The sequence below is a fragment of the Acidimicrobiales bacterium genome (assembly GCA_036378675.1).
Taxonomy (GTDB): Bacteria; Actinomycetota; Acidimicrobiia; order Acidimicrobiales; family Palsa-688; genus DASUWA01.
In genome coordinates, this window is sequence record DASUWA010000041.1 from 1 (window position 1) to 42,648 (window position 42,648).

Annotated in this window: 46 protein-coding genes and 2 tRNA genes; 25 read left to right on the forward strand and 23 right to left on the reverse strand. The window is 66.7% G+C overall.

Annotation, left to right across the window (positions count from 1 at the left end; translation table 11 throughout):
* Positions 1 to 47 precede the first annotated feature (47 nt).
* Positions 48 to 120 (reverse strand) — tRNA-Glu (locus VFZ97_13290).
* Positions 121 to 252: 132 nt separating this feature from the next.
* On the opposite strand from VFZ97_13290, the gene VFZ97_13295 reads away from it, so the two are divergent.
* Positions 253 to 915: a hypothetical protein gene (locus tag VFZ97_13295; protein ID HEX6394407.1), complete on the forward strand. Its 663-nt coding sequence runs from the start codon at positions 253 to 255 to the stop codon at positions 913 to 915.
* A 1-nt stretch (position 916) separates the two neighbouring features.
* On the forward strand, positions 917 to 1,246 hold the full coding sequence (locus VFZ97_13300) for a DUF952 domain-containing protein (GenBank protein HEX6394408.1): 330 nt from the start codon (positions 917 to 919) through the stop codon (positions 1,244 to 1,246).
* Between the two features lie 90 nt (positions 1,247 to 1,336).
* On the opposite strand, the gene VFZ97_13305 is transcribed toward VFZ97_13300, so the two are convergent.
* The 8 genes from VFZ97_13305 to VFZ97_13340 all read right to left on the reverse strand — a co-directional run bounded on the left by VFZ97_13305 (position 1,337) and on the right by VFZ97_13340 (position 6,971).
* The gene (locus tag VFZ97_13305) at positions 1,337 to 1,684 is read right to left on the reverse strand and encodes a hypothetical protein (GenBank protein HEX6394409.1); all 348 of its coding nucleotides are present in this window, start codon (positions 1,682 to 1,684) and stop codon (positions 1,337 to 1,339) included.
* A gap of 69 nt (positions 1,685 to 1,753) precedes the next feature.
* Positions 1,754 to 2,254 (reverse strand): hypothetical protein, encoded by a 501-nt coding sequence (locus tag VFZ97_13310; GenBank protein HEX6394410.1) that lies wholly within the window; start codon positions 2,252 to 2,254, stop codon positions 1,754 to 1,756.
* A gap of 377 nt (positions 2,255 to 2,631) precedes the next feature.
* On the reverse strand, positions 2,632 to 3,885 hold the full coding sequence (locus VFZ97_13315) for a hypothetical protein (GenBank protein ID HEX6394411.1): 1,254 nt from the start codon (positions 3,883 to 3,885) through the stop codon (positions 2,632 to 2,634).
* A complete protein-coding gene (locus VFZ97_13320; GenBank protein HEX6394412.1) occupies positions 3,882 to 4,799 on the reverse strand; it encodes an alpha/beta fold hydrolase in 918 nt (305 codons plus the stop codon). Before VFZ97_13320 ends, VFZ97_13315 begins: the two co-directional genes overlap by 4 nt.
* Positions 4,796 to 5,206 carry a PPOX class F420-dependent oxidoreductase gene (locus VFZ97_13325; protein ID HEX6394413.1) on the reverse strand — a complete coding sequence of 137 codons (411 nt, stop codon included), beginning with the start codon at positions 5,204 to 5,206 and terminating at the stop codon, positions 4,796 to 4,798. The genes VFZ97_13320 and VFZ97_13325 overlap by 4 nt, the downstream gene beginning before the upstream one ends.
* A 3-nt stretch (positions 5,207 to 5,209) precedes the next feature.
* Entirely contained in the window at positions 5,210 to 5,599 is a 390-nt protein-coding gene (locus VFZ97_13330) for a DUF2017 family protein (GenBank protein ID HEX6394414.1), read from the reverse strand.
* A gap of 80 nt (positions 5,600 to 5,679) precedes the next feature.
* Positions 5,680 to 5,973: an ATP-dependent Clp protease adapter ClpS gene (clpS, locus tag VFZ97_13335; protein HEX6394415.1), complete on the reverse strand. Its 294-nt coding sequence runs from the start codon at positions 5,971 to 5,973 to the stop codon at positions 5,680 to 5,682.
* Positions 5,974 to 5,978: 5 nt separating this feature from the next.
* Entirely contained in the window at positions 5,979 to 6,971 is a 993-nt protein-coding gene (locus VFZ97_13340; protein HEX6394416.1) for a COX15/CtaA family protein, read from the reverse strand.
* A gap of 88 nt (positions 6,972 to 7,059) precedes the next feature.
* On the opposite strand from VFZ97_13340, the gene VFZ97_13345 reads away from it, so the two are divergent.
* Positions 7,060 to 7,968, forward strand: coding sequence for a heme o synthase (locus VFZ97_13345; GenBank protein ID HEX6394417.1), 909 nt, complete (start codon positions 7,060 to 7,062; stop codon positions 7,966 to 7,968).
* Between the two features lie 7 nt (positions 7,969 to 7,975).
* Here the strand turns inward: VFZ97_13345 and VFZ97_13350 are convergent, their stop codons facing one another.
* Positions 7,976 to 8,704: an ABC transporter permease gene (locus tag VFZ97_13350; protein HEX6394418.1), complete on the reverse strand. Its 729-nt coding sequence runs from the start codon at positions 8,702 to 8,704 to the stop codon at positions 7,976 to 7,978.
* The gene (locus VFZ97_13355; GenBank protein HEX6394419.1) at positions 8,701 to 9,639 is read right to left on the reverse strand and encodes an ABC transporter ATP-binding protein; all 939 of its coding nucleotides are present in this window, start codon (positions 9,637 to 9,639) and stop codon (positions 8,701 to 8,703) included. The genes VFZ97_13350 and VFZ97_13355 overlap by 4 nt, the downstream gene beginning before the upstream one ends.
* Positions 9,640 to 9,738: 99 nt before the next feature.
* Here VFZ97_13355 and VFZ97_13360 point away from each other — a divergent pair, with 99 nt between their 5' ends.
* On the forward strand, positions 9,739 to 10,653 hold the full coding sequence (locus VFZ97_13360; GenBank protein HEX6394420.1) for an ATP-binding cassette domain-containing protein: 915 nt from the start codon (positions 9,739 to 9,741) through the stop codon (positions 10,651 to 10,653).
* Positions 10,653 to 11,507: an ABC transporter permease gene (locus VFZ97_13365; GenBank protein ID HEX6394421.1), complete on the forward strand. Its 855-nt coding sequence runs from the start codon at positions 10,653 to 10,655 to the stop codon at positions 11,505 to 11,507. The genes VFZ97_13360 and VFZ97_13365 overlap by 1 nt, the downstream gene beginning before the upstream one ends.
* On the opposite strand, the gene VFZ97_13370 is transcribed toward VFZ97_13365, so the two are convergent.
* Positions 11,504 to 12,652, reverse strand: a complete 1,149-nt coding sequence (locus VFZ97_13370; protein ID HEX6394422.1) for a betaine/proline/choline family ABC transporter ATP-binding protein — start codon at positions 12,650 to 12,652, stop codon at positions 11,504 to 11,506. The two genes, VFZ97_13365 and VFZ97_13370, sit on opposite strands and share 4 nt — an antisense overlap.
* A 53-nt stretch (positions 12,653 to 12,705) precedes the next feature.
* Between VFZ97_13370 and VFZ97_13375 the strand changes: the two genes are divergently transcribed.
* The 5 genes from VFZ97_13375 to VFZ97_13395 all read left to right on the forward strand — a co-directional run bounded on the left by VFZ97_13375 (position 12,706) and on the right by VFZ97_13395 (position 16,566).
* Positions 12,706 to 13,398, forward strand: coding sequence for an ABC transporter permease (locus VFZ97_13375; protein ID HEX6394423.1), 693 nt, complete (start codon positions 12,706 to 12,708; stop codon positions 13,396 to 13,398).
* Entirely contained in the window at positions 13,398 to 14,096 is a 699-nt protein-coding gene (locus VFZ97_13380; GenBank protein HEX6394424.1) for an ABC transporter permease, read from the forward strand. The genes VFZ97_13375 and VFZ97_13380 overlap by 1 nt, the downstream gene beginning before the upstream one ends.
* Positions 14,097 to 14,129: 33 nt before the next feature.
* Positions 14,130 to 15,038, forward strand: coding sequence for an ABC transporter substrate-binding protein (locus tag VFZ97_13385; GenBank protein ID HEX6394425.1), 909 nt, complete (start codon positions 14,130 to 14,132; stop codon positions 15,036 to 15,038).
* 4 nt (positions 15,039 to 15,042) lie between these two features.
* The gene (locus VFZ97_13390; protein HEX6394426.1) at positions 15,043 to 15,636 is read left to right on the forward strand and encodes a histidine phosphatase family protein; all 594 of its coding nucleotides are present in this window, start codon (positions 15,043 to 15,045) and stop codon (positions 15,634 to 15,636) included.
* A gap of 243 nt (positions 15,637 to 15,879) precedes the next feature.
* Complete coding sequence (locus VFZ97_13395; GenBank protein ID HEX6394427.1) at positions 15,880 to 16,566, forward strand: rhomboid family intramembrane serine protease; 687 nt, start codon at positions 15,880 to 15,882, stop codon at positions 16,564 to 16,566.
* On the opposite strand, the gene VFZ97_13400 is transcribed toward VFZ97_13395, so the two are convergent.
* A complete protein-coding gene (locus VFZ97_13400) occupies positions 16,535 to 17,692 on the reverse strand; it encodes a hypothetical protein (GenBank protein ID HEX6394428.1) in 1,158 nt (385 codons plus the stop codon). The two genes, VFZ97_13395 and VFZ97_13400, sit on opposite strands and share 32 nt — an antisense overlap.
* A gap of 183 nt (positions 17,693 to 17,875) precedes the next feature.
* On the opposite strand from VFZ97_13400, the gene VFZ97_13405 reads away from it, so the two are divergent.
* Together VFZ97_13405 and VFZ97_13410 are read left to right on the forward strand one after the other, a co-directional pair.
* Positions 17,876 to 18,604 (forward strand): VC0807 family protein, encoded by a 729-nt coding sequence (locus VFZ97_13405; GenBank protein HEX6394429.1) that lies wholly within the window; start codon positions 17,876 to 17,878, stop codon positions 18,602 to 18,604.
* Positions 18,605 to 18,643: 39 nt separating this feature from the next.
* Positions 18,644 to 18,716, forward strand: a tRNA-Lys gene (locus VFZ97_13410).
* Positions 18,717 to 18,747: 31 nt separating this feature from the next.
* On the opposite strand, the gene VFZ97_13415 is transcribed toward VFZ97_13410, so the two are convergent.
* The 6 genes from VFZ97_13415 to VFZ97_13440 form a co-directional block, all read right to left on the reverse strand.
* A complete protein-coding gene (locus VFZ97_13415) occupies positions 18,748 to 21,516 on the reverse strand; it encodes a HAMP domain-containing sensor histidine kinase (protein ID HEX6394430.1) in 2,769 nt (922 codons plus the stop codon).
* Entirely contained in the window at positions 21,504 to 23,279 is a 1,776-nt protein-coding gene (locus VFZ97_13420; protein ID HEX6394431.1) for a response regulator, read from the reverse strand. The genes VFZ97_13415 and VFZ97_13420 overlap by 13 nt, the downstream gene beginning before the upstream one ends.
* Positions 23,276 to 23,695 carry a response regulator gene (locus VFZ97_13425; protein ID HEX6394432.1) on the reverse strand — a complete coding sequence of 140 codons (420 nt, stop codon included), beginning with the start codon at positions 23,693 to 23,695 and terminating at the stop codon, positions 23,276 to 23,278. The genes VFZ97_13420 and VFZ97_13425 overlap by 4 nt, the downstream gene beginning before the upstream one ends.
* A gap of 711 nt (positions 23,696 to 24,406) precedes the next feature.
* Positions 24,407 to 25,825: a carboxyl transferase domain-containing protein gene (locus VFZ97_13430; GenBank protein HEX6394433.1), complete on the reverse strand. Its 1,419-nt coding sequence runs from the start codon at positions 25,823 to 25,825 to the stop codon at positions 24,407 to 24,409.
* Positions 25,826 to 25,867: 42 nt separating this feature from the next.
* Positions 25,868 to 26,428, reverse strand: a complete 561-nt coding sequence (locus VFZ97_13435) for a M48 family metallopeptidase (protein HEX6394434.1) — start codon at positions 26,426 to 26,428, stop codon at positions 25,868 to 25,870.
* A gap of 31 nt (positions 26,429 to 26,459) precedes the next feature.
* The gene (locus VFZ97_13440; GenBank protein HEX6394435.1) at positions 26,460 to 27,095 is read right to left on the reverse strand and encodes a histidine phosphatase family protein; all 636 of its coding nucleotides are present in this window, start codon (positions 27,093 to 27,095) and stop codon (positions 26,460 to 26,462) included.
* Positions 27,096 to 27,193: 98 nt separating this feature from the next.
* Here VFZ97_13440 and VFZ97_13445 point away from each other — a divergent pair, with 98 nt between their 5' ends.
* The 13 genes from VFZ97_13445 to cobA all read left to right on the forward strand — a co-directional run bounded on the left by VFZ97_13445 (position 27,194) and on the right by cobA (position 37,341).
* Positions 27,194 to 27,427, forward strand: coding sequence for a MoaD/ThiS family protein (locus VFZ97_13445; GenBank protein HEX6394436.1), 234 nt, complete (start codon positions 27,194 to 27,196; stop codon positions 27,425 to 27,427).
* 86 nt (positions 27,428 to 27,513) lie between these two features.
* Entirely contained in the window at positions 27,514 to 28,041 is a 528-nt protein-coding gene (locus VFZ97_13450; GenBank protein HEX6394437.1) for a hypothetical protein, read from the forward strand.
* On the forward strand, positions 28,038 to 28,406 hold the full coding sequence (locus VFZ97_13455; protein ID HEX6394438.1) for a response regulator: 369 nt from the start codon (positions 28,038 to 28,040) through the stop codon (positions 28,404 to 28,406). The genes VFZ97_13450 and VFZ97_13455 overlap by 4 nt, the downstream gene beginning before the upstream one ends.
* On the forward strand, positions 28,403 to 28,852 hold the full coding sequence (locus tag VFZ97_13460) for a helix-turn-helix transcriptional regulator (protein HEX6394439.1): 450 nt from the start codon (positions 28,403 to 28,405) through the stop codon (positions 28,850 to 28,852). The genes VFZ97_13455 and VFZ97_13460 overlap by 4 nt, the downstream gene beginning before the upstream one ends.
* Positions 28,852 to 30,126: a glycosyltransferase gene (locus VFZ97_13465; GenBank protein ID HEX6394440.1), complete on the forward strand. Its 1,275-nt coding sequence runs from the start codon at positions 28,852 to 28,854 to the stop codon at positions 30,124 to 30,126. The genes VFZ97_13460 and VFZ97_13465 overlap by 1 nt, the downstream gene beginning before the upstream one ends.
* Positions 30,127 to 30,343: 217 nt before the next feature.
* Entirely contained in the window at positions 30,344 to 31,165 is an 822-nt protein-coding gene (gene proC, locus VFZ97_13470) for a pyrroline-5-carboxylate reductase (protein ID HEX6394441.1), read from the forward strand.
* A 94-nt stretch (positions 31,166 to 31,259) separates the two neighbouring features.
* The gene (locus VFZ97_13475; protein HEX6394442.1) at positions 31,260 to 31,472 is read left to right on the forward strand and encodes a helix-turn-helix domain-containing protein; all 213 of its coding nucleotides are present in this window, start codon (positions 31,260 to 31,262) and stop codon (positions 31,470 to 31,472) included.
* Between the two features lie 56 nt (positions 31,473 to 31,528).
* A complete protein-coding gene (locus VFZ97_13480) occupies positions 31,529 to 32,329 on the forward strand; it encodes an SAM-dependent chlorinase/fluorinase (protein ID HEX6394443.1) in 801 nt (266 codons plus the stop codon).
* A gap of 27 nt (positions 32,330 to 32,356) precedes the next feature.
* Positions 32,357 to 33,049, forward strand: a complete 693-nt coding sequence (locus VFZ97_13485; protein ID HEX6394444.1) for a redox-sensing transcriptional repressor Rex — start codon at positions 32,357 to 32,359, stop codon at positions 33,047 to 33,049.
* The gene (locus VFZ97_13490; protein ID HEX6394445.1) at positions 33,046 to 33,678 is read left to right on the forward strand and encodes a bifunctional precorrin-2 dehydrogenase/sirohydrochlorin ferrochelatase; all 633 of its coding nucleotides are present in this window, start codon (positions 33,046 to 33,048) and stop codon (positions 33,676 to 33,678) included. The genes VFZ97_13485 and VFZ97_13490 overlap by 4 nt, the downstream gene beginning before the upstream one ends.
* A gap of 41 nt (positions 33,679 to 33,719) precedes the next feature.
* The gene (gene hemA, locus VFZ97_13495) at positions 33,720 to 34,925 is read left to right on the forward strand and encodes a glutamyl-tRNA reductase (GenBank protein HEX6394446.1); all 1,206 of its coding nucleotides are present in this window, start codon (positions 33,720 to 33,722) and stop codon (positions 34,923 to 34,925) included.
* A gap of 15 nt (positions 34,926 to 34,940) precedes the next feature.
* Positions 34,941 to 35,840, forward strand: a complete 900-nt coding sequence (gene hemC, locus VFZ97_13500) for a hydroxymethylbilane synthase (protein ID HEX6394447.1) — start codon at positions 34,941 to 34,943, stop codon at positions 35,838 to 35,840.
* A 34-nt stretch (positions 35,841 to 35,874) separates the two neighbouring features.
* On the forward strand, positions 35,875 to 37,341 hold the full coding sequence (gene cobA / locus VFZ97_13505) for a uroporphyrinogen-III C-methyltransferase (protein HEX6394448.1): 1,467 nt from the start codon (positions 35,875 to 35,877) through the stop codon (positions 37,339 to 37,341).
* Here the strand turns inward: cobA and VFZ97_13510 are convergent.
* From VFZ97_13510 to VFZ97_13525, 4 genes are all read right to left on the reverse strand, one after another.
* Positions 37,304 to 38,278: a hypothetical protein gene (locus tag VFZ97_13510; protein ID HEX6394449.1), complete on the reverse strand. Its 975-nt coding sequence runs from the start codon at positions 38,276 to 38,278 to the stop codon at positions 37,304 to 37,306. The genes cobA and VFZ97_13510 overlap by 38 nt on opposite strands.
* Positions 38,279 to 38,328: 50 nt before the next feature.
* Complete coding sequence (locus VFZ97_13515; GenBank protein ID HEX6394450.1) at positions 38,329 to 39,108, reverse strand: ABC transporter ATP-binding protein; 780 nt, start codon at positions 39,106 to 39,108, stop codon at positions 38,329 to 38,331.
* Positions 39,105 to 42,017: an ATP-binding cassette domain-containing protein gene (locus tag VFZ97_13520; protein ID HEX6394451.1), complete on the reverse strand. Its 2,913-nt coding sequence runs from the start codon at positions 42,015 to 42,017 to the stop codon at positions 39,105 to 39,107. The genes VFZ97_13515 and VFZ97_13520 overlap by 4 nt, the downstream gene beginning before the upstream one ends.
* Before the next feature lie 25 nt (positions 42,018 to 42,042).
* Positions 42,043 to 42,648, reverse strand: a 606-nt coding sequence (locus tag VFZ97_13525; protein ID HEX6394452.1) for a hypothetical protein, incomplete at its 5' end; no start/stop codon positions are given.

The window sequence follows — 42,648 nt, forward strand, 5'->3', positions numbered from 1 at the left end:
GCAGCCGATCCTCGCGAGAAGTGCTCCCTGACCTGCTCCTTTACAAGCACCCCCAACGGGATTCGAACCCGTGCTGCCGCCTTGAAAGGGCGGTGTCCTAGGCCGCTAGACGATGGGGGCGGGACGATGAAGCCTACTGCCTTGGACGGGCGGAGTCCTGGTCCCCCACACGGTGCAGGCGGCGCCGTGGGACCGCTGGCGAAGGGCAACGGTGACTTACCCGACATTCCCAGCCGGGTACCCTTCACCGCGGTGAGGCGGACCCTAACGATTCTGATTACTTCGATTCTCCCGGCGGCATCGATTCTGTGCTTCGGCGGATGTTCTTCCAGCGCCAAGGAGTCAGACAAGACCGCCGCTCAGATATTCGCCGACGCGAAGACTGCGACTTCCTCCCTCCGCTCGGCTCACGTCGTGGGGAGGTTCAGTGGGGTGGCCCTCCAATCGATCGACGTAGTCGTAGGACAGTCTGTTGGCGGAGGGTCCGTGGCAGTCGGGGGTCAGCAGATTTCGATCTTCGCTGACCAGAACTCGGTCTACATGAAGGCCACCCCTTCCGCCTGGCTGGCTCTCAGCAAAGACCCGAAGATCGGGAGACTGGGTGGGCACTGGGCGATCTTTCCGTCTGGTAGCGCTTTCTATGCCCAGTTCGGGATCAACAGCATCCAGAAACTCGTCGACAACACGCTGAACCAGGACCCGAAGACACTCACCAAAGGGCCTACGACCACGGTTCTCGGACAGAAAGCCATTGAGCTGCACTCGCCGCAAGGAATGATCTTCGTAGCGGCAAAGGGGCCGCCTTACCTCCTCGGGTTGCAAGGCGGCGGCGCGGTCGCTTTCACCCAGTTCAACACCGCGGCGGTGCCTACCGCTCCTCAGGGTGCGGTTCCGGCCACCGACTTGTTGAAGTGAGATGATCTACAAGATCCTCCGGCCGACTGAATGGTCGCAGTTCGAAAGTGACGGACGGTTCGGCGGATCGCCAGACGACCGGCGCGACGGCTTCATCCACTGCTCGTCGCGCGAACAAGTCGGAGCTACGGCAGCAAGGTTCTTCTTCGACGAACCCAACCTTGTGGTGGTCGCCATCGACGAGCGCCCGTTAGGCGACTTGGTTCGATGGGAGCCCGCTTCAAACGGGGAGCTCTTCCCTCACCTCTACGCGTCTCTTGGCCGCGACGCGATCGTCGATGTTCACCATCTCGAAGGCGCGTCAAAGGTGGAGGAGATCCTTCATCCTTGAGATTTCGGTATCGAGGGCTCTGGGCGGCTAACGTTTGTCTTCGTTGTGACTGCGTGCCGCTGGCGGTTCACCTGAGCCGCCGGCGTGCGTTCAGCGGCCGTTGGGCGATGTGAGCCCGAAACCTCGCTGCACGAACCCGCAGTTTGGGCAAGTAAAGGTGCCGTCAGCCGGCTCGTGCTCTGAAGGCAGCCGAGGCGGAGTCGACGGAGTATCAGGCACTCCCATCCGGCTGGCGCTCGGATCTGGCCTCGGATTGCGGACCTTGGTGCGCCGGTCTTTCGCCTTCAGCTCGAGGAGGCGAGCCTCGGAGGTCTCCGACAGTTGCCCTACCAGTGAGAACCACGTCAGCTGGCGAAGCTCGTTGTCCTCTGCGCTCGTCAGGCCGCGTTGCTTTGACGCAGAATCGGCGCCCAGGGAATTGCGGTTTCGGTTGGCCATCGATGGACTCCTTCAACGTCGAATATCGGCGTCCCCGGGGTCTTCTTTAGAGGTACTCGATGATCCGACTTACGTGGCCAGGCTCACGTACCACTCGGATTTGATGCGCTCGCATGGCACCGCGCCCTGGTTGATAGCCCGGCCTTGCACCGCCGTCTTGTAGAGCGCATCGAAACCGTGTTGCCCCCCGCCAGTAGGTTGACCTGTTCTCGGGTTTGTGTTGGTCGTGCAGTTGGTGGTCCCGGCCTGCGTGACGCAGAACGTGCCGAGAATCGTCACCAGAGCCTCCGTTCCTTTAACGGTCACGGCGCCGACGGAGAGGTTTGCGAACGTCGACTTGGTTGCCTGGAGGGCTAACAGGCAGTACGGGGTCGCTCCTTCGGCCGCGAAAGTACAAGCGACGTTGTCGTTCTTGACCAAACCGGAGAAGAAGCCGACGGTGGCGGCTCCTGGTGTTGCGTGGCCCGGCGCCGGATGCGTGACCCGAACCGGAGCCCCCTGCCCGCTGCTGCAGGCCGCGATTGCGATGGTCGTCACGATCAGCAGGGATATGCGCAAGTACCGGATCAACGGATCCTATTGAGTGGGCTGCTTGCTAGCTCGTCACTCGATCAGGATGCTCGCGGCTTGGTCCGCTTACTGGGCGCCGACGTGCCGCGTTCCCGGGCAGATTCCCCCCCGGTTCGGTTCCGGAATGCGGCCTTCGCTTTTGTCACTTCTTCTTCCGGAACGTCTTCCGGCGCGATATGCCATTGCGCGGCGTCCTCGCCTCGGTTGGATGCACGGGACGGCGATCGACCGGTGCCAGGAGATCCAACCGGGTCGTGTCCTCTCTTTGACAATGACTCGTCCCCCGGACTTGAACGTTCATGACCATCTGCGGTTGGGCGACTTCCGGCGACCCAATACCGCCAACAACTTTCACACGCGGCGACTCAGAAGTGGTGTCAATGTCCGATCAGATCCCACTCGGTGCCGCCAGGAGTGTCCCGCACCTCCACACCAGCAGAGACCAACAGGTCGCGAATCCGGTCGGCGTCGCCATAGCGCCGATCTCGTCGCGCCGCGTCCCTTTCTGCGAGCAAGCCCTGGACGAAAACGCCGACCTGGTCGCGCGGGTCTCGGACCCCCACCTCAGCCAGCGAGCCGAGCCGGACGATCATCCTCCTGAGCGCGGCCTGCCCCCGTTCGCCGGCGTCCGACTGCGTCGTGTCGCCAGCCCATGCCGCAAGCGTTTCGAGAAGCTCGAGCACACTGGCGACCGCCGAGTTGACATCGCCTGATTCCACCGCCTTGTCGAACTGGGCTTCGAGGCGGCGGATCTCACCGTGTAGCGCCGTACGCGGCGTCTCGGTCGAAGCCGGTGCCGGTGATCTCGCCGCGACGCCGGGGGCGCTTTTTCCAGATGCGAGGTTTGGCAGCGCTTCGATGGGAATGGTCTCGCCGGATGGGAGGCTGGTCGATGTCCCGTGACGTCGGACTGTGACGGCACCGCTTCCTACGACGGCGGCGGTGCCGGCGCTGATGTCGAGGACCAATCCGGTGTGCTCGTCGACGCCGAGCACCCATCCGCTATCTGCCATCTGATTCTCGAGCGCACTGAGCCGCCACTCGCCCAGGTAGCAGTACCGGGTGTCGTGGTTTCCGCCTTCGGCGTTGTCGTAATGAGGGATGACCGCCACGTCGGTGCCAAGCACCGGCTTCAATAGGTCGAGTCCTTCGGCCCACACCGGGTCGGCGCCCACCTTGTAGATCTCGTAAACCGGCACCGTGTAGCGCCCGAGGGTCAAGGCGGCCGCGCTGGCAAAGACGATGCAACCTCCGCCGGAGATCTTGTCCGCGAGCAGATCGGGAAGATCCGTTCCAGCCCACTGCCTCAAAGCGTACGTTGGGCTTCCAGGACCCGCGAAGATCCATCCTGCTGCTGCGATCTTGGCTAGAGCCGCTTCGCGGCGGATTGGGTCGGCTCCTTCGACCCGGCGGAGTTCGGCCACATCCACACGCCGGCCGACGCTGTTGGCGAAGTACTCAGCGGCGCGTGCGGAGATGTCGTCGGCGTTGGCCTGGAAGCCGTAAGGCGTGTCCAGTATTACGGCAGGCACAGGGTCCGGGCCGAGCCGATCGAATATGGCCCGATGCGGCTTGACCATGGTGGGTGCGGTCTCACCGGACCCCATGATCACAACGAGCCGAGCAGTCAATCGAAAAATCCGGGACGGCTCGCCAAGTCGATCAAATGGGCGACCTCGATCGGATGCTGGGCGTGCAGATCGTGATCGCCTACAAGCCAGTGGGTGACCGAACACGGGAGCGACTCGGCTGCGCGCCGCACCGAATCGTGCTTTCCCACCGACCACCGCTGGTTGGACGGGTCGTCGGCAGGAACAATCAGAACCGGCACGGCCACATCACCGAACCTCTTGGACGGATGGTGTTCCCAAAGCTGGTGCAGGATCGTCATGTGATTTTCGCGGGACAACCACGGTTGGATGGTCCCGTCGGCGCGGCTCTCCACGTTGGCGATCGTTCCCTGAACCCCTTCCTCGGGCCAGTCAGGGTGCGATGAACGAATGAATGATTCGAACTTCTTCGCACTCATCCCCTCCAGGACGGGCGGCGCCAATGCCGCCTGACATGTCGGCCAATCCGCGAAGCTGTCGGCGAGGTCATTGGTGCCTCCATCGACGAGGGCGATTCCGCTGACAGAACCGGGATAGCGGGCGGCGAGCTCGAGCACGACGTTTGCTCCCCAGCTCTGGCCGGCGACAAAAGGTGGCCCGGCGCTGGGTGAGGTGTCGTGGGCTCTGTCGTCGCTGTGCCAGCCGCAATGGGAGATCACGTTCGCCAGGTCCCGTGTGAGTGTGCCGAAGTCGAATCCGGAAGTCGGTTTCGAGGACAAGCCGTGGCCCCGTTGGTCGACGGCCACGACGTGATGACCCGAGTCGGCGAGGCTCCGAGCAACACCATCCCAGAGGTGAGCGTTGGACGCGAGCCCGTGCACAAGCAGAATCGGCGTGGCGCCGTCCGCTGCTCCGGAATCATGTGCGCGCCATTCGACACAGCTGAGCTCGACGTTCTCGTCGACGAGAACGCGATCGATCGTGGGCCCGGTCACCCGGATCGGTCCGGGCCGGCTGACACCGGTGTAATCGCGATAATGAGGCGCTGGTCTCGCATCATGGCGGCGCGGTAGTCCTCCCAGTCGGGATGCTCCCCTTGAATCTGGCGGTACAGCTCCACGAGAGGTTCCATCGCCTCGGGAAGCGAGATGATCTCGGCGGTCCCATCGACCGTTACCCATTGCCCGTAGAACCCGTCGGTGAACCCGAGCAATGTCACCCTCGGGTCGCGCCGGATGTTGCGGACCTTGTACGCCGGCTCGCGGCTCGAGATTGCGATCCGCCCCGCGTCATCAATGCCGTGGTTGACCGGTGACGGCTGCGGATCACCGTCGGGTTTCCGGGCTATGAGCACCGACCTGTGGTTGTTGCGGAGAAAGTCCAGCGCCTTTGCGAGCTCCATGGGTCAAGTCTGCCCCGACAGCGCCTCTATTGCCTCCCCGAGGATGTAGGTGAGCCACTGGTACATCGCTTCTTCGGGGGATTCGGGAGCGCCTCGGTCGTCGTCCTCGCTTACGTCCAGGTATGTCCCGAGGACCAGCCGGAGGCTGTTCAAGGCTCTGGTCCAGGCGAGCAGCTGTTCCTCGGTTAGCGTTTCGGCTCCCGCGGTCGAGGCCAGCAATTCCAGTTCTTCTCTGTGACGGTCGACGAGGTCTTCCTGCATGAGCCGCCGGTACTCATCCTGCTGCTCGATGTGCTCAGGACTCGAGTATGCCGGTGGAAACAATCGTTCCAGCACCGGCTGAGACGGATCGTCGAGCAACTCGACGAACTGAGGGGCGAGGCCCCGTAGCAAGTCTCGTTCCTCCGGATCGAGGTTGAGCCGGAAACCACCCTGCTTGTCCGGTTGGATGAGTCTGCGGGCGAAGAGAGGAGTCAGTTGTCCTGCTCCATGGTCGCCCAAAGCCCGTGCTCGTGAAGACGGAACACGTCAAGCTCGGCTTTCTCACGGGCGCCGTGAGAGACGACGGCCTTTCCCTTGTAGTGGACGTCGAGCATCAGTTTGTGAGCCTTTTCCTGGGTGTAACCGAAGAGCTTCTGGAGAACGAACGTGACGTAGGTCATCAGGTTGATCGGGTCGTTCCATACGATGACCTTCCACGGGAGGTCAAGGTCGGTTACTTCGCCGACGTCGGGCTGCTTGATCTCGGTGGGTGCTGCAGTTGGCATGGCGGTTAGATGCTGGGCACTGGAACGGCATGCTCGACCGAAGCCGATGTCCGCTCCACGAGTTCGTCGACAATCATTGGTGGTTCTTCGGGACGCGCTGAGAGAGCAACGTAGAAGCGAATGACCGTGATCACCACCGCGGTCGAGCCGGCTACGTGCACCGCGACAAGGGCGACAGGATCGCCGTTCAGGTACTGCGCGTAACCCACCGCCGCCTGAAGGACCAATGCGCCCAACAAATACTGAGCTTGCCGGATCACGAGGCGCGGCGCTCCTGTCCTGGCGAGATTCCAGAGAGTCACGACGGTGATGAGAAGGAATACCTCGACCGCGGTTCCATGAATTTGCGCAACGCCGTGAAGGGAGAAATGAAAGCGGGGTGCCGAGGGGTCACCGCCGTGCGGACCCGTCGATGTCACGACTGTCCCGAGACAAGCCACCACCGCCGCCGCTATCAACATGAGTCGCGACAGGAGCAGAGTTGGCCGGTCGACGAGGCGGACCGGGTGAACCGGAATGGCTTCGTCGGGAATGCCCGCTCGGTGTCGAAGCACCACGGCGTTGGCGAGGAACACCAGGCCCAGCAAGAAATGGGCCGAAACCAACGCAGGGGCGAGCTTCTCTTTGACCAGAACGGCTCCGAGCGCGACCTCGGCGAAGAGGCCGACCATCAACCCCACCGACAGCCAGGTCAGGTCACGCCGCCGGGGCCGGCGACGCACGGCAGCCGCCAGCGCCGCCACTGCGGCGATCGAGACGGCAGCGTTGATGAGGCGGTTCCCGAACTCGATCCACGCGTGGACCTGGAGCGGAGCGACCACATGGGAGTCCGTGCAGTTCGGCCAGCCCGGGCAACCGAGTCCGGAACCGGTAAGGCGAACGGCCGCGCCAGATACAACTGTAAGGACCAGGGCCCAGACGGCCGCAGTGGCGATGTGCTCGAAGGCGCGCGGGGAGACTCGAAACCTGCCGGCTGCAGCCGAACTCCGGGACGCCATGCTGCCCATCGTAGGACGACCGGGCGCCGGCGCCCCAACGGCACCGCTTTGTTGGCGTTGGGGGCGCTGCCGTAGTCTCGTGCCCCTGATGTCCGCCGTTCTCCCTCCGATCGCACCGGACCGCATGCCCGTTGCGCGCCGCATCGGGGGGTTCGTGGCGCTGACCAAGCCCCGGATCATCGAACTCCTGCTGGTCACGACGCTTCCCACCATGATCGTCGCCGCGCGCGGCCTTCCCGGGTGGCAGCTGATCCTCGCAACACTTGCCGGTGGGACCCTGGCGGCGGGCGGAGCCAACGCCATCAACATGGTCATCGATCGCGACATCGACGCGGTGATGCGGCGCACCCGCCGGCGCCCATTGGTCACCGGCGTCGTCAGCCCCGGGGAGGCGCTCGCCTTCGCGATAGCGCTGGAGGTAGGGGCGTTCGCCCTGTTGTGGGCCGAGGTCAATCTGCTGTCCGCAGTGCTGGCCGTGAGCGCGACGCTCTTCTACGTCTTCGTCTACACGCTCTGGCTGAAGCGAACCTCGCGGCAGAACATCGTCATCGGGGGCGCCGCGGGAGCGGTTCCGGTCCTCGTCGGCTGGGCGGCCGTGCGCGACAGCGTCGGCTGGGCGCCGGTTGTTCTGTTCGCGTTGATGTTCGTCTGGACGCCCCCGCATTTCTGGGCGCTCGCCATCCGCTACCGCGACGACTACAAGTCGGTGGACGTGCCGATGATGCCGGTCGTGACCTCGTTCCGCCGAACGGCCGGTCAGATATTCATCTACTCGCTGCTGGTCGCAGTGGTCTCTCTTGTTTTCGGCTGGACCGCCGGGATGGGGGCGCTTTACTGGATCGCCGCCGCGTCTCTGGGAGCGGTGTTCTGCGGGTTGGCCCTCGACCTGTGGCGCCGGCCAACCGAGGGACGAGCCATGCGGCTGTTTCACTGGTCGATCACCTATGTGACGCTCCTTTTCGGGGCGATGGCGCTCGACCAACTCGTCGTCCACTAGGCGGCGATTACTCCCACTTGAACACCCGGGCGGCGACAACCGGCGCACCAACCGCCCACGCCGCCAGCACCGCCCAATCCCTCGCCGGCACGCCACCACCGGCGGACAACGACGCATGCAACGCGTCCGACAGCGCTCCCGCCGGCAACGCCTCGGCGAATGCCCGCAACCCACCGGGAAGCTTGCTGAGCGGAATCACCATCCCGCCGAGGAGCAGCAGCGCCAGGTAGAGCCCGTTGGCCGCCGCGAGGGTGACCTCTGCACGCAACGCGCCGGCGAGGAGCAGACCAATGCCGGCGAACGCGACCGTTCCGAGGAGAAGCGCCGGCACTGCAGGCCAAAGGGACCCTTTCGAGTGCCACCCGAGCGCGACGCCGACCGCGACGATGAGGCCGACCTGCACTACCTCGATTGCGACCACCGAAACGATCTTGGCGGCGAGCAGGCGGGGCCGCCCGAGCGGAGTCACGGCCAGCCGCTTGAGCACGAGGTACTGGCGTTCGAAGCCGGTGGCGATACCGAGGCTCACCATCGCAGTCGACATAACCGCAAGGGCGAGGATCCCGGGCGACAGGAAGTCGACGGCGTGCCGGACACCCGCAGGCTTGGGCAGCACGTCGACCAGCGAAAAGAAGATGAGCAGGCCCAGCGGGATGGCGGCGTTCAGCAGGACCGCGTCTCCGCGCCGGACGGTCAGCCGCAGCTCCGCACCGATCTGTGCCCGCAGTGCCCTCATCCGTCGCCCCCGCCTTGTTCGTCTGAGCCGGCGGTTACCCGCAGAAACAGTTCCTCTAGCCGTTCGGAACCCGCCCGGAGGTCACCGAGCGCAATGTCCCGCTCGGCCAGCCACGACGCCAGCGACGCGATGGTGGCCGGCGTCCCGGGCGCTTGAACCAGGTACCGGCCGGAGCTCTCCTCGCTGACAGCGACTCCGAGAGCTGACCCGAGAGCGGCGGTGTCTATGCCCGCGGGCGCGGCGAACCGTATAGCGGATACTCCGCCGGTCAAGTCGGCGAGCGTCCCGGATGCCACGATCCGCCCGTGATCGATGATGACGATCCGGTCGGCCACCCGCTCTGCTTCCTCTAGCTCGTGGGTCGTGAGCAGGACGCAGACGCCGCGCCGTCTCAGCCGCCCGATTTCGCCTCTTATCGCGAGGCGACCCTGCGGATCGACGCCCGCAGTCGGCTCGTCGAGGAATACCACTTGCGGACGGCCCACGAGAGCGAGGGCCATCGACAACCGCTGCTGCTCTCCTCCGGACAGCCGCCGCCACGGAGTGCGGGCGACTCCGGTTAGACCCATTCGATCGACCAACTCGTCAGGGTCTTCGGGGGTTTCATAGAAGCTCGAAAAGAGCCGGACCGCCTCCGCCGGACCCATTCCCGGGTAGACCCCGCCGCGCTGCAACATCACTCCGACCCGCGCGGCGAGGGCCCGGGCACCGGAATGCTCGCCCGGGTCGAGACCGAGGACGCGCACCCTGCCAGCCGCCCGATGCCGGTAACCCTCGAGTGTCTCCACCGTGCTCGTCTTGCCGGCGCCGTTTCGCCCGAGGAGGGCGACCACCTCGCCGGCGTCGGCTCGGAGGTCGATGCAGTCGACCGCCGTGAGCGGGCCGTAGCGGACAACCAGGCCGGACACCTCGACGGCGGGGTCCTGGTTCGGCACGGCGGACGAAGCTACCGCGTCCCTTCATACCGGGGGATGAGAGGGTGAATACTCCTCAGGCGGGATGTATCGCCGCTTCTCATCGCCCATCATGTACGCATGATCGAGGCCCGCAACCTTTCCAAGCAGTACGGCAAGACGGTTGCCGTCAACGATCTCAGCTTCGACGTGCACCCCGGCAAGGTCACCGGTTTCCTCGGTCCCAACGGAGCCGGCAAGACCACCACGATGCGCCTAATCCTCGGGCTGGACCGCCCAAATTCCGGGATGGTCACCATCAACGGACGGCCCTACCGCAACCTGCCCGCCCCCCTCCGCGAGGTCGGGGCGTTGCTCGATGCCAAGGCGGTTCACGGGGGCCGCAAGGCGTACAACCACCTGCTACTCCTCGCCGAGAGCAACCGGATACCCCGTGCCCGGGTCGAGGAGGTGCTGCACATCGTCGGGTTGGAAGGCGTGGCCGACCGCCGCGCCGGCGGCTTCTCGCTCGGCATGGGCCAGCGCCTCGGGATCGCAGCAGCGCTCCTCGGCGACCCTGGGATCCTGATGTTCGACGAGCCGGTGAACGGTCTCGACCCGGAGGGCATCGCCTGGGTCCGCCAGCTGATGCGGGCCCTGGCAGCCGAAGGGCGGACCGTGTTCGTCTCGAGTCACCTCATGAGCGAGATGGCGATCACCGCCGATCACCTGATCGTCATCGGGAGGGGAAAGCTCATCCGCGACGAGAGCGTGACCGACTTCGTCGAGTCGAGCTCGCGAAAGGCGGTCCGGGTCCGCTCTCCGCAGGTCGACCGCCTACGGGAGCTGGTTGCAGCTGCGGGGGGATCGGTTCACGGCGCCGATGACGACGCGATCGATGTCCTTGACCTCGACGCTGCTGCGGTCGGAGAGCTGGCGGCTTCGAACGGCGTGGTCCTGCACGAGCTGACACCCAAGCGGGCCTCGCTGGAGGAGGCGTTCATGGAGTTGACGCGCGACAGCGTCGAGTACCACGCGGAAGGGAAGGTGGCGTGATGAGCGGGGTCATTTCACCGCCGGCGCCTGTTCAGGTTCAGCGCTTGCCGGAGCCTCCTCGCCCCAGGTTCGTCGATGCGCTTCTGTCGGAGTGGACCAAGTTCCGAACGGTCAGGTCCTCGTTCTGGACCCTCGCCATCGGAGCGGTGTTGGGGGTCGGGCTCGGCGCGGTTGTGAGCATCGTGTCGGCGAACCACTACGCAACCGACCCGGAAGTTCATTTCAACTGGAATCCGACTGACCGCAGCTTGGGGAGCCTCATGCTCACCCAACTGGCCTTCGAGATCCTGGGCGTGCTGGTGGTGACCGGTGAGTACTCGACCGGGATGATCCGTACCAGCCTGGCGGCGGTTCCGAACCGCTCGCGAATGCTCGCCGCGAAGACGCTCGTCTTCGCCGTGGTCATCTTCGTCGTCAGCGAGGTGGTCAGCTTCGCGGCATTCCTTATCGGTCAGGCTCTCATCTCCGGCAAGGCACCGACAGCCAACCTCGGGCAGCCGCAGGTCCTTCGAGCCGTGATCGGCAACGGGCTGTACCTGACGACCTTGGCACTAGTCGGTCTGGCGCTCGGCGTGATCCTGCGTCACGCAGCCGCCGGGATCGGCACCTTCGTGGCCATCCTGCTCGTTCTTCCGAGCATCGCTCTCGCTCTTCCCACTTCATGGGCGAAGCCGATCGAGAAGTACTGGCCGACCAACGCAGGCTTTCGCGTAGCCAGCACCGGTCACGGTCTCGAAAGGTTTTCGATCAACGGAACGGTGATGGCGCCGTGGACCGGGTTCGCGGTGATGGTCGCTTTCGTCGCTGCCCTGCTCGTTGCGGCTTTCTTCCTGATCGAGAAACGCGACGCCTAGAAGCTCCCGGTAAGCGGCGACGGTTCCGGCGTACTCCCGTCGGCGCGCTCGATCGACCGTCGCAGCGCGGCGTGCAGCGAATCCGGCGTCAGAACCCCTAGATAGTTGTCATCGTCGAGGACCGCGACCCAGCCGGCGTCGTACTTGAGCATCTCGGAGAACGCTTGCTTCAGCGTGTCCGAAACCTGCACGGTCGCTTCCATTCGGTGCGCTCGGTCACCGACCCGGCCTTCTCCTTCCAACTCGGCCGCCCCGACCCAGCCGCGGAGCCCGCCGCCTGCGTCGAGGACAACCGCCCAACGAGAATCCGACGATTCGAGCAACTCTCGGGCGTCGGTCAGGGGTGAACCGGTGCCCACGACCGGTGGCCTCTCCAAGTCCCCCGGAAGAATCGCTGTAACGCTCAGTCTCTTCAGCCCGCGGTCGGCACCGACGAACTCGGCGACGAACGGAGTCGCCGGCGAACCGAGCAGATTTGCGGGCGTGTCGTACTGCTCGAGCCGGCCTCCGTCGGCGAGCACGGCTATCCGGTTGCCGAGCCGTATCGCCTCTTCGATGTCGTGGGTTACGAACACCACCGTCTTCTTCAGTTCCTGCTGAACCCGATGGAACTCACCCTGCAGCCGGTCACGGGTGATCGGGTCGAGCGCCCCGAACGGTTCGTCCATCAGCAACACCGGCGGATCCGCAGCGAGCGCCCTGGCAACGCCAGCGCGCTGGCGCTGGCCGCCCGACAGCTCGGCCGGATAACGCCGCCGGTACCGATCGGGGTCGAGGCCGACCAGCTCGAGCATCTCCGCCGTCCGGGTGCGGACCCTGGCCCGATCCCAGCCGAGCAGCCGGGGAACCGTCGCTACGTTCTCTTCAACGGTCAGATGCGGGAACAGGCCGACATGTTGGATCACGTATCCGATCCGCCGGCGTAGCAGCACCGGATCCACCCGGGTCACGTCTTCGTCCTCGATGAAGATCCGCCCCGAGGTCGGTTCGATCAAGCGGTTGATCATGCGCATCGTGGTGGTCTTGCCGGCGCCGGACGGCCCGACGAGCATGCACGTTTCGCCATCCGCCACCTCGAGGGTGAGGTCGCCGACCGCCACCGTTCCGTCCGCGTAGCGCTTGGTCACCGACTCGAGGCGGATCATCGCGAGGGAAACCTTAGGACGCCAACAGCCGATTGCGGGCTAGCCTCCCGAAGGTGCAGGCGCTTATGGCTGCGCCGATCAGCGGGGACTCGCAGCCCTGGGTGGAGTGGAGCTGGGTCCAACGCCACTGGGGTGAGATCGGTTCGGCGATGGGACAGCACGTCGAACTCACCGTGATAGCTGTCGGCATCGGCTTCGTCCTGTCGTTGCCGTTGGGACTGCTCGCGTGGCGATGGAGACACTTGGAGAAGCCGATCTACGGGTTCACCGGTGTCCTTTTCACGATTCCGTCGCTGGCGTTGTTCGCGTTCCTGATACCGATAACAGGGCTCGGTACCGTGACCGCCGAGATCGGACTGGTCAGCTATACGCTGCTGATCCTGGTCAGGAACATCGTGGCCGGGCTTGACTCGGTCCCCGGCGAGGTACGAGACGCGGCGAAAGGACTGGGTTTCGGCACGGCTAGACAGCTCGCGCGGGTGGACCTTCCTCTGGCGTCTCCGGCGATCATCGCCGGGATAAGGCTGGCCGTCGTTACGACCATCGGCCTGGTCACTGTCGCCAGCCTGGTTGGTGCCGGCGGGGGGCTGGGCACGTTGATTTCTGTCGGATTTCAGAACAACTTCCGCACGCAGGAGGTCCTGGGGGCCGGTCTGTCCGTCGCGCTGGCTGCCGTTTTCGACCTGACCCTCGTCGTGGTGCAGAGAGCCGTCACGCCGTGGGCCACGCGGCAGGCGGAAGCCTGATGGGCCATTTCATCGCTCAGTTGTTTCACTGGTACACGACTAGCGCGCACTGGCGGGGCTCGAACGGCGTTCCGGAGCTGGTTTGGGACACGGTAAGAATCTCGGTCGAGGCCGTTCTCATCGCGCTCGCCGTCGCTCTTCCCCTGGGGCTGTGGCTGGGGCACACCGGGCGAGGCGGTTTCTTCGCGATCAACGTCACCAACGTCGGCCGTGCACTTCCCGCGATAGCCACTCTGGTGATCGGCGTGCAGATCTTCGGGATCGGTGAACCGCCTGCGCTGGCGACCCTTGTGGTGCTTTCCTTGCCTCCGATCATGACTAATACGTACACGGCGGTGCGCCAAGTCGACCCGGACGCGGTCGACGCTGCCCGGGGAATGGGGATGACCGGCTGGCAGATCCTGTTTCGGGTCGAGCTCCCGGCCTCGCTGTCTCTGATCGCCGCGGGTGTGCGCACGGCTGCCGTGCAGGCGGTCGCGACGGTGACCCTCGCCGCGTACGTCGCGTACACCTGCCTCGGCTCCCTGATCATTCAGGGCATCAGCGCGGGCGACTCCGGGCACGTCGAAGTTGTTGCGGGCTCTCTTCTGGTCGTCGCGGTCGCCCTGTTGACGGAGTTGGGCCTCGCGTGGTTGCAACGAGCGTTGACGCCGCCAGGGGTGAGGGTTGCGGAACGTGCCCTAACGACCGCGACCTAGGACATTTTGTCCCGAAATGGATAACCTGCGGCGATGAGGAAAGCGCAGTTCGTCGCTTCGCTGGGGATCCTTGCACTTCTCGCAGCCGCCTGCGGGTCGTCCAGCAAGTCAACCGCCGGAGGTTCGGGTTCGTCAAAGCCCAGCATCACCTTCGGTGCCGAGAACTTCACCGAGAACGAGGTCCTCGCCTACGTCTACTCGGACGCGTTGAAGGCCGCCGGCTTCTCGACAAGCGTCAGGCCGAACCTCGGGTCGCGCGAGGTGATCGAGCCGGCTCTGGAGCACGGCGACTTTGACGCCACTATCGAGTATGTCGGTAACTACCTCGCGTTCCTGGATCCGAGTGTGGGGAACCTCACCGTCCCCGGCACCGTTTCTACGTTGAGGCCGATCGTCGCCAAGAAGGGACTCAGTCTCGGCGCGGTGTCGCAGGCCGCCGACTCGGATGCGATCGCGGTGACGCAATCGACAGCAAGCAAGTACCACCTCAAGTCGATAGCCGATCTGAAGCCATACGCATCCCAGTGGAGCTTCGGTGGACCGGCCGAGTGCGCTACTCGAATCACTTGCATCCCGGGCTTGAAGCAGTACTACGACGTGGTTTTCAAGTCGTTTCAGACCCTCGATGAGGACGGACCGATCACTCACACCGCCCTGGCGAACGGATCCGTGCAGGCTGCGCGCATCTTCTCGTCCGACGCGGTGATCGCGCAGGACCATTTCGTGGTGCTCGATGACCCGAAGGTCTTCCAGGGAGCCGGCAACATCATTCCGGTCGTTCGCACCACGAAGGCGACATCGCAGGTGATATCGGTCCTCGACCAGGTGTCCGCGGCGTTGACCACTGCGGACCTGGTGCAGTTCAATCTCGATGTGTCGGTGAACCACGACGACCCATCGGCGGTGGCGTCGCAGTTCGTCCAATCGCACCATCTCGGCTAGCCAGGTGGGCGGCGACGGACCGCGTCCCGAGATCTGGGTCGTCCGCCACGGCGAAACCGAATGGAGCAGGTCCGGTCAGCACACCAGTCGCACGGACATCGATCTCACTGAGGTCGGCGAGGAACAGGCCGAGGCTCTGGGGTCGTTGCTCCGGCCGGTCGATTTCGGCCTGGTGCTGAGCAGCCCGATGCTCCGATCCCGCAGAACCGCCGAACTGGCGGGTTTGGGGGACTTCGACATTGATCCCGAGCTACTCGAATGGGACTACGGAGACCTCGAAGGCCGAACGACCGCCGAGATTCAGAACGACTATCCCGGCTGGACGATCTGGAAGGGGCCGTGGCCGGGCGGTGAGACCGAACGTGCCGTGGGGGAGCGCGCCGATCGGGTCGTCGCGTCGCTGCTGGCGTCCACTGTTTCGAAGGTGGCCGTGTTCAGCCACGGCCATTTCATCCGGGTCCTGGCGGCTCGCTGGGTCGGCGCCGGGGTCGGGACCGGTGAGTGGTTGGACCTCGACACGGCGTCTCTTTCGAAGCTCGGTTGGTACCGGGGCGACAGGGTGCTACGACTTTGGAACCTGGTGCCTGGCAACCTGTAGCCCAGTTTCCTCATGACCCAACCCCCCGTGACCCATCCAACCGACTGTTACGCCCACCCCGGGCGGGCCGCCGGCGCCGTGTGCCGGCGCTGCGGCCGCCCCATCTGCCCCGATTGCATGCTCGAGGCGCCGGTTGGTTGGCAATGCCGAACCTGCGTAAAGAAGGACTCCCGGGAAGCCCCGGTTCGACGGTGGCGCCCCTCGTCGGGGGGGCGTCTGGGGAACACGAGACTTACGCCACTGGTGATCGGTCTGATCGCTCTGAACGTGGCTGTCTACGTGTGGGAGATGTCGACCAAGCCGGGCACGTTCACCGTTGCAGGCAACACCCTCATCTGCCCGTTCCAGCACGTGGCCGAGTGCAAGTACGGGCTTCTCGCCAGCGCGGTCCACCAGGGTCAGTGGTACCGGCTGATCACCGCTGCGTTTCTGCACGCCAACCCCAGCCACTTGATCTTCAACATGTTCACCCTCGCGATCGTGGGAGCACCGATCGAGGCCGAGTTGGGCAAGGCCAAATTTGTGGCCCTCTACCTCGTGTCGGCGCTGGGTGGCTCGGTCGCCTCTTACCTTTTGAGCGACGCGCACGCGCTGGGCCTGGGAGCCTCAGGTGCGATCTTCGGGTTGATGGGTGCGTACTTCGTTATCGCCCGTCGCAGGCGCTGGGACACCAGCGCGATCTTGGCGCTGATCGGAGTCAACCTGGCGATCGGTTTCGTGTCGACTGGAATCGACTGGCGAGCTCATCTTGGTGGCTTGGTGACTGGAGCGGTGGTCGGATTGGCGATGTCGCGGTCTCGGTCGTTGTCGCGCTCAGGGTGGCAGCTCGGACCGGGTGGTGAGATGGCCGTGGGCATAGGGGCCGCCGTCGTGGTCGCCGCGGTTCTTGCTTTGCTCGTCACCCTCCCTCCGGGACACGTGAACCTTTAGACCAGGCGTACCAAAGCGCGCTGTCTGTTTTCCCGGTCAGAACGACGACCGTGGCTCTCGCGCCTAAGGCGACGGATACGCGCTGCAAGGACGGGGGGCTCGCCGACGGCGCGTGCTCCCGGCGCCAGGCGGTCGGCACCCCGCGCCGTCCCAAGTGCGCGGTCCAGATCACGGGAACACCTCGGGCTACTCCCGCAACCACGACACGAGATCCGTAGGCGGCAGCTGTCGTGATCGTCGTAACGGGATCCAGCGTTCCGCCGATGGGCAGCGTTCCCGGGAGTACGGTGGCCTTCGCGACCCTGAGGCTCGAATCGACGAGCCAGACGGCCGGCCTTGACCGACCGCCAGCGGTCGTGGTCCCCGCGACGAGCCAGCCGCCCCCGACGGAGATGATCGCTCCAGCTGTCGAGTGCGACATGCCCAGCTGGCGAGCGCCGAGCCTTGCCCACTGTCGTCCGCGCGGCGAGTACCAAAGCCCGATGTGCTGCGCGCTGGGGTCCTGACGCGTCGGTGCTTCGACGGTTGCCGCGAGGAGGACACCCTGGCGGGTGTCGGCGATCGCCTCGCCTATCGGGGTTTCTCCGCGGTGACCCTCGAACGAGGGGTCGTTCACGCGGATCCAGCCGGTCCCTGTCGGGGAGGTCCAGACAGACGCTTGGGCGTGCCCGCGACTGTCGGACCAGGTGCCGGCGATGAAGTAGCCGTGCGGACCTTCGCCCATCCCCCCGAAACCGACGATGTTCGGGCCACCGAACAGTTCCCTGGATTCGAGGTCCTCTGTCCAGCCCGAAGGCGACGAGGTCCACGCGGACGGGCGGGGGTATCCCTCGGTCGGGCTGGCCCTCGAGCCGAACGCGACCGGACTTTGCCCGGTGCCCGCGAAGTAGAGGATCGTCTCGTTGGGACCGTCGCGGCCGGGAACGGGCTTCATCGGAGCCACCTTCCACGGACCGGAGGGAGACGTCGATTCCCAGATCGCAACCTCGCGGAGCTCGTCGCTCGTCACCAACCCCTCCGGATGAACCTGCTGGGGAGTGGCTACGACCCCGCCGATGAGCCACGGAAGACCGCTCCCTCCCGCCTGCACTGCGTCAACGAATGGCCGCGACCCCGGTTGGCTCACGAGCTGCGTCCCTGACAGTTGTGTCCACGAAACGGCCAGGGAGGAGGGAGACTCCGACACGCAGCCGGGGGCGACCGCCATCAGGAGGGCTAAGAGGGACGGAGCCGCTGACGACGTCCTCCTTCCGGTTGATTTCGGCACCCCGCGATTGTGCCGGGGAAACAAAGCGCGGATAATCGTCGGATGGACCGAGACGGTCCCGTTGGGGAATCGGCCACAGAACTCGTCTACCCGAGCGACCCTCGCGACGGCTGGGAACCGGGGCCGCCGAGCGTGAAAGCGGTCGCCCCGAGCGCCATCGGCGGGGCGATCGTGCCGCTCGGCGTGTACTACGCGATTCGCCACCAGGTGCATGGTGACGCGACCGCTCTCGCGATCGCTGGTATTCCTGCCGCGCTGTGGGTGGGCTTCACCTGGTTGAGGCGCCGGCGCGTGGATCCGATCGGTGCGGTGGTGTTGTTCGGATTCATCGCCGGTTTGACGGTGTCCGCCTCGCTCGGCGGGAACGCGTTTGTTCTGAAGGTCAGAGACTCGGTTTTCACCGCGCTGTTCGGGGTGTTATGCCTCTTGTCACTGAGGTTCATGCCGCGTCCGATGATGTTCTACATCGGCCGCGTGTTCTCTGCGGGTGAAGACCCGGAGCGGATCAACGCTTACGACGCCCTATGGGATCTCCCCCCGGCGCGGCGCACGTTCGCGATCATCACGACGGTCTGGGGCATCGGGCTGATCTGCGAAGCCTCGGCGCGGGTGACTCTGGCGGCAATCCTGCCGACGGGCCCATTCCTGGCTGCTTCGCCGGCGCTGGCCGCCGTCGCGTTCGGCGGGATGTTCGCGTTCACCGCCTGGTACAGCCGATGGTCGCGCGAGAGAGTCCAGGCGCAACAGGCCGTCGGTATGACCGACGTGTGAGCGAGGCCCGAACCGGCGATGGACCAGTAAGGTGGAGTAGGGCCGCTAGCTCATCCGGTAGAGCAGGAGACTTTTAATCTTCTGGCGCGGGGTTCGAGGCCCCGGCGGCCCACTTACACGCCGGAGCCGGAGCTCGCCCTCTGTCAAGCGAGGGCCGGCGCCGTGCCTGAATCCGTTCGGGAGTCGCCGCTGCCGACGTTCGTTGCCGGCACCGACAAGCGGAACACGCTTCCCTGTCCCGGCTTGCTGCTAAGCGTCAACGCACCGCCGTGAAGCTGTACCAGCCGCCTCGCCAAAGCAAGGCCCATGCCGCTTCCGGCCCGATCCTCATGGCCCGCATGCTCGAACGCGGCGAAGATCCGCTCGTGATTCGCAGGGTGGATGCCCGGCCCCGAATCGGCAACTGATATCTCGACTCGATCACGCAAGCGCGACGCGGTCACAGCGACCTGGCCTCCGGCGGGAGTGAAGGCGACTGCGTTATCGACTACCGAGGCGATGGCTCTGGCGAGTCGCCGTGGATCGGCGGTGAAGGGATCCATCGACGACGGCTTGTCGGATTCCTCGAACCTCAGGCGGAAGGTGACGCCCCGGTTGGCGGCCGCCCTCCTGGCCGCCGAAGTCCCCGCCTCGACGACCTCGGCAAGGCAGCACGGACTTGGGCTCAGTTCGAGCCTGCCGGCTTCGGCTTTGGCCAGGTCGAGTATGTCGTTGATGAGAGCGAGGAGATGGCGGCCCGCGGATTCGATGTCGTCGACGTACTCGGCTTGCTTGGAGTTCAGTTCACCGAAGAAGCCCTGCTTCAAGACGTCGGCGAATCCGATGATCGCGTTGAGAGGAGTGCGGAGCTCGTGGCTCATGTTGGCCAAGAACTCGCTCTTGTGGCTGGTGGCCGCGGCCAGCTGCGCGTTCGCGATCTCCGCTTCTCGCCTGGCTTCCTTCTCCGACGCGACAAGGGGAGGCAGGAACTGCAAGAGCCAGCGGGCAATGAGCGCGCCGCCGGCCGTCAGAGCCACCGTGACCACCCACCGGGAGAGCGAAAGATTGTTGTCGGGTTCTCGGACCAAAACGATCGCATAGGTCACAGCCGCGACCACACCGATCGGTAACGCTCTCTTCCATCGGAACGCGGTGAACACTGCGACGCCCATCATCATGAGGATCGTCGACATGGCCGGGGACATCTGCGGGCCGACGGTCCACACGTAGTAGCCAGTGAACGGTACCGCGAACAGCGCGAGTCGATGCACTTGTTTGGCCGTGAACCGGATACGCGGATGGAAGGTGATCAGCAACCCCACCGAACCGATCGATATCCCGAGCCATGGCCAGTCGAGCAACCGAAAGTCCTTGGGTTGTGGCAAGGCCCCGAGTATTCCAGTCGCGACGATCTCCACGACGATCGCGACGCCGACCATACGAGCCCGGTACCGGGCCAGGCCGTCGCGACCGACCAACCACTCGAGGGCACTCGCTTCGTCAAGGATCCCCGGGTCGTCTGCTCCGACCCAACCCAACGGCGCCGGAGCTGCCCCGCCGGGACGTGTACCGGCAGTGCGTGCCGCCGCTGGGAGTGTCAGGACGAATCTGGCTCCCTGCCCTCCCGGCCTGTCCTCAAGGGTCAGGTCTCCGCCGTGCAGTCGCGCCAGGCGGCGAGCTAGCGGAAGCCCGAGACCCGTTCCGAGGGGGTGCGGTCTGGCGTCGTCGGAAGCGCCTTGCTCGTACGCCGCAAAGATGCGGTCACGATCTTCGGCTGGAACCCCCGGGCCTGTATCCGTCACGCGGATGTCGAAGCCGGACCGGTTTCGACGCACTTCGACCTCGACCGACCCACCAGCCGGTGTGAACTTCAGTGCGTTCCAGACCAGGTTCAGAAGTATCTGTTTGACCTTCCGCTGGTCAGCAGTTGCGACGCCGACCGCGCGATCGCATCGCAATACGAGAGAAACGTGCCGGCGGACCGCTTCCTCCCGGCAGATGGCGACACTGTCACGTACGACCCTCTGCAAAGGGAACCGCGACAGCGACAGTTGCTCTTGGCCCTCCTCGATTCGTCCGACATCGAGAACATCGTCGACCAGATCCAGCAAGTGACGTCCCGATGAGCCGATGTCGGTGACGTATTCCACCTGCTTTGGCGACAGGGCGCCGACGAACCCGAGTCGCATCATCTCCGAGAAGCCGATGATCGCGTTCAGCGGCGTACGCAGCTCGTGGGACATCTTGTCCAGAAAGTTGCGTTTCCGGCCGTCTACCGCGGCGAGCTCGGCCCGGCTCATCTCGATGTCGAGCCGCAGCTTTCGCTCGGCCACTGCAAGCCTCGTGAGGGCGGACGCGAACCACACCATCAAGGAGGTGTACAGAGCCGTCTGGGCGACTAGCACGATGACCCTGTCGGTGGCCAGCACGCCGGAGAACTGAGAGGCGAACACTGCGGCGGTGCCCCCGAGGCTGACTGCTTCCACGAGGATCGCCTTGCGCCTCGAGAGGATGATCGGCGTTGCCGCCGCTACGACGACGCAGCCCTGCCCGACGGTGGTGGAGATGCGCGGCCCTGCGCAAAGGGCAAAGAGTGGCACGACTATCGCGGTAACCGCGGCGTACGCGAGCAGGGCCAGCCGCTGCGAGTACTCGTTGATCGCCCGAGAGGCGATTCCAAAGGCGATCAGAGCCACGTCCAGGAACAGCAACCAGTTGGCGTGGAACCCGTCGAGTCCCGGGAAGGCGAACCTGAGGGCGATAACCGCCGGGATGGTCAACGCTCCGCCCAGGATGAAGACCGAGCTCCATCCGCTGATGAGATTGCGGTAGGACTCCGGATCGACGAGAAGCTTCAGTGGCGCGTTGGGGCCCCAAAGGTCAGGGACATCCCGGGCCCGGGCGAGTACCGAAGGGCGATCTACAACTTCCACCTGACCGGAGCCTCGGGAGTGTACGAACAGAACGTTCCAGTGCGGATCGAATTGATGAAATGGCGTCCCAGTTCCGGATTGGCGCCGTCGATCTTCGCCATCGATTGACGGATCCGGTTGGTGACCGCTTTACGGATCCGTTCGCTCGGGTCGTCAGCGCGCCGGGCACGGCCCCCAAGTCCATACGCCGAGCTCAATTCGTGAGTAAGAAACCACAGCTCCTCTTCGGCTTGCGCCGCTCGCTCGAGGTCCCCCCAATCTCGGGCTTCGTCGCGCTCAGCGCGCAGCTCCTCGACCCGTGCCTGGTAGGCGCGCCGCGCCTTGTCGTCGATCATCGGACCGATGTCCGTACCGAGCGACGCCGACTCGAGGCGACGAAGGCCGGCGAGATCCGCGACATGAATTTCCTTGCCGGGAGAACGAAGCAGGGTGGTGATGTAAAGCAGGCCTTTGGAATCGCGAAGTCGCATCGTCCGGCCGCGAAACGTCACCGACCAGTCGTCGCCGTCACGGACGAACGTATCCTCGACAGGCTCCGGGACCGGAGCTGGCCGGGCTCCAGCAACTGCAGCCGCCACCGCCGCCTTCGAAGGCCGCTCGGTCAGTGCCAACGTGGCGAGGCTCGTTTCGCCTGTCGCGCGCACGAGACGCCACGCGGACACCGGGCTTGGAAACCCATGCAGCTCCAATGGCCCCAGGCGCTCGGCCTCGATGGCGGGGCCGGCGGCGAAATGCACTGACTGGCTCAGGAGGATCTGTCCTTCGCGCGCGTGATCGCACAGCCGCGCTGCGAGATTCACGACGCTGCCGACCGGGCTGTATTCGACCCGCTCTCCGGCGCCCAGAACCCCGAGGGTCGCGTACCCGAGAGCAATGCCCACTCCCATGCCCAGCTCGTGTCCTTCTTCCTGCCAATCGGTGACCAGCCTGTCGACCTTGGCGCGCAGGTCGATCGCCATCGCGATCGCCGAGCCGGCAGGGTCGGTGCAGGGGAGAGGGTCGTTGAAGAACACCATCAGCCCGTCGCCCGAGAGCCAGCCCACGGTTGCCTGCTGGCGTGCGGCGCACTCACCCGCCGCTCGGTGGAACGATCGGAGCACCGCCATGACGTCTTCGGGCTCCGCGGCGTGGGCGAATGCGGTGAAACCCCGGAGGTCTGCGAACAGGACCGCAACCTCGGTGCGGTGAGTGTCGAGTAGCCAGCGTTCGTCGGACGAGGTGACCTTGTCTCCCAAGCCCGCAGGCATGAAACGGCGGAGGCGCGAGAGACGCGCGACCTCTTCCACTTTTTCCTGCACTCTCGATTCGAGACCCGCGTTGAGCGACGCCAGCTCGGCCGCCTGCGCCTCCACCCGGTCGTGGTAACGCTTGATCCGCAACAGCGATCGCACCCTGGCCAGCAGCTCTGCGCGGTCGACCGGCTTGCACAGAAAGTCGTCCGCTCCGGCCTCGAGAGCCCTGACCTTCTCCTCGTTGCCCGCGGAGGTCAGCATGATCACCGGCAGGTAGCACGTTCGCGGGTCTTCCCTAAGACGGGCGCAGACCTGCTCGCCGTCGATGCCGGGCATCAGGTAGTCGAGCAGAACGAGGTCGGGTGAACCGGTCTCGACTCGTTCCAGCGCTTCCTCGCCCGATGCAGCTTCGACGACCCTGTAGCCCTGCGACTCGAGAATCCCGCACAGAAGGCGCACAGACGCAGGCGTGTCGTCGACCACGAGTACCACTCCGGCGGCCTCACCGCCCCCGAGGCCGGCGCTGGTCACGGGTCTGGCGGCCCCATGCTCACGCCGCGCCGCCGGCAGAAGCCTGCGACCGTCTGCGAGAACGTGCGGGCGTCGATCGGCTTCGGGAGGTAACCGTCGAAGCCACCATCTACGAATCGGTGCTCGCCCGTGGCACCGCCATACGCGGTCACGGCCACTACTACGAGGTCGGCTGTTTCGGGATCGCTGCGAAGCCGCCGGAGCGCCTCCCACCCGTCGAAGTCCGGCAGCTGGATGTCCATGATCACGACGTCTGGGTGAACGGAACGGGCGAGGTTCACGCCTTCAGAGGCCAGCTCTGCTTCGAAGGTCAGAAAGCCGCCGTACTGGAGGAGGTCACGGGCGAGCTTGAGGTTCTTGTCGTTGTCCTCGACGATCAGGACCGTACGTGGTGCTTCGTGCGTTGATTGGGACATTCGTTGCACCTCCACCGGCGAGGCGCTACGGCGGGCGTAGCGATGCCACGCGCCGGCGGCCGTCGGTTTCCGGTGCTTTTTCGGCTGGCCGGTAGCACTCGCAGGTAGGGGACGAATTTGGACGAAATGGCCATGCGCGCCCGGCTGTAGCGCCATAAAGGCGTAACAGTCGCTCGCGGCAGGCTCGGTTGCCGGAAGATCAGGCTGCCCCCTAACGACCGGCGTTCGATGCCTGCCGCGAGCGAAACGATCGGCATCGGTCCGCCCGAAGGGGCCGGGTGAGCAACCGGTTATTGCGGGGGTGGGCCGATCCGGTCGCCCGATCGCGACGGTCGTTAGGCAGCCCGCTGGCATCGGACGTGGAAGTTAGGCGCGGGCTCGCCCGAAATGTCCGAAATCCATCCGTTCGGCCAACGGTCATTTGCGGCCGGCGCCGGCGCGCCGGCGTGCAGCGATTGGCCAGCGGGCAAGAATGGCCGGCACCTGGGCGTAGCTTTCGACGTCGGGCATGAGAATCGACATGCAAGTGCTCGTTCTCACTCCCAAAGTGAGAGAGGCACTCCCCAAGTAGGGCACACACGCGGAGAAGAACCGCGGGAACCCGGGGAGGGCCTGAGCCACGAGCGGACGGGACTCGTTTTCCTCCGAAGGAGGGACGGTCCGGGAAGTTCGTGGAACCAGGCCGCCCCGAGTTCCAAGCGCTGTGAAGCGCTAGAGCGGCCCGTTCCCGTGCTTGCGGCTGATGATGCGCTCCCTCTTGGAGGAGAGCATGTCGAACGCCGCCGCGACCGCCTTGCGCGTGTCGGCGGGATCGATCACCTGATCGACGAAGCCGCGGGCCGCCGCCACGTACGGGTTGAGGTACTCCTCCTCGTATTGATCGGCAAGCCGGGCCTGGGTGGGCGCGTCCTCTCGACGGTGGAGAATCTGCACCGCGCCTTGGGCGCCCATCACTGCGACCTGAGCGGAGGGCCACGCGAGGCACAGGTCGTTGGCCATCCCCTTGGAATCCATCACGATGTACGCACCGCCGTAAGCCTTCCGCAGGATCAGGCACACGCGAGGAACGGTCGCCTCCGCATATGCGAACACAAGCTGGGCCCCGTGGCGGATCATCCCCCTCCACTCCAGGTCCTTGCCGGGCATGAATCCCGGAGTATCGACGAGGGTCAGAAGCGGGATGTTGAACCCGTCGCAGAACCCAACGAACCTTGCGCCTTTCTGTGACGCGGCGATGTCCAGCGTTCCGGCCATCGACTGCGGCTGGTTGGCGACGACTCCAACGGGTCGCCCACCGATGCGGCACAGCACCGTGCAGATCTGGGGCGCCCAACCCGCCCTCAGCTCCAGTATCTCCCCGTCGTCCGCGATAGCAGAGATGGCCTTGCGCACGTCGTAAGAACCGGTCGCGCTGGTAGGAAGCAGATCTCGGAGCTCGGGGGTGAGCCGGGCGGTCGGATCCGCGGGAACCGACGCCGGCGGCTCGTCGTCGACGTGGTCGGGCAGATAGCTGATCGCGTCATCCACCACCTCGAGAGCGTCGTCGGTGCTGTCGGCGAGCAGAGCGGCAACACCTGTGGTCCGCGCGTGCACACGTTGGCCTCCGAGCTCGTTCGGCAGCAGGCGAAGCCCGGTCATCTGAGCGACCGCCGTCGGACCGGACACGTAGGCGACAGCGTCGGTGGTCATCACGACCAGGTCGGCCATCCCCAACAACAGCGCCGGACCCGACACGGCCAATCCGTACGCGACCATCACCACGGGCACCACGCCCGAGCACGCCGACAGCGCTTTCGCTGCGCGTCCCCAACCATCGAGAGCGGCCACCCCGTCGAATACATCCGCCCCCGACGACGTCAGCACCACCACCACCGGGAGACGCATGTCGAGAGCCAGCCGGGCTCCCGACGCGATGGTCTCGCTGTCGCTCGCAGACAGCGCGCCGCGACGGCTATCTCCGGAGACCCGGACCAGCACGACTCGCCGCCCGGTGACCGGCAGCCGGGCGAGGCCGGCGGTGGCGACGCCGGATGCCTGGGCCCGAACCTTGACCAGCTGCTCGTCCTCGGACTGGCTGGCCGTGGCAGCGGAGAGCGAGGGCGCAGGGGTCGTCGGGGGCACAGTGGTCATCAAGAGATCAGACTGGTGGGCGGCTCCCCGGGTTACCCGCCGTCAGCCCCCGCTTTCGGCGCCCTCGATCCCGCCCTCCAAGCCCCGCTCGGCCCCGCTCGCAACGCCTCCCCCAGACCCGCCCTCAGCGACGTCGTGGTCGAGCCCCCGGGCCATCAGGAACCCGCGAGCTCTTTCGCTCAGCGGGTACCGGTTCACCACGTCCCAGAAAACCGGCCCATGGCCGTGAACGACGAGGTGGGTCATCTCGTGCACGATGACGTAGTCCAGGACCCACGGAGGTTCGCCGGCGAGCCGCGACGAGATCCGGATCGAGCGGTCGACCGGGGTGCAGCTACCCCATCTCCACTCCTGGTTGTCCACCCACCGGATGCTGTCGGGCATCGGAAGGCTGTGGCGTTCGGCGAGCACCCTCGCGCGCTCCTCGAGGTCGATTTCCCGGGTGGCTTCCTTGCGCTCCATCCGGCGAAGCATTACGGCGACCCAGTGCTCCTCCTCGGCCTTGGTCATGGTGGCCGGGATCGACACGCGCAGCACGCCGCCGACCTGACGCGCCTGAATCGTCTTGCGACGCCTCGGGCTTCGAACCACCTCGACCTTCATGGGCGGCGAAAGTAGCCCAGGCCCGTGACAGCTACGCGGACTCGGCAGCCAGCTCGGGCTGTTCGAGGAGGTCGACGGGTTCGATCAGAGAAAGACCGCGCCCATCGTGCTGACCCCTATACCCGGCGAGGTGCCGGATGTGGAGGCGAGGAAGCCCGGCGGATCGGGCGACCGATCCGATCACACCCCCGTGGGTGACCACGAGAAGCGACTCGGCGCCGGCGCGGTCCGCGAAAGCCGAAAGCCCGCGCACGGTATCCGCGATCCTCGTGTCGAACGACCGACGGTCCTCACCTCCTGGGGGCGAAGGGACCAGCCCATCGGTGAACCGCTCGACTTCTCCCGGCCATCGAGCTTCGATCTCGGTCAGGGTGAGCCCGCTCCACTCTCCGGCGTCGTACTCGCGTAGGCCTTCATCGACCAAAGCGGAACCTTCGAGGCCGAGGCTTTGCGCGATCAGGTCGGCCGTCTCGCGCGCTCGCGCCAGATCGGAGCTGGCGACCAAATCGAAAGCTGAGTACCACGGCTGCTGCTCGATTCGAGCCGCGGCCGCGACAGACTGGCGGCGACCTTCGTCCGACAATGGCGGGTCGGCCTGGCCCTGCCAACGTCCGAGTGCGTTCCATTCCGACTGCGCGTGACGAAGCAGGAGAAGCAGACCGGGCATGGCGTGCGAAGGGTACACGGGTAGGGTGAGATCAGGAGACGAACGTGAGCTCAACTCGTGATGAAACTTTTGGACGGGCCGGCCCGAGACCTGTGGAAGTGACATTGCGCCTGTTCGCCTCTGCTCGGCAGGCGGCTGGAACCTCGCGGCTGCAGCTGTTCGCAACGACGGTGTCCGAGGCGCTGGAGGCGGCCAAGGAGAAGTTCGGGGAGCAGTTTTCGTCGGTGGTCGACGGTTCGCGCGTCTGGGTGAACGGTGACCCTGCGGAGCTGTCCGCGCCGCTCAGAGACGGTGACGAGGTAGCCGTCCTGCCGCCAGTGTCGGGAGGTTGAGCCAGAGGCTCCCGGCGGAGGAGTAGTGCGCGATCTCCTCGCGGCACCCGCGGCCGCGGCGGCCTGTGCGGTAGCCTCCCCCGGCGGTGGCTCGACTCGAAGACGTTATGGCACCCGGCTACCTCGAGGGCCTGGGGACCTGGCCCTTGGAAGACCTTCGCGCGCGCAGAGACGAGGCGACCGTTGTGGAGACCGGGCTTTCGTATCTTCGCCGGATCGTGCAGGGCCGGCTCGACATTCTCCTTGCCGAGCAGCGCTCACGGGAGGCTGGCGAGCAGGAGAGTCTCACGGAGCTGGTCGACCAGCTGCCGTCGATCCTGTCGGAGCACGTCCACGCGCCGGGGCTGGGCCGGCTGCCGGCGCTGATGGGGCCCGGCGAGCTCGATCCCGGACTCGAACAACGACTCGAGGAAGCGATGCCCGAGAGCCGGCTGGCCAAGGTGACCGAGGTCGAGCTGCAGGACCTTTCCGTCGGGATCAACCGCCTGGTCGAGCTCGAACGCGAGATATCCGGGCTCCGGCGGTCGGTGTTCGACGTTCTGGACCGGTTGCAGGAGGAGATCGTTCGGCGATACCGCACCGGCGAAGCGACGGTAGACAGCCTTCTGCCGTGACCGGGCGGCGGCCGCGGATGGTTCTCGTTGTCGATGACGACGAGATGATCCGTAGGTTGGTAAGAGCCGTGCTGGAAGCAGACGAATTCGAGGTGGCCGAGGCGCGCGACGGGGAGTCGGCATTGACGCTCGCCTCTGAAGTTCATCCGGCCATCGTGGTGCTGGACATCATGATGCCGGGGATCGACGGAGTCGAGGTCTGCCGGAGGCTCGACCACGAAAGGGTCAAGGTCGTCGTCCTGACCGCCAGAGACGACCCGCGCTTGGAAGAGGAATGCCGAAAGGCCGGGGCCGACGCCTTCTTGACCAAGCCGTTCTCGTCGATCGAGCTGCTCGATCTGGTCGCGGAGTTGCTGGCCGCGTGAAGGACCTGCCCGATCCGTGGCGAGAGCTTGGGGAGTTCATCCGGGAGCAGCGCTCCGTCGCGCGGTTGTCGGTCCGGCGCCTGTCCGACATGGCAGGTATCTCCAACCCGTACTTGAGCCAGATCGAACGTGGACTGCGCAAGCCCTCGGCGGAGATCCTCCAACAGATCGCCAAAGCTCTCCGCATCTCTGCCGAGACGCTTTATGTAAGGGCAGGCATCCTTGATCCTCACGAAGGCGATGGCGACCTGAGCCGGGCGATTCTCGGCGATTCGTCGCTGACCGAGGAGCAGAAGCAGACATTGTTGAGGATCTATCTGTCATTCCGGCGCGAGAACGATGCCGGCAGGCCGCCTCCACCCGTTGACCCAGTCGTTGGCACCCCCGAGGACGCCCCTGCAACGAAGGGGGCCGAGGTGGTCGCAGAGGAGGCGGGAGCCACCTGATGCCGCGCCTGGCCGTTCTGTCGATGCATACCTCGCCGCTCGCGCAGCCTGGAACCGGCGACGGCGGCGGGATGAACGTGTACGTGCGCGAGCTTTCGGCAGCCCTCGCCCGGTCGGGTGCGGAGTGCGAGGTGTTCACCAGGACGGAGTCGGTCGACTGCCCGCCGGTTGTCGAGGTGGAGCCCGGTTTCCGCGTGCACCACGTGCCCGCCGGCCCGAGAGCGACGGTCGCCAAAGAGCACCTGCCGGGGCTCGTCGGCCCGTGGACCCGCGGGGTCGCCGCGAGGCTCGAGTCGCTCGCCGCGGCGGGAAGGCCGGTCGACGCGATCCACGCCAACTACTGGCTGTCGGGGATCGCGGGGCACGACCTGAAGCACCAGCTCGACCTGCCGCTTCTCGTCACGTTTCACACCCTCGACCGGGTGAAGGCGGATGCAAGCCCCGAAGAGATCTCCTCGAAGGAGCCCGCCCGGCGAGCGGAGGCGGAGGCGGCGGTGGTGGGCTGCGCCGACGCAGTCGTGACGTCCTGCACCGTCGAGGCGGAGCAGCTGGTGGATCTGTACGGAGCGGACCCGGACCGGATTGTCATCGTCGCCCCGGGTGTGAACCACGCCTTCTTCAGCCCCGGTGATCCGGGCCAGGCGCGGCGGGCACTGGGCCTCGACGCCGGCAAGCCGGTGGTCCTGTTCGCGGGGAGGATCCAACCGCTGAAGGGGCTGACCGTTGCGGTCGACGCCGTGGCGTCGGTGCGGCACGCCGGAAGGGCCGCCGGGGCGGACCGGCTCCGGGATGCGACCCTTGTGGTCCTGGGAGGGCCCAGCGGGCCGCACGGTGACGAGGAGGTGCGCCGGGTCAAGGACCGGATCGCCGAGCACCGCATGCAAGGAGCGGTGAGCCTTCTCCCGCCTCAGCGGCACGAGATTCTGTCGACCTTCTACCGAGCGTCCGACGTTTGCGTCGTGCCGAGCCACTCCGAGTCGTTCGGGCTGGTCGCCCTGGAGGCATCGGCCTGCGGCATACCCGTGGTGGCGTCTGCGGTGGGCGGGTTGACGACGCTGGTGGATCACGGCCGAACCGGCTTTCTCGTGGACGGGAGGGCCGCCGACGACTACGCCAAGCCGCTGGCGGAGATCCTCGACGACCCGTCTTTCGCGCGCTGGTTGGGGCGCGCGGGCGCTCAGCGGGCGGGCGCTTACACGTGGCAGGCGGCCGCGTCGGCCCTTTGGGAGCGAGTCGAAGAGCTCACCAGCGCCGTCCTGGTCGCCTGCGGCTAGCCCGCCACTACCCCTGACCTGCGGTTCATCCCTGCGCGTGTTTGAGCCCTTGCTGGGCGCCCTGCCTACCGATACTCTCGCCTTGCCGCCGACCCGGGGGCGTCCGCGGGACACGTTCGTTCGGGGAAGTGCGAGCGGCCCGAGTTCCAACCCGGGCGGCGGCACCCGAACAGCAATAGGCCAAAACGCAATATCCCAAACCCAATATGGTTGCGCCATGGGCTCGGCCAGGTCGTTGCTGCTGGTGGGCGGAGGGCGGATGGGTGAGGCGCTGATCGGCGGCCTCATTGCGCACGGCTGGGCGCCGGCGAACTCGATGTCCGTCGTCGAGCCGGTCGAGGCTCGGCGCAAGGAGATCGTGTCGCGCTACGAGGGAGTCTCGGTGTTTCCAACTGTCGCTGAAGTCGCCGGCGCGGATGCGGTTCCAGACTCGGCGGTCCTGGCGGTGAAACCGGCTGACGCCGAAGCGGCGTGCCTGGCGATGGCCCCTCTGGGGCTGGGAAGGGTGCTCTCGGTCGCCGCCGGTGTGACGATCTCGAACCTGCAGGATTGGTTGGGGGACCCGACGGCGGTGATCCGGGCGATGCCCAACACGCCAGCACTGGTCGGCGCGGGTGCGGCGGCGGTCGCGGGGGGCTCGAGCGCCGGGCCGGGTGACCTCGAGTGGGCCCGAGGCGTCCTGGAGGCCGTGGGGACGGTCGTGACCGTCAACGAGCCGGCCCTCGACGCGGTGACCGGTCTGTCGGGGTCCGGGCCCGCATACGTGTTCCTGGTGGCGGAGGCTCTCATCGACGCCGGGGTGCTGGTCGGCCTGACCCGCCCGGTCGCCAGGCTGCTGGCCGTACAAACCCTTCTCGGGTCGGCCAAGATGCTCGCCGAGACCGGCGAGGAGCCGTCCGCCCTGCGAGCGCAGGTCACCTCGCCGGGGGGCACGACGGCCGCCGGGCTTCGGGCGCTGGAATCGGCCGGCGTACGGGCGGCGATCCTCGAGGCGGTTGCAGCCGCGACCGAAAGGTCACGCCAGCTTGGCTCCGCCTGAAGCCTTCCCATTTGCACTGGAACCCCAAGGTCCCCTCTTTTCACACGACTCCCACTGACGTACTCTCGTCGCGCGGAGAAGGGTGGTATTTGACGTGCAACGAAAGCCACAGGCGCCGAAGGGTGAGGCCAAGCCCCCCTATTTGACCGTCGCCGAAGTAGCCAGCCAGCTGAGGGTGTCGAACATGACGGTGTACCGGCTGGTCCAGTCGGGCGAGCTGGCGGCCGTGAGGGTCGGCCGCTCGTACAGGATCCGGGAGGACGACGTGGATCGCTTCCTCGCCGCGCGGTACATCCAGGCCGGCTGACCGACCACCCGCACCACCCGCCCGACCGCTCCGGTCGCGTCCGGCCGGTCCTGTTCCTGAGCGACTACGGCCTAGACGACGAGTTCGTCGGCATCGTCCACCGGGTTATCCAGGCGACCGCCCCGGGCGTCCCCGTCATCGACCTGACCCACGGGATCCGTCCCCACGACGTGCGCGCCGGAGCCCTGGCCCTGTGGCGAAACGCGCCCTGGTTGGGCGGATCCGTCGTCCTCGCGGTCGTCGACCCAGGCGTCGGGACGTCGAGACGGCCGGTCGCAGTCGAAGTGGCGACCGCACGCACGGTGCTCGTCGGGCCCGACAACGGACTCCTCCTCCCCGCCGCCCACGCCCTAGGTGGCCCGTCCGCAGCCGTGACGCTGCGCCGGCTTTCGCCCCGCGCGGGCGTGCCTCCCGGGTTGGGGTCGACCTTCGACGGCCGGGACCTTTTTTCTCCGGTCGCAGCCCGGATCGCCGCCGGCGAATGCTCCCTCGACCAGATCGGCGACCGCGTCGACCCGGCGTCGCTCGCCGGCGACCCCGTCCCGGTTCCCGGCCGGGATGACCACGGGCTGCTGCGATGCGAGGTTCTGTGGATCGACCGTTTCGGGAACGCCCAGCTCAACGCCCAGCCCAGCGATGTCGCCGGTTGGGGCGGCGGGTTGACCGTCGCCGCCGGCGCCGGGGTGGCGGTTCCAGCGAGGCTGGTGCGGGCATTCGGCGAGCTCGGGCACGGCGAGCTCGGGTTGGTGACCGACTCGTACGGGCTGCTCGCACTGACGATCAACGGCTCGACGGCCGCGGCCGGGCTCGGCATCTCGGAGGGGGATCCGGTGTGGATCGGGCCGGCCGGGGACTAGGGACCCGCGCCAAAGTACGATTTGCACATGGGATCCGTCAGGCGGATACCGCAGGCCACCGTTGCCCGCCTCCCGCTCTACCTGAGGGCGCTCGAGGAGTTCGCGGTCGAGCGGGCGGCGACCATCTCCTCCGAGGCCCTTGCCGCCCGCGCCGGGGTCAACGCAGCGCAGGTCCGCAAGGACCTGTCCTATCTCGGGTCGTACGGCACCCGGGGGGTCGGCTACGACGTCGCCTACCTGGTGCGGGAAATCAACCGGCAGCTCGGCCTCGGCGAGGCACGCCGGGTGGCGATCATCGGGGCCGGCCGTCTCGGCCAGGCGCTCGGCGGCTACGGAGGGCTGCCGGCGAGGGGCTTCCAGGTGGTCGCGGCCTTCGACAACGACGCAGGGAAGATCGGGATGCCGCTCGGCTCCGTCAGGGTCAGCCCGGTGGCGGACATGGCGGAGGTAATAAGCGGAGAAAGAGTGGCCATCGCGATCGTCACGACCCCGGCGTCCGCAGCCCAGTTGGTGGTCGACGAAGCGTTAGCCGCCGGGGTGAAATCGATCCTCAATTTCGCTCCCACGACGGTGTCGGTCCCGGCCGGCGTGGCTCTGCGCCAGGTCGACCTGGGAATCGAACTGCAGATCCTGAGCTTCTACCAGGAGCACCAGGCGGCGTCGGCCGCCTCCCAGGTACAGGGGTTTTCGGACCCCGCCGCGGCGTGGGTGGCACCGTGACGGCTCTGCCGGACGCGCTCTACCCGGTGAACCTGGTCGTGACCGGGCGGCGGTGTGTGGTGGTCGGGGGTGGAGCGGTAGCCGCGCGGAAGGCCGACGGCCTCGTAGCAGCCGGCGCCGACGTGGTGGTGATAGCACCGTCGATAGACCGGTCGATCCGGGACCGGCGCGACGTTTCGATCGTCGAGCGCCGCTACCGCAAGGGCGACCTGGACGGTGCCTGGCTTGCGATCGCCGCCACCGACGATCCGGCCGTCAACCGCCAGGTCCACGACGACGGAGAGGCGGCCCGGGTGTGGGTGAACGCCGCGGACGATCCGCCGTCGTGCTCCTTCACGCTCCCCGCGGTGCTAAGGCGCGGGCCGGTTCAGGTCGCGGTGTCGACATCGGGCCACAGCCCAGCGCTCGCCGCCTGGATCCGCAGCCAGATCGCCGGCATCTTGGGACCCGAGGTGGCCCTGCTGGCCGAGTGGCTTTCCGAAGCGCGCGAGGAGATGAAGGCTTCGGGGCGGTCTACGGAAGATGTCGACTGGCGGACGGCGTTGGATTCAGACATGCTCGAACTGATCCGGTCGGGCCAGATGGCCCTAGCACGGGAGCGCCTGCAGGCTTGTCTGTCGTCGCAGTAGGTCTCAACCACAGGACTGTGCCGTTGTCGGTGCTTGAGCCGATGACCGTTCCTTCCGCGCTCCTTCCCAAGGCGCTGCACGACCTGTCCGCGAAGGACAACCTCAGCGAGGTGGTCGTCCTGTCGACCTGCCTGCGCACCGAGGTTTACGCGGTGGCCTCGCGTTTCCACCAAGCGATGTCGGATATCCGCGAGTTCCTCTCCGCCTGGAGCGGTTTGCCGCCGGAGGATTTCGCCGGCCACTTGTACGAGTACTACGACGATCGGGCGGCGAACCATCTGTTCACGGTGGCTTCGGGGCTCGACTCGGCGGTCCTCGGCGAAGGCGAGGTGCTGGGCCAGGTCGGGGCCGCGTGGGAGGCCGCGCGCGACGAAAGCACGGCCGGCCCGGTGCTGTCGATCCTCTTCCGCCACGCGATCGAAACCGGAAAACGAGTGCGATCCGAAACGGCCATCGCCCGCGGCACGACGTCGCTGTCCCAGGCGGCCGTGGCGTTGGCGGGCGAGCAGCTGGGGACTCTGTCGGGCCTGACGACGCTGGTGATAGGGGCCGGTGAGATGGGCGAGGCGATGGCCCAGGCTCTCGCCGGCGCGCTCGACGATCAGGGACAGCTTCTGGTAGCCAACCGGACCTGGAGCCGCGCGACCGAACTCGCTGCGCGTTGTGGCGGGCGGGCGATCGAATGGGGCGGTCTCACGCAGGCCCTGACGTATGCCGACGTCGTCCTCGCGTCGACCGGTTCGCAGGAGTTCCTTCTGGTTGCAGGCGATCTCGAGCCGTTGCTTGCCGAGCGTTCGGGAAGGCCGCTCCTCATCGTCGACATCGCAGTCCCGCGCGACGTCGATCCGTCCGTCGGGACCCTTCCGGGCGTGACCCTGTTCGACATGGAGGATCTCGCCGCGTTCGCGACCAGGGCGGTCGAGGGACGGCGGGCGGAGATCCCTCACGCAGAGGGGATCGTCGCGCAGGAGCTCGGGCGATATCTCGAGATCTCTTCGCAGCGCCAGGTGGCCCCCATCGTCTCGGCGCTTCACGAACGCGCCGAGGAGGTCAGGGAGGCCGAGCTGCAACGGTTCGCCCGCCGGCTGGCCGGCCTGTCGCCCGCACAGCAACAGGCCGTCGAGGCCCTGAGCCGGGGGATCGTCGCCAAGCTGCTCCACGACCCGACCGTCGCGGTCAAGGCAGCCGCCGGCTCACCTGCCGGCGAGCAACTCGCGCAGACGCTGCGCCAGCTGTTCGGCCTCTAGTTGGTCAGCGCGTAGTTGGACAGCCTGCGAGTCGCGACCCGAGGAAGCGCGCTCGCCCGCTGGCAGGCGGAGGAGGTGGCCCGCCTGGTGCGGGAGGCCCGACCCGGCGCGCGCGTGGAGCTGGTGGTCGTCGAGACCATGGGGGACAGGCGCGGCGACGTTCCCCTCTCGGAGATCGGCGGGCAAGGGGTCTTCGTCAAGGAGGTGCAAGCCGCGGTCCTCGAGGGCCGAGCCGACCTGGCGGTCCACTCGGCCAAGGACCTCCCGTCATCGACTTCTGCCCCGGGGCTGGTGATCGGCGCGTTGCTCGAGCGCGCCGACCCGCGGGACGCGCTGGTCGGATCGACTCTCGACCGGCTCGCGGCCGGTGCCACGGTCGCGACCGGTTCGGTGCGCCGGCGCGCCCAGCTGGCGTGGATAAGGCCCGATCTCACCTTCGCCGATCTACGCGGCAACATCCCCACCCGCCTGCAGAAGGTGCCGGCGGGCGGCGCGGTCGTGGTGGCAGTGGCGGCGTTGTCCCGCCTGTCGCTGCTCGACCGCGCCGACGAGATTCTCGACGTGTCGGTGATCCTCCCGCAGGTGGGCCAGGGTGCGATCGCGGTCGAGTGCCGGGAAACGGATTCCGGCACCGTCGAGCTTCTCGCTGGGCTGAACCATCGTGGAACATCGGTCGCCGTCGAATGCGAGCGTGGTTTTCTGGCCCGCTTGGGAGGGGGATGCGACCTTCCCGTCGGCGCGTACGCTCGCGCGGATGAAGCCGCGATCACCGTCGAGGGCATGCTCGCATCAGCGGACGGCCGGGTGATGCTCAAGGCGACGCGGGGTGGACCGCTGTCCGCTCCGGCGCAGTTGGGCCGAGAGCTCGCCGAGGAGCTCCTGGGCGCCGGCGGGGTCGAGCTCCTGGCCGGGTGAGCCGCTTGCCCCGACTCGGCCGTGTGAGGTTGCGGTGACCGTCTACCTGGTTGGGGCCGGCCCGGGGGATCCGGGGCTGTTGACGCTTCGAGGGGCCGAACTGCTCCGGCGTGCCGACGTCGTCGTCCACGACCGGCTCGCCGACCCGAGCCTCCTCGACCTGGCGTCCCCAAGCGCCCGGCGGGTCGACGTAGGGAAGGCACCCGGTGGCCCGGTGCACCAGGACGAGATCAACTCGCTTTTGGTCTCGGAAGGTCGCGCGGGCCGGACTGTGGTGAGGTTGAAGGGGGGGGACCCCTTCGTGTTCGGCCGCGGCGGCGAGGAGGCCCTCGCGCTGCAGGAGGCGGGAGTGGAGTTCGAGATCGTTCCGGGGATCACGTCTGCAGTTGCCGCGCCCGCCTATGCCGGTGTGCCAGTTACCCACCGCGGCCTGTCCACGTCTTTCACCGTGGTGACCGGGCACAGCCGGCACGCGGTCGACCAGGAGACCAACTGGGACGCGCTGGCGCGGGCCGGCGGGACCATCGTCGTGCTGATGGGCGTCGCCCATCGCGGGGAGATCGCCAAGCGCCTGATGGACGGCGGGCTCGCCCCGGAGACGCCGGTGATGGCGGTCCACTGGGGCACCCGGCCCGAACAGGCCTCGGTACGTGTGCGGCTCGACGAGCTGGGCGAGACGCATCTCGAGCCTCCCGTGACCATGGTGATCGGGTCGGTCTCCAGGCTCGACCTTCGCTGGTACGAGGCGATGCCGCTGTTCGGCAAGCGGGTCGTGATCACCAGAGCCCGGGCGCAGGCCTCCGCTCTCGGCGCCCGGCTTCGTGAGCTCGGAGCCCGTCCGGTGGAAGTCCCGGCGATCCGGGTGGATCCCCCCACCGACGGTGGTGCCGCTCTGGCTCGGGCCGCTTCTGCTCTGACCGAGGGCGCTTACGGGTGGGTCGTGTTCACGTCAGCGAACGCCGTCGACGCACTGATGGAGCGGATCCCCGATTCGCGCGCGTTGGGGTCGACGTGCGTGGCTGCCGTCGGACCTGCGACGGCTGAGGCGTTGAGGCGCTACCGGATCGTGGCCGATCTGGTGCCCGACCGCGAGCACGCCGAAGGACTTCTGGAGGCTTTCCCCGACCCGCCGGCGCCGGCGGGCTCGGTCGTGCTCTTCCCTCGGGCCTCCGAAGGACGGGAGGTACTGGTCGCCGGGTTGGAGCTGGCCGGCTGGGAGGTAGACCTCGTCGAGGCATACCGCACCGTTCGGGAACCGTTCGACGAAACGATGTCGAACGAGGTCGCGTCCGCAGACGCGGTGTGTTTCGCTTCCTCGTCGAGCGTCACCGGCTTCTTGGAGGGGTACGGCCGATCAGCATTGCCGCCGGTTGTCGCGTGCATCGGGCCGGCTACCGCAGAGACCGCGCGGCGGGCCGGACTCCGAGTCGACGCGGTCGCGGACCCTCACACGATCGACGGGCTCATCGATGTTCTGATACGGGTGCTGGGGTCCGGCTAGTCGCCGACCGGCCCGCGGCCATCCAAAGACCGGCTGCGATGATCAGCCCGACGAGGAATATGACCCCGACCCACGGCCGGGGACCGGTGCTCGGCGAGGCCGACGCCACCAACGCGGTGCCGGGTGTGGCCGGGCTGGTCGTCGGCTTCGGATTGGTGGTCGAATTCGGCTGTGCAAGCGACGGCGACAGGGCTGCGCTCGGCGCCGGTGAGACCGGCAGACCCGGCACGGACGGGGCCGCGGTTCCGGTGTCCCCTTGGATCGCCGACCCCGCAGCAGCCGGCGCGCCGGTCCCTGTCCCGGTGATCGCGCTCGACCCGTAGCTGCCGGAGGATCCGCTGTCGGCCGGCGTGGCGACCGCGGTGTCGGCCGGCGATTGAACCTGCAGGGACTGGGCGTCGGGCTGCGAGAGCACGACGCGATCGGCAGGACTCGTGGGCAGGATGGCCACTCCCGGCGACGCGGACGAAAGCAGGCTGGACACGTCGAACTGGTAGGAGCCGGAAGCCGCGGTAGCGGTGACGTTCCTGGCGCAGTTGTAGGAAGGCGCATCGGACATGGGGCCTCCTTCCTCGGGCTGGAAATTCTGACTGGTCAAGGGGCACAGCTCGAGCGTGCTGGAGGGGGTTGTCGCGGAATTGGGGGCCACCGTCAGCGTGAGCCTTCCTGCGGTCGCGCCGTCCGGTAGGACGTAGGTGAGCGCGGCGAGGGCGGCGGCGCCGGCGTCCCCGGCCCCGGCGGAAGACATCGGCCCCCCCTCGACGAGCAGGCCGTTAGAGGGGACATCCGGAGGTGCCGGTGGCGCTGCCGGCGCGCCGAGCCCTCCGACGTTCCCTGGATTGGCCGACGTCCACCAGCCTTGCGAGCTCGGAGCGTCGGCCCTCGCCGTCGAGCCGAATCCGAGTGAGACTGTGGCGACACCAGCGGACACCAACATCACCATCAAAATTGATCGCCTTAGATGTTTCCTCGGCGGGTGCACCCGGCTCACCCGCTCGCGTCGCCGAGGAACACCGCCCTCGCTATGTCATCCCGCTCGAGCAGCTCCGCGGTGCGGCCTTCGAAGCGGATCTGCCCTTTTTCCATGAACACCGTCCGCGGGCACAGCTCGGCAGCGATGTTGAGGCTCTGTTCTACAACGAGCAGCGCGACTCCGCTGCGATGGATTCGTGACACGATCTCCATCAGGTCGCTGACTATGACCGGGGCAAGCCCAAGCGAGAGCTCGTCGATGCAAAGCACCTTCGGATCGAGGATGAGCGCCTTGGCGAGGGCGAGCTGCTGCTGCTCGCCTCCGGAGAGGTAGCCGGCCGGCTGGGACCTGCGCTCCGCGAGCCGGGGAAAGGTGTCCATCACCAGGTCCCGGCGCTCCCGAACCCACGAGCGGTTCTTCCGCACGGTGAGCGCCTGCATCTGCAGGTTCTCCTCGACGCTCATGTCCGGGAACACCGCCCTGCCTCCCGGGATGAGGACAAGCCCGCGGGTCACCTTCCGCTCCGCCGGCACGTCGGTGACGTCCTCACCGTCGAAGATCACCCTTCCGCTCACGGGCGGGTCCAGGCCGGCCAACGCGCGTAGCAGGGTGGACTTACCGGCACCGTTGGTGCCGAGAAGCGCCAGCGCCTCTCCCGGCCACAGGTCGATTGACACGCCGAACAGGACCTGCGTACGTCCGTAGCAGAAGTCCAGGTCGATCGCGCTGAGGATCGGCCGCACCAACTCGGTAGTCGGGTCCTCCGGTTGGCTCCCGGTTGACGCGATCGTCATCGCGGGTCCTTCGGAGCCGGGTTCTCCGTGGCCGGGTCTTTCGGCGCTTGCCGCGGGACTGTCCGGCGAGATCTCGCCGCTCCGTTCGAACGGTTCCTGCCGTTCGGGCCGGTGGTGGCGACGGATCTGATTCGCGCGCCGCCCGCCGGGCCGGATCGCCCGATGGCGACCTCGTCGGTTCCCAAGTAGCTGGCAATCACTTCAGGATTGCCGCGGACTTCCGCCGGGGTTCCCTCTGCGATGACCCGCCCGCTTTCCATCGCGTAGATCCGATCGCAAAGCCCCATGAGCATTGGCATGTCGTGCTCCACGACGACAATCGCGCAGTCGAGCTCGTCGCGGATGCGGCGCAGGATCGGCGGAAAGATCTCCGTTTCCCGTTGAGCCACTCCAGCGGTCGGCTCGTCAAGCAACAGCACCCGCGGCCGGGCTGCGACTTGGGCGGCAAGATCGCAGACGCGGCGGGTCCCTGTGGAGAGATCGGACACGAGTGTGTTTGCCCACGGCCCCAACCCGAATCGTTCGATGATCTCTTGCGCCGAGCGTTCGGTGTCTCGCTGGGCGCGCATGGCCCACGGGAAACGCAGAATCGCAGCGGCGAACCCGTACCTGTTGTCGCTTCGCAACGCCACCTGGATCACGTCCTTGACAGTCAAACCGGGGAAGAGCATGGCGTCTTGGAAGCTGCGTCCCAGCCCGTGCAGCCACCTCATGTCAGGCGCGAGTTCGGACACGTCGACGCCCAACAACTCAACCCGCCCGCGTGCAGGCAACTGCCCCGACACCGCGTTGATGAGCGTCGACTTGCCGGCGCCATTGGGTCCGATAAGGCCAACGATCTCGCCTCGCTTGACCCTGATCGACGCGTCGTCGACCGCTTTCAGGCCTCCGAATGACACTCGCAAACCCTCGACGATCAAGGCATCGGCGACATCGGCTCCCTCGGTGGCTGCTCGGGGTCTGGCGGCTTCCTGGTCCGCCACGCGCTGCAGGAACTTCTCCCAGGCCTTTTGTGCCGCTCCTGCGATTCCGGTCGGGTAGCTGAGCATGAGGATGACAAGACCTCCGCCTCCGATCAGAAGCTCTAGCTCGATCTGGGCTCCGACACCGAACACGCCGACCAGATGGGGACTGATGAAGAAGGCGTTCATGTATATGAGCACCGACGCCGCCACCGCTCCCGACAGTGACCCGAGACCACCGATGACCGGCACCGCCAGGATCGCCAACGAGAGCGCAGGGTTGAACTGGCTCAGCGAAATGTTCTGCCACGTGTCGGCCCACAGCACCCCGCCCGTCGCGGCGATGAAACCGGAGATTCCCAAAGCCGCCAGCTTGACCGTCGCCGGCGTGAGGCCGAACGTGAGGGCCGCGGATTCGTTGTCGCGCACCGCAAGGATCATCCGGCCCGGGAGGGAGCGACGGAGAGCGGACGCGCCGAGCAGAGCGATCGCCAGGACTCCGAGTGACAAGTAGTAGACGGAAAGCTTGCTCGACGGCCTCCCGAGGCCGTACAGCCCGGGAGACAAAACGGGAAGTCCGTAGGAACGCGAGGAGCCGAACCAGTCCTGCTTGAACAACCATTCGTAGCTCACGGTGCCCAAGCCCAGAGTCGTGATTACGAGGGTCAAACCGCGGATGCGGAGGGCCGGAAGCCCGACCACGACCATGATGAGAGCGCCGAGCAACCCGCACAGGAAGAGCAGAACAGGAATGGAGATCCCGTGCGGCGACAGCCTCGCCGTCAAGTAGGCGCCCGCCCCGATCAAGGCGAAGTGACCGAGGCTGATCTGGCCCGCCCAACCGACGAGCATCGTGATCGATACTCCGAGCAGCGCGTATATGAGAACGAGTGTCAGATCGAAGCGCCGGTAGTCAGGACGGAAATACGGCAACAGCGGGAAGATCAACCCGAGGAACAAGCCGAACATCGCCAACAGCGAGGTTTGGTTGCGCACGAATGCCCGTCCGGCGACCAGCTCGGGGACCCGCAGTGGCGGGCGTTCGGGTATGACGCTGCCGCTCGTCTTCACCGCCGCGGCGATGACCGGGGCGCGGACGACGAGGATCGCGAGGATCGCGACGAATACGGCGAAGTCGGCTTCTCCTCCGCTATGAGACCAGTAGAGGGTCAACTGCTCGACCAGCCCCAGGCCCAGTCCCCCGACCAGCGCGGCGGGTATCGACACGAAACCCCCTGCCGCGGCGGCGCCTAACGAGCGAAGCAGCAGGTCCGGTCCGAGCGAAGAGGCGTCGAAGCTCGGCTGCGACGGCGCCTGCACCACCGCGGTGACTGCAGCCAAAGCGCCGGCGACACCCCAAGTGACCATACTCACCCTGGGGATCGACACTCCGACCAACCGGGCGGCATCGGGGTTCGACGCCGCCGCGCGGATCATCCGCCCCATGGTCGTGTACCTGAGGAAGGCTGCCAGCGCGGCGACCACGATCGGAACGAGGATCAGCACCAGGATGTACTGGCCGCCGAGCACGACCCCTTCGATCTTTACGTGGCTGCGGAACGGCAGCGGGTACTCCTGCAGCGTCAGCTTCTGAGTGTTGGGGCCGAAAGCAGGGATGAACTCGAGCGCGGACAGCAGCTGGGCGACCCCGACCGTGACGAGTAGCAGCGCTACCGTGCTGACGGACCTGGCGCGCAGAGGGCGGATCACGAAGCGCTCGACCAGAAGGCCTGTCGCGATGCCGACAGCGATCGCGAACGGAAACGCGGCCCACCAGGACCAGCCCCAGTCGATGACCATCTTGGCCAACAGGACGGCCGAGTAGGTACCCATCTGGGCGTGGGCCAGGTTGATGAAGCGGTTGGCCTTGTAGACCAGCACCAGCCCGACCGCGAGAAAGCCGATGCTGAGCCCGCTGATCAGTCCGAGGACGATCGAAGCCCCCATCGTTAAGCCTCCCCCGTCCCGGTCACTAGAAGGTGGGGTGCCAGGTTGGGTCGATCACCTTCCAGCAGGTGCAGGAGGCGTAGAACTCGACCGTCCACCAGAAGTCGCCCCCGGCCACCTTGACCGGGGTGTACGGGCCCGGCGTTGTGTATATGGAGTCCGCCGTCGAATAGGCCATGTTGAACCTCCCGACCTGTCCCAGGCCGGTGGCCAGGCCGACCCGGGTCAGCCCGGGGTCGCGCGAGGCTGCCACGGCGAACAGCTCGAACAGGTTGCAGTTGTTCCCGCCGAGGAACGGGCCGGTGACATAGGACCCGGGCAGGCCGTGGCGGGTGAAGAGGTTCACGCAGGCCTCCGTGGGGGCGTCGACGTTCAAGCCCGGCGTTGTCGTCTCGCCGAACTTCGTATCGGTCGTGACGATCGTCCCGTCGAAGTTGTTAGGGTCCGGTCCGGTGCCGCCGGTTGCGGTCACCATGAAGCCGTTGTAATTCGAAGCCAGGTAATGCGGCTTGTAACCCTGCTGCTGGGCGGCGGTCGAGAACTCCTTGAAGCTGCCGCCCCCCGTGACCTCGACGATGTTGGTGACGTGCCCCAGGTTGTCCTGGGTCGCGAAGTTGCTCATGTCGCTGGG

Bases quoted from the DNA above. Each gene is read 5' to 3' on its own strand.
- VFZ97_13510 (HEX6394449.1), bottom strand. From the start codon at position 38,278: ATGTTGGTGTCCGCTGGTGTCGCCACAGTCTCACTCGGATTCGGCTCG.
- proC (HEX6394441.1), top strand. From the start codon at position 30,344: ATGGGCTCGGCCAGGTCGTTGCTGCTGGTGGGCGGAGGGCGGATGGGT.
- VFZ97_13515 (HEX6394450.1), bottom strand. From the start codon at position 39,108: ATGACGATCGCGTCAACCGGGAGCCAACCGGAGGACCCGACTACCGAG.
- VFZ97_13345 (HEX6394417.1), top strand. From the start codon at position 7,060: ATGTCCGCCGTTCTCCCTCCGATCGCACCGGACCGCATGCCCGTTGCG.
- VFZ97_13430 (HEX6394433.1), bottom strand. From the start codon at position 25,825: ATGACCACTGTGCCCCCGACGACCCCTGCGCCCTCGCTCTCCGCTGCC.
- VFZ97_13325 (HEX6394413.1), bottom strand. From the start codon at position 5,206: ATGGAGCTCGCAAAGGCGCTGGACTTTCTCCGCAACAACCACAGGTCG.
- VFZ97_13360 (HEX6394420.1), top strand. From the start codon at position 9,739: ATGATCGAGGCCCGCAACCTTTCCAAGCAGTACGGCAAGACGGTTGCC.
- VFZ97_13365 (HEX6394421.1), top strand. From the start codon at position 10,653: ATGAGCGGGGTCATTTCACCGCCGGCGCCTGTTCAGGTTCAGCGCTTG.
- hemA (HEX6394446.1), top strand. From the start codon at position 33,720: ATGACCGTTCCTTCCGCGCTCCTTCCCAAGGCGCTGCACGACCTGTCC.
- VFZ97_13440 (HEX6394435.1), bottom strand. From the start codon at position 27,095: ATGCCCGGTCTGCTTCTCCTGCTTCGTCACGCGCAGTCGGAATGGAAC.
- VFZ97_13340 (HEX6394416.1), bottom strand. From the start codon at position 6,971: ATGGCGTCCCGGAGTTCGGCTGCAGCCGGCAGGTTTCGAGTCTCCCCG.
- VFZ97_13380 (HEX6394424.1), top strand. From the start codon at position 13,398: ATGGGCCATTTCATCGCTCAGTTGTTTCACTGGTACACGACTAGCGCG.
- VFZ97_13465 (HEX6394440.1), top strand. From the start codon at position 28,852: ATGCCGCGCCTGGCCGTTCTGTCGATGCATACCTCGCCGCTCGCGCAG.
- VFZ97_13435 (HEX6394434.1), bottom strand. From the start codon at position 26,428: ATGAAGGTCGAGGTGGTTCGAAGCCCGAGGCGTCGCAAGACGATTCAG.
- VFZ97_13300 (HEX6394408.1), top strand. From the start codon at position 917: ATGATCTACAAGATCCTCCGGCCGACTGAATGGTCGCAGTTCGAAAGT.
- VFZ97_13520 (HEX6394451.1), bottom strand. From the start codon at position 42,017: ATGGGGGCTTCGATCGTCCTCGGACTGATCAGCGGGCTCAGCATCGGC.
- VFZ97_13425 (HEX6394432.1), bottom strand. From the start codon at position 23,695: ATGTCCCAATCAACGCACGAAGCACCACGTACGGTCCTGATCGTCGAG.
- VFZ97_13405 (HEX6394429.1), top strand. From the start codon at position 17,876: ATGGACCGAGACGGTCCCGTTGGGGAATCGGCCACAGAACTCGTCTAC.
- VFZ97_13385 (HEX6394425.1), top strand. From the start codon at position 14,130: ATGAGGAAAGCGCAGTTCGTCGCTTCGCTGGGGATCCTTGCACTTCTC.
- VFZ97_13305 (HEX6394409.1), bottom strand. From the start codon at position 1,684: ATGGCCAACCGAAACCGCAATTCCCTGGGCGCCGATTCTGCGTCAAAG.
- VFZ97_13485 (HEX6394444.1), top strand. From the start codon at position 32,357: ATGGGATCCGTCAGGCGGATACCGCAGGCCACCGTTGCCCGCCTCCCG.
- VFZ97_13350 (HEX6394418.1), bottom strand. From the start codon at position 8,704: ATGAGGGCACTGCGGGCACAGATCGGTGCGGAGCTGCGGCTGACCGTC.
- VFZ97_13370 (HEX6394422.1), bottom strand. From the start codon at position 12,652: ATGATCCGCCTCGAGTCGGTGACCAAGCGCTACGCGGACGGAACGGTG.
- clpS (HEX6394415.1), bottom strand. From the start codon at position 5,973: ATGCCAACTGCAGCACCCACCGAGATCAAGCAGCCCGACGTCGGCGAA.